The 57,671-nt window shown below is 49.1% G+C and carries 48 protein-coding genes (2 of these 48 cut by a window edge); 39 read left to right on the top strand and 9 right to left on the bottom strand.

The window, feature by feature from the left end; genetic code table 11:
* The 3 genes in view from GRF59_RS06340 to GRF59_RS06330 are tightly spaced (at most 37 nt apart) and all read left to right on the top strand, a layout consistent with a single transcriptional unit that may run on beyond the window.
* On the top strand, nucleotides 1-35 hold the end of the coding sequence (locus tag GRF59_RS06340) for a Ger(x)C family spore germination protein (protein WP_160496770.1). The gene continues 1,174 nt to the left of window position 1, outside the view; only the last 35 of its 1,209 coding nucleotides appear in the window; the start codon falls outside the window, past its left edge; its stop codon occupies nucleotides 33-35.
* Nucleotides 36-72: 37 nt separating this feature from the next.
* Nucleotides 73-324, top strand: a complete 252-nt coding sequence (locus GRF59_RS06335) for a hypothetical protein (RefSeq protein WP_160496769.1) — start codon at nucleotides 73-75, stop codon at nucleotides 322-324.
* Nucleotides 317-1,480 carry a GerAB/ArcD/ProY family transporter gene (locus GRF59_RS06330; protein WP_160496768.1) on the top strand — a complete coding sequence of 388 codons (1,164 nt, stop codon included), beginning with the start codon at nucleotides 317-319 and terminating at the stop codon, nucleotides 1,478-1,480. The genes GRF59_RS06335 and GRF59_RS06330 overlap by 8 nt, the downstream gene beginning before the upstream one ends.
* Before the next feature lie 41 nt (nucleotides 1,481-1,521).
* On the opposite strand, the gene GRF59_RS06325 is transcribed toward GRF59_RS06330, so the two are convergent.
* Both GRF59_RS06325 and GRF59_RS06320 read right to left on the bottom strand, forming a co-directional pair.
* Nucleotides 1,522-2,832 carry a TrkH family potassium uptake protein gene (locus GRF59_RS06325; RefSeq protein WP_341480017.1) on the bottom strand — a complete coding sequence of 437 codons (1,311 nt, stop codon included), beginning with the start codon at nucleotides 2,830-2,832 and terminating at the stop codon, nucleotides 1,522-1,524.
* Nucleotides 2,833-2,927: 95 nt separating this feature from the next.
* Nucleotides 2,928-3,938, bottom strand: a complete 1,011-nt coding sequence (locus tag GRF59_RS06320) for a LacI family DNA-binding transcriptional regulator (protein WP_160496767.1) — start codon at nucleotides 3,936-3,938, stop codon at nucleotides 2,928-2,930.
* Nucleotides 3,939-4,237: 299 nt separating this feature from the next.
* Between GRF59_RS06320 and GRF59_RS06315 the strand changes: the two genes are divergently transcribed.
* From GRF59_RS06315 to GRF59_RS06270, 10 genes are all read left to right on the top strand, one after another.
* Nucleotides 4,238-6,028, top strand: coding sequence for an L-fucose isomerase (locus GRF59_RS06315; protein WP_160496766.1), 1,791 nt, complete (start codon nucleotides 4,238-4,240; stop codon nucleotides 6,026-6,028).
* 99 nt (nucleotides 6,029-6,127) lie between these two features.
* Complete coding sequence (locus GRF59_RS06310) at nucleotides 6,128-7,615, top strand: rhamnulokinase (protein ID WP_341480016.1); 1,488 nt, start codon at nucleotides 6,128-6,130, stop codon at nucleotides 7,613-7,615.
* Nucleotides 7,616-7,680: 65 nt separating this feature from the next.
* Nucleotides 7,681-8,349: a class II aldolase/adducin family protein gene (locus tag GRF59_RS06305; RefSeq protein WP_160496765.1), complete on the top strand. Its 669-nt coding sequence runs from the start codon at nucleotides 7,681-7,683 to the stop codon at nucleotides 8,347-8,349.
* A gap of 545 nt (nucleotides 8,350-8,894) precedes the next feature.
* The gene (locus GRF59_RS06300) at nucleotides 8,895-10,004 is read left to right on the top strand and encodes a sugar ABC transporter substrate-binding protein (RefSeq protein ID WP_160496764.1); all 1,110 of its coding nucleotides are present in this window, start codon (nucleotides 8,895-8,897) and stop codon (nucleotides 10,002-10,004) included.
* A 102-nt stretch (nucleotides 10,005-10,106) separates the two neighbouring features.
* Nucleotides 10,107-11,621, top strand: a complete 1,515-nt coding sequence (locus tag GRF59_RS06295; RefSeq protein ID WP_160496763.1) for a sugar ABC transporter ATP-binding protein — start codon at nucleotides 10,107-10,109, stop codon at nucleotides 11,619-11,621.
* A 2-nt stretch (nucleotides 11,622-11,623) separates the two neighbouring features.
* Nucleotides 11,624-12,622 carry an ABC transporter permease gene (locus tag GRF59_RS06290; RefSeq protein ID WP_160496762.1) on the top strand — a complete coding sequence of 333 codons (999 nt, stop codon included), beginning with the start codon at nucleotides 11,624-11,626 and terminating at the stop codon, nucleotides 12,620-12,622.
* A gap of 89 nt (nucleotides 12,623-12,711) precedes the next feature.
* Complete coding sequence (gene mtnK, locus GRF59_RS06285; RefSeq protein WP_160496761.1) at nucleotides 12,712-13,944, top strand: S-methyl-5-thioribose kinase; 1,233 nt, start codon at nucleotides 12,712-12,714, stop codon at nucleotides 13,942-13,944.
* A 14-nt stretch (nucleotides 13,945-13,958) separates the two neighbouring features.
* Nucleotides 13,959-15,035 (top strand): S-methyl-5-thioribose-1-phosphate isomerase, encoded by a 1,077-nt coding sequence (gene mtnA, locus GRF59_RS06280; RefSeq protein ID WP_160496760.1) that lies wholly within the window; start codon nucleotides 13,959-13,961, stop codon nucleotides 15,033-15,035.
* 444 nt (nucleotides 15,036-15,479) lie between these two features.
* A complete protein-coding gene (locus tag GRF59_RS06275) occupies nucleotides 15,480-17,204 on the top strand; it encodes a proline--tRNA ligase (protein WP_160496759.1) in 1,725 nt (574 codons plus the stop codon).
* A 45-nt stretch (nucleotides 17,205-17,249) separates the two neighbouring features.
* The gene (locus GRF59_RS06270; protein ID WP_160496758.1) at nucleotides 17,250-17,810 is read left to right on the top strand and encodes a GNAT family N-acetyltransferase; all 561 of its coding nucleotides are present in this window, start codon (nucleotides 17,250-17,252) and stop codon (nucleotides 17,808-17,810) included.
* Nucleotides 17,811-17,879: 69 nt separating this feature from the next.
* Here GRF59_RS06270 and GRF59_RS06265 read toward each other — a convergent pair whose 3' ends face one another.
* Nucleotides 17,880-18,431, bottom strand: a complete 552-nt coding sequence (locus GRF59_RS06265) for a GNAT family N-acetyltransferase (protein WP_237391655.1) — start codon at nucleotides 18,429-18,431, stop codon at nucleotides 17,880-17,882.
* 200 nt (nucleotides 18,432-18,631) lie between these two features.
* Here GRF59_RS06265 and GRF59_RS06260 point away from each other — a divergent pair, with 200 nt between their 5' ends.
* The 9 genes from GRF59_RS06260 (at nucleotide 18,632) to GRF59_RS06220 (ending at nucleotide 32,563) form a co-directional block, all read left to right on the top strand.
* Nucleotides 18,632-20,236: an S-layer homology domain-containing protein gene (locus GRF59_RS06260; protein ID WP_237391654.1), complete on the top strand. Its 1,605-nt coding sequence runs from the start codon at nucleotides 18,632-18,634 to the stop codon at nucleotides 20,234-20,236.
* A 297-nt stretch (nucleotides 20,237-20,533) separates the two neighbouring features.
* Nucleotides 20,534-24,898 carry a DUF4855 domain-containing protein gene (locus tag GRF59_RS06255; RefSeq protein WP_160496756.1) on the top strand — a complete coding sequence of 1,455 codons (4,365 nt, stop codon included), beginning with the start codon at nucleotides 20,534-20,536 and terminating at the stop codon, nucleotides 24,896-24,898.
* A gap of 314 nt (nucleotides 24,899-25,212) precedes the next feature.
* Nucleotides 25,213-25,695, top strand: coding sequence for a hypothetical protein (locus GRF59_RS06250; RefSeq protein WP_160496755.1), 483 nt, complete (start codon nucleotides 25,213-25,215; stop codon nucleotides 25,693-25,695).
* A 147-nt stretch (nucleotides 25,696-25,842) separates the two neighbouring features.
* The gene (locus GRF59_RS06245; RefSeq protein ID WP_160496754.1) at nucleotides 25,843-27,957 is read left to right on the top strand and encodes a WD40/YVTN/BNR-like repeat-containing protein; all 2,115 of its coding nucleotides are present in this window, start codon (nucleotides 25,843-25,845) and stop codon (nucleotides 27,955-27,957) included.
* A gap of 34 nt (nucleotides 27,958-27,991) precedes the next feature.
* On the top strand, nucleotides 27,992-28,915 hold the full coding sequence (locus tag GRF59_RS06240) for a DMT family transporter (RefSeq protein ID WP_160496753.1): 924 nt from the start codon (nucleotides 27,992-27,994) through the stop codon (nucleotides 28,913-28,915).
* Between the two features lie 283 nt (nucleotides 28,916-29,198).
* The gene (locus tag GRF59_RS06235; RefSeq protein ID WP_160496752.1) at nucleotides 29,199-29,858 is read left to right on the top strand and encodes an ATP-binding cassette domain-containing protein; all 660 of its coding nucleotides are present in this window, start codon (nucleotides 29,199-29,201) and stop codon (nucleotides 29,856-29,858) included.
* Nucleotides 29,785-30,723 carry a metal ABC transporter permease gene (locus tag GRF59_RS06230; protein WP_423802933.1) on the top strand — a complete coding sequence of 313 codons (939 nt, stop codon included), beginning with the start codon at nucleotides 29,785-29,787 and terminating at the stop codon, nucleotides 30,721-30,723. The genes GRF59_RS06235 and GRF59_RS06230 overlap by 74 nt, the downstream gene beginning before the upstream one ends.
* On the top strand, nucleotides 30,723-31,757 hold the full coding sequence (locus GRF59_RS06225; protein WP_160496751.1) for a metal ABC transporter substrate-binding protein: 1,035 nt from the start codon (nucleotides 30,723-30,725) through the stop codon (nucleotides 31,755-31,757). Before GRF59_RS06230 ends, GRF59_RS06225 begins: the two co-directional genes overlap by 1 nt.
* A 554-nt stretch (nucleotides 31,758-32,311) precedes the next feature.
* Nucleotides 32,312-32,563, top strand: a complete 252-nt coding sequence (locus GRF59_RS06220; protein ID WP_160496750.1) for a YolD-like family protein — start codon at nucleotides 32,312-32,314, stop codon at nucleotides 32,561-32,563.
* 378 nt (nucleotides 32,564-32,941) lie between these two features.
* Here the strand turns inward: GRF59_RS06220 and GRF59_RS29675 are convergent, their stop codons facing one another.
* The gene (locus tag GRF59_RS29675) at nucleotides 32,942-33,028 is read right to left on the bottom strand and encodes a putative holin-like toxin (protein WP_268760193.1); all 87 of its coding nucleotides are present in this window, start codon (nucleotides 33,026-33,028) and stop codon (nucleotides 32,942-32,944) included.
* Nucleotides 33,029-33,299: 271 nt separating this feature from the next.
* On the opposite strand from GRF59_RS29675, the gene GRF59_RS06215 reads away from it, so the two are divergent.
* The 7 genes from GRF59_RS06215 to GRF59_RS06185 all read left to right on the top strand — a co-directional run bounded on the left by GRF59_RS06215 (nucleotide 33,300) and on the right by GRF59_RS06185 (nucleotide 42,765).
* The gene (locus GRF59_RS06215; protein ID WP_160496749.1) at nucleotides 33,300-34,436 is read left to right on the top strand and encodes a zinc-dependent alcohol dehydrogenase; all 1,137 of its coding nucleotides are present in this window, start codon (nucleotides 33,300-33,302) and stop codon (nucleotides 34,434-34,436) included.
* 219 nt (nucleotides 34,437-34,655) lie between these two features.
* A complete protein-coding gene (locus GRF59_RS06210; protein ID WP_341480015.1) occupies nucleotides 34,656-36,158 on the top strand; it encodes a sugar ABC transporter ATP-binding protein in 1,503 nt (500 codons plus the stop codon).
* Between the two features lie 106 nt (nucleotides 36,159-36,264).
* A complete protein-coding gene (locus GRF59_RS06205) occupies nucleotides 36,265-37,188 on the top strand; it encodes an ABC transporter permease (RefSeq protein WP_341480059.1) in 924 nt (307 codons plus the stop codon).
* Nucleotides 37,189-37,277: 89 nt separating this feature from the next.
* Nucleotides 37,278-38,255 carry an ABC transporter substrate-binding protein gene (locus tag GRF59_RS06200; RefSeq protein WP_160496747.1) on the top strand — a complete coding sequence of 326 codons (978 nt, stop codon included), beginning with the start codon at nucleotides 37,278-37,280 and terminating at the stop codon, nucleotides 38,253-38,255.
* Nucleotides 38,256-38,388: 133 nt separating this feature from the next.
* Nucleotides 38,389-39,990, top strand: coding sequence for a response regulator (locus GRF59_RS06195; RefSeq protein WP_160496746.1), 1,602 nt, complete (start codon nucleotides 38,389-38,391; stop codon nucleotides 39,988-39,990).
* An 8-nt stretch (nucleotides 39,991-39,998) separates the two neighbouring features.
* Nucleotides 39,999-41,795 (top strand): cache domain-containing sensor histidine kinase, encoded by a 1,797-nt coding sequence (locus tag GRF59_RS06190; RefSeq protein ID WP_341480014.1) that lies wholly within the window; start codon nucleotides 39,999-40,001, stop codon nucleotides 41,793-41,795.
* A complete protein-coding gene (locus tag GRF59_RS06185; RefSeq protein WP_160496744.1) occupies nucleotides 41,764-42,765 on the top strand; it encodes a substrate-binding domain-containing protein in 1,002 nt (333 codons plus the stop codon). The genes GRF59_RS06190 and GRF59_RS06185 overlap by 32 nt, the downstream gene beginning before the upstream one ends.
* A gap of 10 nt (nucleotides 42,766-42,775) precedes the next feature.
* Here the strand turns inward: GRF59_RS06185 and GRF59_RS06180 are convergent, their stop codons facing one another.
* On the bottom strand, nucleotides 42,776-43,549 hold the full coding sequence (locus tag GRF59_RS06180; RefSeq protein WP_160496743.1) for a class I SAM-dependent methyltransferase: 774 nt from the start codon (nucleotides 43,547-43,549) through the stop codon (nucleotides 42,776-42,778).
* Nucleotides 43,550-43,727: 178 nt separating this feature from the next.
* Between GRF59_RS06180 and GRF59_RS06175 the strand changes: the two genes are divergently transcribed.
* From GRF59_RS06175 to GRF59_RS06150, 6 genes are all read left to right on the top strand, one after another.
* A complete protein-coding gene (locus GRF59_RS06175; RefSeq protein WP_160496742.1) occupies nucleotides 43,728-44,456 on the top strand; it encodes an ABC transporter ATP-binding protein in 729 nt (242 codons plus the stop codon).
* Nucleotides 44,453-45,295, top strand: a complete 843-nt coding sequence (locus GRF59_RS06170; RefSeq protein ID WP_160496741.1) for an ABC transporter permease — start codon at nucleotides 44,453-44,455, stop codon at nucleotides 45,293-45,295. Before GRF59_RS06175 ends, GRF59_RS06170 begins: the two co-directional genes overlap by 4 nt.
* A gap of 12 nt (nucleotides 45,296-45,307) precedes the next feature.
* Nucleotides 45,308-46,078 (top strand): ABC transporter permease, encoded by a 771-nt coding sequence (locus GRF59_RS06165; RefSeq protein ID WP_160496740.1) that lies wholly within the window; start codon nucleotides 45,308-45,310, stop codon nucleotides 46,076-46,078.
* Nucleotides 46,079-46,102: 24 nt separating this feature from the next.
* Nucleotides 46,103-46,798 (top strand): response regulator transcription factor, encoded by a 696-nt coding sequence (locus GRF59_RS06160; protein ID WP_160496739.1) that lies wholly within the window; start codon nucleotides 46,103-46,105, stop codon nucleotides 46,796-46,798.
* Entirely contained in the window at nucleotides 46,777-48,261 is a 1,485-nt protein-coding gene (locus GRF59_RS06155) for a HAMP domain-containing sensor histidine kinase (RefSeq protein WP_160496738.1), read from the top strand. The genes GRF59_RS06160 and GRF59_RS06155 overlap by 22 nt, the downstream gene beginning before the upstream one ends.
* Before the next feature lie 94 nt (nucleotides 48,262-48,355).
* Nucleotides 48,356-49,030 (top strand): hypothetical protein, encoded by a 675-nt coding sequence (locus tag GRF59_RS06150; RefSeq protein ID WP_160496737.1) that lies wholly within the window; start codon nucleotides 48,356-48,358, stop codon nucleotides 49,028-49,030.
* A 108-nt stretch (nucleotides 49,031-49,138) separates the two neighbouring features.
* On the opposite strand, the gene GRF59_RS06145 is transcribed toward GRF59_RS06150, so the two are convergent.
* Nucleotides 49,139-49,336: a hypothetical protein gene (locus GRF59_RS06145; RefSeq protein WP_160496736.1), complete on the bottom strand. Its 198-nt coding sequence runs from the start codon at nucleotides 49,334-49,336 to the stop codon at nucleotides 49,139-49,141.
* 136 nt (nucleotides 49,337-49,472) lie between these two features.
* Here GRF59_RS06145 and GRF59_RS06140 point away from each other — a divergent pair, with 136 nt between their 5' ends.
* The 3 genes from GRF59_RS06140 to GRF59_RS06130 all read left to right on the top strand — a co-directional run bounded on the left by GRF59_RS06140 (nucleotide 49,473) and on the right by GRF59_RS06130 (nucleotide 53,573).
* Nucleotides 49,473-51,251 carry an ABC transporter substrate-binding protein gene (locus GRF59_RS06140; RefSeq protein WP_237391653.1) on the top strand — a complete coding sequence of 593 codons (1,779 nt, stop codon included), beginning with the start codon at nucleotides 49,473-49,475 and terminating at the stop codon, nucleotides 51,249-51,251.
* A 47-nt stretch (nucleotides 51,252-51,298) separates the two neighbouring features.
* On the top strand, nucleotides 51,299-52,693 hold the full coding sequence (locus tag GRF59_RS06135) for a glycosyltransferase family 2 protein (RefSeq protein ID WP_237391652.1): 1,395 nt from the start codon (nucleotides 51,299-51,301) through the stop codon (nucleotides 52,691-52,693).
* 133 nt (nucleotides 52,694-52,826) lie between these two features.
* A complete protein-coding gene (locus tag GRF59_RS06130; protein ID WP_160496733.1) occupies nucleotides 52,827-53,573 on the top strand; it encodes an SDR family NAD(P)-dependent oxidoreductase in 747 nt (248 codons plus the stop codon).
* A gap of 121 nt (nucleotides 53,574-53,694) precedes the next feature.
* Here GRF59_RS06130 and GRF59_RS06125 read toward each other — a convergent pair whose 3' ends face one another.
* The 3 genes from GRF59_RS06125 to GRF59_RS06115 form a co-directional block, all read right to left on the bottom strand.
* A complete protein-coding gene (locus GRF59_RS06125) occupies nucleotides 53,695-54,318 on the bottom strand; it encodes a TetR/AcrR family transcriptional regulator (protein ID WP_160496732.1) in 624 nt (207 codons plus the stop codon).
* A gap of 153 nt (nucleotides 54,319-54,471) precedes the next feature.
* Nucleotides 54,472-55,722: a methyl-accepting chemotaxis protein gene (locus GRF59_RS06120; RefSeq protein ID WP_160496731.1), complete on the bottom strand. Its 1,251-nt coding sequence runs from the start codon at nucleotides 55,720-55,722 to the stop codon at nucleotides 54,472-54,474.
* 184 nt (nucleotides 55,723-55,906) lie between these two features.
* Nucleotides 55,907-56,731 (bottom strand): protein-glutamine gamma-glutamyltransferase, encoded by an 825-nt coding sequence (locus GRF59_RS06115; RefSeq protein ID WP_160498150.1) that lies wholly within the window; start codon nucleotides 56,729-56,731, stop codon nucleotides 55,907-55,909.
* 192 nt (nucleotides 56,732-56,923) lie between these two features.
* On the opposite strand from GRF59_RS06115, the gene GRF59_RS06110 reads away from it, so the two are divergent.
* Nucleotides 56,924-57,671 carry the 5' portion of a radical SAM/SPASM domain-containing protein gene (locus GRF59_RS06110; protein WP_160496730.1) on the top strand. It continues 173 nt past the right edge of the window, so only the first 748 of its 921 coding nucleotides appear in the window; the start codon lies at nucleotides 56,924-56,926; the stop codon falls past the right edge of the window.

Raw genomic sequence — 57,671 nt, 5'->3', positions numbered from 1 at the left:
GTATTCGCACCCGAACCTATCTCGGCGATAAATAACAACGAATATTTTAATGTGCGATTGGGGGTGGCCGAAATGAGTTCTTGGATAGGGATCGTAGTTTCGGCCCTGCTGATAGGGATTATCCAGGGGAATTATTTAAGGCGGGTCGCGAAATTACAGGATTTAATCGCAGCATCTTTGATTTTGACGGCCGGATTAGGACTGTACTTGCTGTTATTGTTTGAAGCGCCCATACCTACACTGACGAAATTGATAGACGAAATGATGGAACCGCTATATATGCCCATAGCGAAATGGCTCATGAAAGGATCAGGAAATGGATAAGGCAAAAATCACTTCCACTCAGTTTGCCATCCTCATGTATATGTACATCCTGGGGACAGCGGCGATTGTACAACCCCATACGATTGCGATCATTGCAGGCTCCGATGAATGGATGACCATGTTGCTGTCCACGTTTATTCAGCTCGGTTTCGGTTGGTTATACATGAAGCTGTCGTTGAAATATCCGGATCAAACCGTCGTGGAATACAGCCAGCAGATTCTCGGGAAGTTTGCAGGGTGGGTGATGGGTTTATTGTATTTGATTTTTTTTCTGATCTTGGACGCATATATCCTGCGCACTGTCAGCGGGTTTCTTGGGTCGGTCATCCTTTTCAGAACACCTCTGGATGTCATCAGTCTGGTGTATATGATCCCTGTTATTTATGGTGTCTTCTTGGGACTTGGGGTGATTGGGAGAGCAACAGAAATACTATTCCCGATTGCGATATTGGTCTTCGTTCTGTCCTCCATCATGCTGATTCCGAAAATAGAAGTGGGCAACCTGCTTCCGATTTTTCCAAACGGGGTCCTGCCTTCCGTTAAAGGGCTATACCCCATCATCGGATTTCCTACGATGGATGTCATTGTGGTCCTGATGTTGGTACGCTTCATCGTCGATAAGAAAAAAACAAGAAAGTATTTTTATATCGCTTCCGTCGCAGCTCCGTTTACATTGGTTCTGATTTCATTGTTTACCATTTCAGTACTTGGCGTCGAGGAAACGATACGTGCACCATACGTCGTGTACGATCTGGCCAAAGAAATCAGAATTGAACGGATTTTTGAACGGGTGGAAGCCGTTGTCGGCATCATTTGGATGAGTACAACATTCGTGAAAATTACACTTTGTTACTATGCCATCACGATAACGACGTTACAGCTGTTCAAGCTTACGTCATACAAGTTCGTCATCGTCCCGTTTCTGTTCGTGGTACTGCCGATGTCGAAATGGGTCATAGATAATCCCGCAGAGCTTGAGTACTTCCTGGGATATGTATATACGATCTTTGCCTTCTTTCCTTGCTTTCTGTTTCCTGTTCTTCTTCTTGTGCTTGGCTCCCTGAGACAACGGAAGAAGAAAAATGCAGCAGAGGGTCAGGGTCAGGAGCAGGTTCAGGAGAAGGAGCAGCAAACAAAAAGCCCGTCAGCCGAATAATCGGCAAGACGGACTTTTTTTTCCTTGCGAGAAGCTTATCGTCAGCCGATAATAATCCGGCCTTCGGGATAATTGTACAGATCTTTTTTACGATCCCGGGAAAGGGCATATATCAAAGTCAGCGGCCCGATCCGGCCGAAGAACATGAGGCATATGATCCAGACCTTCCCGAAGGAAGACAAATGCGTCGTCATGCCCATGGATAATCCGGTTGTTCCGAACGCCGAGGTAGACTCGAAGAGAATGCTCATAAAGTCTTGATGCTCGGTAACGGACAACAGCATGGAGAACACGATGATGAGCAGCAACGATAGCAGCGTCAGGGTGATAGCCTTATAGACGACATCCTTCGCGATCCTTTTACGGAACAATACGACGTCTTCACGTCCGCGCATCATCGAGTGGACCGCACCCAACAAGAGAACGAAGGTCGTGATTTTGATGCCGCCGCCTGTCGAGCCCGGAGCGGCTCCCGTAAACATCAGGAGAATCAGCATAAACTGCGTGGATTGACGGAATGAGCCGATATCGAGCGTCGCCACGCCTCCGGAACGGGTGGTTACCGACTGAAACATGGAGGCAAGGAACTTGCCGCCGCCATGGAGCGGCTTAAGCGTGCTCGGGTTGCTGAATTCCATGGCAAATATGACAAGCGTGCCAACCACAATCAGCGTCAGGGTTGCCGATAGAACCACTTTACTGTGCAGCGACAGTTTGCGTGTGTTCGGAAAATCGATGAGATCAGACAGCACGATAAAGCCGATGCCTCCGAGGAAAATGAGACCCATCATGACAATATTGATGTAGGGATCGTTTACGAAAGGCACCATGCCGCTGAATGGACCGTTTATCGTCCCCATCAGATCGAAGCCGGCATTGTTAAACATGGAAATGCTGTGAAAAATACCGAAATACACCGCGTTGCCAAAGGAAAGATCAAGCGAGAAATAAAAATGGATTGCCAGCAGCAGAGCTCCAGCGAGTTCGACCAGCAATGAATACAGGATAACCTTCTTTACCAGCCGGACAACGCCGTCAATCGTGCTATGATTAAGAGCCTCCTGCAATATCAGCCGCTCGCGCAGCGAAATTCTTTTGTTCAGTACCAGAGCGATTAGCGTGGCCATGGTCATGAACCCGATGCCGCCAACTTGGACCAGCATGACAATGACGACTTGTCCGAAAGTTGAAAATGCCGTCCCGATATCCAGCACCGTCAGACCCGTCACACAGGTGGCCGAGGTTGCCGTGAACAAGGCGTTCAGGAAGGGAATCCTCAACCCGTTCGCGGAGGATATAGGCAAGGATAGTAAAAACGTTCCGAGCGTAATGATCAGAAAAAAACCAATCACCAGAATTTTGGCTGGCGTCAGTATATTTTTCGTTAATTTCTTGGCTTGAATGACATGTCACCTTCTTCATTATACGTTCCTCATATTGTACCCAATTATTTGCCGATTGTCTTGGCTGAAGAACGAATAATAAGTTCGGAAGGTAAAATCACCTTTCTGGCTTCTGGCTGAGAGCTTCCCTGGATCCTTTCGACGAGCAGCTGGATGCCCATGGCACCGAACTGATATGCGGGCTGGGCGGCAACGGTAAGGAACGGGTCAAGTGCGGATGACAGATCAAGATCGTCAAAGCAGACGACCGACATATCCTCCGGTACGCGGATTCCGCGTTTTCTGAGTGCATTGATGACTCCAACCGCCAGAAAGTTGTTGGCTGCAAAAATCGCGGTAGGCGGTGAAGGGTGCTCGAGCAAATGGCTGAGCTGGTCTTCATCTTTGTATTCACGGTAGCTTTTATGAACGACAAGCTTATCGTCGAGCTCGATACCGTGAAGCTGAAGTGCTTCGGCATAACCTTGGTAACGCAAACGGGCGGTGGACACATCAAGCGAGCCATTCACAAGCGCGATACGGCTGTGGCCTAGGCTGATCAGGTAATCCACCAAATTTCTTGCTCCCTGTTTACTGTCCCCGGAAACAATATCGGATTCGATACCCGGAACGGCTCTGTCCATGATGACAAAGGGAATGTTATGGGCGCGAAGTTTTTCGAGATGCTTCAGGGAGTGATCGCCCGCAGGGGCGAAGAGGACGCCGTCGACACGCGTCGAGAGAATCATGTCCACATAATCCTGTTCCTTGTTATAGTCCTCATCGCTATTTCCGAACAGGAGGCGGTAACCAAGCTTTTTGGCGCTGTCTTCGGCACCGCGGGCAAGGCTTGTATAGAACGGGTTCGTAATATCCGTAATCAGTAAGGATAAGATCTGGGTTTGCTGCAGTACAAGACTGCGCGCGTTGGAATTAGGGATGTAGTTCAGCTCTTCCATGACTTTTTTGACCCGTTTGCGTGTCTGTTCGCTAATTCGTCCCGTATTATTAATCACCTTGGAGACGGTCATTGCGGATACGTTGGCTTTTTCAGCAATATCATAAATGGTAACCATATGTAACCCCTTCTTGTATCTATATTGTTCTCATTCTAAAAGAAAATACGGATTGACAGCAACCGTTTTCATTGCTATTTTAAAGTTATCGATAACCTCATTATACATCAATGAAGGCAAAATAAACTACAGCAACCATGCAGCTCTATTTTTGTGAAGATCATGAAAGAATAAATCTGGAGGATCCTGTTTGTATTGCAAAATGAAAGCTGTATTATTTTTATGAATAGGGTTATCGATAACCCTAACGAATGAGCATTGATTCCCATTAACTTATCCATGAGGAGGAAGAAACAGTTATGACAACGAAGGAAGCAAGATGGAAGCAGGAATTTCCTAAAATCGGTATTCGCCCAACCATTGATGGAAGAAGAAAGGGCGTACGTGAATCACTGGAAGATATGACCATGAATCTGGCTAAGTCGGTTTCTTCGTTCCTGAGCGAGAATCTTCGTTACCCAGATGGCTCGAAAGTGGAATGCGTGATTGCAGATTCGTGCATCGGCGGTGTGGCTGAAGCGGCGGCCTGCGCCGATAAATTTGTCAAAGCCGGGGTAGGTGTATCCATTACCGTTACTCCTTGTTGGTGTTATGGTACGGAAACGATGGATATGGATCCTTCCATTCCGAAAGCCATATGGGGCTTCAACGGAACAGAAAGACCGGGTGCGGTATACCTTGCCGCCGTATTGTCCGCCCATGCCCAAAAAGGCTTGCCTGCCTTCGGCATCTATGGCAGAGATGTACAGGATCTGAGCGATCCTTCGATCCCTGAGGATGTGCAGGAGAAATTGCTGCGCTTCGCGAAAGCGGGAATGGCAGCTGCTTTGATGAAAGGGAAGTCCTACTTGGCCATCGGTTCGGTATCCATGGGTATTGCGGGCTCGATGATCGACCCGGATTTCTTCCAGGAATACCTGGGTATGCGCAACGAGTACGTAGATATGTCCGAAATTACACGCCGGGTTGAAGAGGAAATCTACGATCCGGAAGAATATAAAATGGCATTGGCTTGGGTGAAAGAAAACTGTTCGGAAGGTCCGGACAACAATCCTGAACATATTCAGGCTACGCGTGAGAAGAAAGACAAGGATTGGGAAATGGTTGTCAAAATGACGCAGATCGTCCGCGACTTGATGGTAGGCAACGAGCGTCTTGAAGAGCTCGGCTTTGCCGAAGAAGCCATGGGCCACAACGCGATCGTCTCCGGCTTTCAAGGGCAGCGCCAATGGACAGATCACTTCCCGAACGGCGATTTCCATGAAACGATTCTGAATTCCTCATTCGATTGGAACGGCATTCGCGCACCTTATCTGGTTGCAACGGAAAATGATAGTTTGAACGGCGTATCTATGCTGTTTGGCAATCTGCTGACCAATACAGCTCAAATCTTCGCGGACGTGCGCACCTATTGGAGCCCCGAAGCCGTGAAACGTGTGACGGGACATGAATTGACAGGCCTTGGGCAAAACGGTCTTCTCCATCTGATTAACTCCGGTTCGGCTGCGCTGGATGGCACGGGTGAGCAGATGAAGGACGGCAAGCCAGTGATGAAACCTTTCTGGGAGATCACCGAAGAAGACAAGAATAACTGCCTGAAAGCTACCTCTTGGCGTCCTGCGGCAGTGGAATATTTCCGCGGCGGCGGCTTCTCTTCCGATTTCCTGACACGCGGCGGGATGCCTGTAACCATGTCGCGTCTGAATCTGGTCAAAGGTCTGGGTCCTGTCCTTCAAATCGCTGAAGGCTACACCGTAGAACTGCCGGAGGATGTACATGACAAGCTCGACAAACGTACAGATCCGACATGGCCTACGACCTGGTTTGCGCCGAACCTTACCGGAGAAGGATCGTTCAAGGATGTGTACTCCGTTATGGATAACTGGGGAGCCAACCATGGTTCAATCAGCTACGGCCATATCGGCGCAGATCTGATTACGCTGGCATCCATTCTTCGCATTCCTGTCAGCATGCACAATGTCAACGCCGAGCAAATCTTCCGTCCTAGAGCATGGGGAATGTTTGGCACCCATGATCCTGAAAGTGCGGACTATCGCGCTTGCCAGAACTTTGGACCGATGTACAAGTAATTCGGCTTGAATCAGATCATTTGAATTAAAGGGAAGGTAACCCGATCCAAACAGGTCAGCCGGAAACTTTAGTTCATTTCGTATAGATGAGGTGATGAAGTGGGCACACAATCATTGCAAATGATGGCGGTGGATTTCGGCGCAAGCAGCGGCCGGGCGGTGACCGGTCATTTTGACGGCGAGCGTCTGTCGATTCAGGAGGTACACCGTTTCGCCAATGAACCGGTCCAGCTGGGCGATAGGCTGCATTGGGATTTTCTCAGGTTGTTTCATGAACTCAAACAGGGGATGGTGAAGGCCAAGCAGCAGCTTGGCCGCACTCCTGCCTCGATCGCCGTGGATACCTGGGGCGTGGACTACGGCTTGGTTGATCCGAAAGGACAACTGGTGGGCAATCCTGGCCACTACCGGGATTTGCGGAGCGAGCCGGCCATGCGGGAAGCATTAAAGCTGATTCCTGAAGCTGACCTATACGCTCGAACAGGCATCCAATCCTCCAGTATTAATACGGTGTATCAATTGCTTGCGGAAGAACAGCTTTCTTTCGGGCAGAATGCCGGTGACTGGCGGATGCTCTTCATGCCGGACTTATTCCATTATTATCTGTCCGGCGTCATGGCCAGTGAATATACGATCGCTAGTACAAGCGGACTGCTGGATCCGGTAAAGAGGGATTGGAATATCCCGGTTATGGAAACCCTCTCGCTTCCGCCATCGCTGTTTAATCCGATCATTATGCCGGGTACACGTGTAGGGGAGCTTCGGCCGGATATTTGCGCGGAGTTGTCCGTTGATGGAATGCCTGTGATCGCAGCTTCCGGTCATGACACGGCTGCGGCGGTAGCGTCCATTCCTGCAGAAGCCAGCCGTTATGCCTTTATCAGCAGCGGAACATGGTCTCTGATGGGTATAGAGCTGGATGAGCCGATACTTACGGAACGAAGCCGACAACTTCTCTTCAGCAACGAGGGAGGCGCGGAAGGGAAAATCCGTTTGCTCAAAAACATTATGGGACTGTGGCTGTTGCAGGAATGCCGTCGTACCTGGGCGATGGAAGGATATCAGCTTGGCTATGCCGAGCTCACGGAAATGGCGGAACATGCTCCGCGGAATTCAAGTTATATTGATGCTGGAGATGCTGTATTTCTGCCGCCTGGAAACATGCCGCAGCGAATTCAGGAATACTGCCGTGCTACCGGGCAACCAGTTCCGCAATCGCGTCCAGAAATCGTCCGGTGCATATTGGAGAGCCTTGCTTTTAAATATAGACAGACTTTAGGTGAAATCGAAGAATTGACCGGGGAACGCCTGGAACATATCCATATGGTGGGAGGCGGGATTCAGAATCGTCTGCTCTGCCAGCTGACCGCAAGCGTAACCGGCAAAACCGTGATCGCAGGCCCGGTAGAGGCAACCTCCATCGGCAATTTGATGATGCAGGCTAAGGCTCATGGCGAGGTTCACAATCTGGCGGAAATCCGCCAGGTGGTCCGGCAATCCTTCCCGCCTGAAACCTATCTTCCCCAAGATGCAGATGAATGGGAAGAACGTTACCGGAAATATCACCAGTTGCTGGTGCGTCACTAAAAGGCTGGAAGCGGAGGCCTGATACATCCGCTGCAAACCAATGGATAGGAGAGTGTGTTGGAGAGATGACACAATCACTGGAACAGAAAGTGCGGGAAGAACTCACGCTTTATGCCCGCAAGATCGTAGCGAAAGGTTTGGTTGTAGGGCCCGGAGGCAACATTAGCGCCAAGGCAGACGGCTTGATGCTGCTGTCGCCAAGCGGCTTTGCTCTGGAGGATATTGAACCGCATCAATGGATTCGCGTGGAGATTGAGTCCGGTAAAGTGCTCGATACAGATGTGCGCCCTTCGTCGGAAGTACTGATGCATCTTTTTGCTTACCGTGAAAATCCGGCTGTTCAGGCTATCGTCCATACGCATCCTGCTTATTGCATTGCATTGACACTGGTCTCCAAGGAGCTGCCGATGCTGTTCCCGGATCAGGCTGCGCTGGTGGGCGAAGTGACGTTCGTACCTTACGTGGTGCCAACAACTGATGTGCTGGCGAACGCAGTAGCAGCCAAGGTTGTCGACTATAATTCAATCCTGCTGGAAAACCACGGACTTGTAACGACAGGTAAAAATCTGCGTGAGGCTTATTACCGTACTGAGGTTGTCGAGGAAAGCGCCAAAATTTATCTTGCTGCCAAGGCTGCAGGTACGCCGAAAGTACTTACTGATGCAGAGTATAAAGAGATCCAATCTTTGGAAAGCGAAGCGTACCGGGTTCAGCTATTGCAGAAATTACAGTGAAATTATAATTAAACAGTGCTGAATACTTGACATTAATCTTCATCATCCTGTAATGTATGGAAAAACAAACTTGAAAGTTTGCCATACACGAGAAAAGCTGTGACCAAGATCCAAGTTCATTGAATCCCCGTTGTGCCTCAGAGAAGAAACTTTCATTCTGTATGGTTCGTGCACGGTATGAGCTTCTATAAGACTTGCGAGCTGCCGGATGAAAGAATTGCAGATTTGAGTATTCCAGGCCGGGAGAAGCCCGTTATTTTGACTTTAAGAATAGATTCGTGCTGCCATAAGCAGAAGCGAGCCTATTTGAATACAGGGTGGTACCACGAAACACATTCGTTCCCTTAAAGGACGGATGTGTTTTTTCGTATAATGCTTTGTAAAGTGATAGGATTCGAATTCTCTCAATTACTTCCGGTGGTTGGAAGAGAATATGTTAAGACTTTAATGCTTTATATCAGCACATCGGGCGCCGAAATGAGATACCTACCCAGCTACATAAAAGGTTATACGAGATTCAAACATTATAAAAGGGGTGCAGGTTCATGAAGAAAAAGACATTCAGCAAGCTGCTTATCGGTTTATTTGCGGTGGCGGTCGTTGCTACAGGTTGCTCAAGCGGGGGAAGCGGAAGCAAGGCGCCGGAGAAAAAGGTCGTCGAAGGCGTGCCTGACAACATTGCCAAAGACGATCAAGTGAAAATCATGGTTGTCCGTAAAATTGGCGGAGATGATCATACCGCGCAGTTCCTGGCCGGTGCCAAGCAAGAGGGTACATCCATGGGATTCACGGTGGATACCTTCTCGGCAAACGGAGACACAGCCAAGTTCCACGATGCCATCTCCCAAGCGCTGGAGAAAGATTATGACGGATTCATTATTTCACATGGTGATGATGCGGCAACGGTGGAAGACGTGAAGAAGATTACGGCAAAAGGCATTCCGGTCGTAGCATTTGACTCCAATCCGGAATTGGCGAATGTACAGGGCGTAACCCTTACTTCCCAGGATGATGAAAACTTAGCCAAACTGGCATTGACTCAAATGAACGACGAACTTAAAGGACAGGGTAAGATCGTTTACCTGTGGGTCGATGGGTTCCCGCCGATGGTAAGACGTAACGCAGTGTATAAGGAATTTATGACAGCGAATTCCGGAATTCAGGAAATCGAGCGTTTCGGTATAGCTTCTGCCGATACATCCGTACAAACACAAAATGCCGTTGCGGCGATGCTTACCAAGCATAAAAAGGGCGAGATCAGCGCGATTTTTGCCACTTGGGATGCTTTTGCGATCGGAGCGGCTCGCGCGGTCAAAGAAGCGGGACGCGATGAGATCAAAATTTACGGAATCGACGTTTCCAATGCCGACTTGCAAATGATGCAGGAAGACAAAAGCCCTTGGGTTTCAACGGCTGCAGTGGATCCGAAAGTCATCGGACAAGTTGATGTTCGTATGCTGGTGAAGAAAATTGCGGGTGAAGAAGTGCCTCAGACCTATGACCTGGCAGCAACATTGATTACACAGGATAAGCTGAAGACAGCCTCTGAAAGCGTGAATATGGTCAATCTTGCAAAAGTTATGCCGGGCTGGGGCGAAAGCGACGCTTTTGAGGAGCCTTGGATGAAGAACTTGAAAGAAGCTTACGCCAAATAACATAACAAACAGGGCTGAATAGGCCGAACACAGGTTAAGGGAAGTGCTGTTTGACAGCACTTCCCATACTTGCGATGAAATCCTTTTTTAGAAGGTGAAGAGATGGGCGAAGGCAAGCCAATAAAGCTGCAAATGAAGGACATTTCTATTGAGTTCCCCGGTGTTAAGGCACTGAAGAATGTTGATTTTATGACCATGACGGGTACTTCGCATGCCTTGATCGGTGCCAATGGCGCAGGCAAGTCTACGCTGATGAAGGTTCTTTCCGGTGCATACGGTCATTATACCGGTGAAATTTACATTGATGATGAACCGGTACAGATCCGGAATCCCAAAGATGCGAAAGACTTGGGGATTCAAATCGTATATCAGGAAGTCGATACCGCTTTGGTACCTTATTTAACGGTAGGCGAAAACATCATGCTGGATTATAGCGTGAATGATATGGGCAAAAAACAGGTTGTTTCTTGGGGATATATTCATAAACGCTCCAAGGAAATTTTGGACAAGATGAACGTCAAGGTTCCCTCCAAGAAGCTGGTCAGCGAACTGACGCTGGCAGAGAAGCAGATGGTGCTGATTGCTAGAGCCATTTCCAAAACGTGTCGTTTTCTCATTCTCGACGAACCGACAGCGCCTTTAAGTCATTCAGAGACGGAAGAGCTGTTTCGTATCGTCAGGGATCTCAAACAGGAACATGTCGGCGTGATTTTTATTTCTCACCGTCTTCCGGAACTGTTCGAAATTTGCGATGATATTACCGTCATGAGAGACGGGGAATTTGTCGTGAATGAGAGCATGAGGGAGATAAATCAGAATCAGGTCGTTGAGTATATGCTGGGCCGTAAGCTGGGGGATCAATTTCCTCAGATGGACATTCAGAAAGGCGAAACGATATTCGAGATCCGAAACTTCAGCGATGGAGAGAAGGTTCACGATATTAACATTCATGCCAAAAGAGGCGAGATTATTGGTATAGCCGGTCTGGTAGGCGCCGGGAAGACAGAGCTGTGCAAGGCGTTGTTTGGGCTCGGGCGGGCGAATTCGGGAGATATCATTCTGCACGGCAAGAAGCTGCGGCTCCGCAGCCCGCACGATGCGGTCAAGCAGGGGATTGCACTTGTCCCGGAAGAACGGCGCAAGGAAGGGATTTTGGTGGGCGAGTCGGTGGCTACGAACCTTACAGCCGTCAACTTGAAGAAATTTTCTAGGATGAATCTATTCTTGAACTTCAAGAAGGAGAAAGAGGCAGCCCGCGAAATCATACAGAATCTGGGGATCAAGACGCCAGGCGAGAATGTGAGATTACAGAACCTGTCCGGCGGGAACCAGCAAAAGGTGGCCATCGGTAAATGGCTCATGACGGAAGCAGAAGTCTATATTTTCGATGAACCGACCAAAGGCGTCGATGTAGGTGCCAAGAAAGATATATTCGAACTGATATTCCAGCTCGCGCAGCGGGGGAAATGCATTATCTACGCATCCTGCGAGTTATCGGAGATGATGGGAATCACGGATCGCATGTATGTGCTCTATGACGGCATGATTGCGAAGGAACTGCAAACGAGTGAGACCAACGAAGAAGAAATATTGTTCTATTCCACGGGAGGAAAGTAAGCATGAATACAGCCAAAACGATCCAAACCTCGAAGGCTCCCAAGTCATTTGGATTTTTTGATTTCTTATACAAATACGGTACTCTGATCACGATTGCTCTTCTCATCATCGTCTTTGGGGTGATGTCCGACAGTTTCCTGCAGCCGTCCAACATCATTAATATACTTCGTTCCATTTCCATCGTGACCATCATTGCCATCGGGATTACCATTTCGTTGTCCGTCGGCGGATTTGACCTCTCGGTCGGCTCCGTCGCATCCTTTGCCAATGCGCTGGTCATTTCCATGTTCGTATGGCACGGGCAGGGCGTTTGGATGAGCATCATTTTAACGATTCTGATCTGTTTGACGGCAGGAATTATCAATTCCTTCATGATCGTCAAGTTGAAAATTCAGGACATGCTGCTTACGCTGGCCATGATGTTCGTATTTCAGGGGATAGCGCAGACCTATACGAAAGGTGCGACCTTGTCCCAAAACATGATTATGCCGGACGGGTCGTTTTCAACGGGGATCATTAGCCCCATGTTCGCGAAAATTGGTCAAGTTCCATGGATTATTATTATCATGCTTGTCGTGGTTGCCATTGTTCATGTATTCCTGACATACACCAAGCACGGACGTTATATGTACGTTATTGGAGGCAACAGGGAGGCTGCGAAACTTTCCGGGATACCCGTGAACAAGTATCGCGTCGCAGCGTATCTCTTGTCGGCCGTGTTTGCAGCGATCGGCGGGATTATACTGGGCGCCCGCGTGATGACGGCTGAAGTCAATTCAGGCGCTCCTTACCTGATGGATTCCGTTGCCGCGGCTTATATCGGTTTTGCCGTCCTGGGCGCCGGAAAGCCGAATGCAATCGGCACGTTCGTAGGTGCTGTTTTGATCGGAATTTTGCAAAATGGACTGGTTATGCTGAGCGTTCCGTATTATGCTATGGATATTGTCAAAGGTACGGTTCTCGCATTTGCGCTTGCCATCACGTATTACAAAGCCAAATAGATCATATGACCCGCAAAAAACAACTTGTTTCAAGAAACTTGAGAGAGTAAACAGGAGTTCAATGGGTATAGATGAGGAGAGTGGAACGCATGCATCAATACACTGAATATTTTACGATGAACGAATCCGATGTGCTGAATTACGCGTTAACCCAATTGGATGTTTTTGATCGGGATGCCAAGCTCACATGCAAAGAGATCGGGGACGGCAACCTGAACTATGTGTTTCTCGTCGTTGATCCTGCCAGCGGCAAATCTCTCATCATCAAGCAAGCAGGCCCTGTGGCGCGGATTTCGGCCGATATTGAAGTGTCGACGGACCGCAACCGGATTGAGAGCGAAATTTTAAAAATTCAATATGAACTTGCTCCAGGATTGGTGCCGAAATTCTATAAATATGATCCCGTGATGAATTGCTGCGTGATGGAGGACTTGTCCGATCATGACATCATGAGAAAAGCGCTGCTGGAGCATAGACAGTTCCCGTTGTTCGCAGACCATATCACCACGTTCATGGTGAATACGCTGCTTCTTACTTCTGATGTGGTCATGAACCATAAGGAGAAAAAGGACTTGGTGAAAAGCTTCATTAATCCGGATCTTTGCGAAATTTCAGAGGATCTGGTGTATACGGAACCGTTTTATGACTGCCCGCGCAATGATATATTCGAACCTACCCGCAATTTTGCGAAATCATATTTGTGGGAGGATGAGGCACTGTTGCTGGAGACGGCCAAGCTGAAGTTCGAATTCATGAGTCATGCGCAGTCTCTGCTGCACGGTGACCTTCATTCCGGCTCTATTTTTATTAAAGACGATTCAACGAAAATCATAGACCCTGAATTCGCCTTTTACGGACCGGCCGGGTATGATATCGGCAATGTGATCGCCCATTTGCTGTTCGCATACGTGAATGCTGACAGCGTGATGGAGGATACATCCAAGCGTGAAGAGCAGAAGGCGTGGCTTCTCTCCAGTGTGCGCGACGCGATAGATATGTTCCGTGAAAAGTTCCTAAACCTGTTCCGGGAAAAAGCAACTGACCGCTCAGCGCAAATCCCGGGTTTCGATATGTACTATTTGAATGAGATAATTCAAGATACGGCGGCCGTTACGGGGCTGGAGCTGTGCCGAAGAACGCTGGGACTAGCTCACGTAAAGGATATAACATGCATTGAGGATGCCGTTGTAAGAGCCCATGCGGAGAAATTCTGCCTGATCATGGGGAAAAAGTTCATTATGGAACGTTCCGGCATGGTGACGGGTGAGGATTTCGTTCGTGTGGTGACCGAGTGCATCGGCGCAAAGGAAGTACACATCTAAGGAGGTATCAAAAGATGGAGAACAACCGGACGGAGTTTACAATGATTCAATCCGTTATGCTGGATGACGCTAATGATACGCTTTTGATCCTTGATCAAACGCTTCTCCCAAACGAAAAAGTCTACCTGCATGTGAAGGAAATGAAGGATGTATGGGATGCCATCTATAAGCTTAAAGTGCGGGGGGCTCCAGCCATCGGGATTGCGGCGGCTTATGGTCTATATTTAGGTACCAAAGCATCCAAGGCGAACACGTATCAGGAACTGCAAAAGGATTTTATTGAAGTCAAGACGTATCTGGCTTCATCAAGACCGACCGCGGTGAATCTGTTCTGGGCATTGAATCGTATGGAAAACCGTTTCTTACAGGAGGCGGGCAAGACCTTGGCAGCAGTCAAGGAAGCGCTCCGTCAGGAAGCGGAAGAAATCCGTGAGGAAGACGAGCGGGTATGCGAGAGCATAGGCAAACACGCGTTGTCCCTGTTGAAAGAGAATTGGGGAATTCTCACCCACTGCAATGCAGGAACGATAGCTACAGCCAAATACGGCACGGCGTTGGCGCCTATCTATTTGGGGCAGGAGCAGGGCTACAACTTCAAGATATATGCAGACGAGACCCGTCCGCTTCTGCAGGGAGCTCGCCTGACTGCCTGGGAGCTGAAGGAAGCCGGAGTAGACGTCACGTTGATCTGCGACAATATGTCCTCGATCGTGATGAAGGAAGGCAAAGTCCAGGCGGTGCTTGTGGGCTGCGACCGTGTGGCTGCCAACGGCGATACGGCCAATAAAATCGGAACCTCCGGTGTAGCTATCCTGGCAAAACATTATGGCATCCCGTTCTATGTATGCTCGCCGCTCTCAACGATTGACCTGGAATGCAAGACGGGTGACGACATCCATATCGAATTGCGCGCGGATGAAGAAATAACCAGCCAATGGTATGAGAAGCCGATGGCGCCAAAAGATGTACAGGTATATAATCCAGCGTTCGACGTAACGGATCACTCGCTGATTACAGCAATCGTGACGCAAAACGGTATCGCTTACGCGCCTTTTGACGAAAGCCTGCCGAAGATGTTTGCTCAAAAGTGAATTTTCCACAGACGAAAATCCCGCTTGTTCCGATCACATTTGTGTTGCCGGATAAGGGGGTTTTCTTTGTAATGCTTGACATCATTCTTTCCGATCCTGTAATGTATGGAAAACGACCTAGGTTCGTTATACATGTTGAAATGCTATGATCAAGACCCACAGTTCATGAAGTCCCGCTGTGCCCAGAGAAGAAACCCTTGGCTGGAAGGTTTCGCACGCGTCATGAGCTTCCCTATCTTGTGAGCTGCCGGAAGAAAGAAGCTGCAGATTTGAGTATTCCCGGCCGGGTAACCCCCGTTATGTCGCCATGAGGATGGCTTCGAAATGCCCAAGCGCTATCGAAGCCGTTAAAATAGAGGGTGGTACCACGAACACATTCGTCCCTGAACCGGACGAATGTGTTTTTTTGCATACTTTTTAAATCATTTCAAGGAGATGAGCGTCATGAGACAAAAACAAATGCTGCTTCCCACGCTTCGGGAAGCTCCTGCGGAGGCTGAGGCCCTCAGCCATCAGCTGCTGCTTAGAGGTGGTTACATCCGGCAGCTCGCTGCAGGCATATACAGTTATTTGCCGCTCGGAACCCGCGTATTGCATAAGCTGGAACATGTGATTCGAGAGGAAATGGAGGCTTCCGGATTTGATGAACTGCTGATGCCGGCGATGCAGCCTTCGGAGCTGTGGGAGAAGTCGGGAAGATATACGGAATATGGCCCGGAGCTGATTCGGCTCGACGACCGCCATCAGCGCGGCTTCGTGCTTGGTCCGACGCATGAGGAGGTCATCACCTCGCTGGTAGCGGCTGAAGTGAACACTTACAGGAAGCTGCCGCTGCGGCTATACCAGATTCAGACGAAATTCCGAGACGAGCGAAGACCCCGGTTTGGACTCCTGCGCGGAAGGGAATTCCTGATGAAGGACGCGTATTCGTTTGATACGGACTGGCCGGGATTGGATGCATCCTATCGACTCATGGTTGAGGCGTACCACAGGATTTTCGAAAGATGCGGTCTCCTCTTCAAGGCAGTAGAGGCGGAGGCAGGTTCGATTGGCGGCGAAGGCGAAACGCTTGAATTTATGGCGCTTGCCGAGATTGGGGAAGATACAATCGTTTCATGCCCATCTTGCCATTATGCGGCGAATCTGGAGAAGGCGGTCTTTCGCCAGAAGCAAGATTCTAAACTTCCGCTTACGGTTGTTCCGGATATGAAGGAAATCTACACGCCGGATACGAGAACGATTGAAGAATTAAGTGCCTTTTTAGGTGAGAAGCCGGAGTCTTTCTTGAAAACGATGATATATATGGCGGATGATCAGCCGGTTGCCGTTGTGGTTCGCGGAGATCATGAAGTGAATGAATTTAAGCTGAAGAATGCGCTGAGTGCCGCGAATGTGGAGTTGGCGGATGTGGAGATGGTGGAGAAAATCACCGGTGCGCCTCATGGTTTTGCCGGACCTGCAGGCTTGTCCATTCCCGTATATGTGGATATGGATGCTGCAGCTGTACGGGACGGAATGGCAGGAGCAAACCGCAAGGACTACCATGTCCGCCATCTGAGCATAGGCCGGGATTTCGAAGCCGTGGAAACAGGAGATTTCCGGAATTCTGCATCAGGGGATTGTTGTCCGCATTGCGGTGAGGGTTTGGCATTCAGCCGCGGCATTGAGATCGGGCATGTCTTCAAGCTGGGGACCAAGTACAGCAAGTCGCTCGGTGCGACGTTTACCAATCAGGAAGGCAAAGAAGACCTCATGATTATGGGGTGTTACGGGATCGGTGTTTCGCGCTTGATGTCGGCGGTTGCTGAGCAATATCAATCGGAAGCCGGAATTTGCTGGCCGTTGTCGTTGTCCCCGTTCCAGATTCACATTATTCCGGTATCCATGAAGGACGCTGCTCAGGCAGATCTGGCGGAGGAACTGTACAACAAACTACGTCAAGCCGGAATAGATGTGCTGTTGGATGATCGCGATGAGCGTCCCGGAGTAAAGTTCAAGGATGGGGATCTGATTGGAGCTCCGCTGCGCATTATCGTCGGCAAGGCCGCTTCCGAATACCAGGTCGAGTGGGTGAACCGGTTGGACGGAAATGAGAAGGAAATGATCGACGCAGAGGAAGCGTTAGCCAGAGTGAACGAGATTTGTTCCTCTTTTGCGGGTAGACTATAATAAAGGAATTATATGAAGACGAGGTAATATTGGAGGAAAAACAACATGACGATCAGACCGGCAACACGTGAAGACGCAAAACAAGCAGCAAGACTGCTGTATGACGCTTTGCATGATGTGGCTCATCAGCTGACAGGGGAAGAACAAGAAGAGAATGTCGTTCAGGTGCTGGAGGAATATTTTGCTGCAGACAAGGGACGTCTTTCTCATCGCCAGGCGATTACGAAAGAAGTGGACGGCGAGGTTGCGGGTGTCATTATCGTCTACGGTGGAGATCAAATTGCGGAATTGGATCAGCCCATGCTCGATCGGCTGCGGTCAATGAAAAACGATCCCTCCCTTGTACTGGATAAGGAATCGGATGAAGATGAGTATTATATTGACACATTATCGGTTTCCCCATCATTCAGCGGGCAGGGGATTGGCACCAAACTGATCCATGCGGCCGAGGAAAGAGCCAAGGAACGCGGCTACCGTAAAATAGCGATGGCCGTTGTCACGGACAACAGCAGGGCTTATTCTCTATATCTTCACCTGGGCTATGCAGTGGACAAAGAGATCATGATTAACGGCCATGTGTATTACCATATGGTTAAGCAGGTGTAAGACGTTGATATTGAAACAAAACCCGGTCTCTATGAGGCCGGGTTTTGCATTTTCTTTGCATTTTCAGATTTACTGTCCCCAATCCTCCCGGGTAATGGCAAACAGTTTATGATCCTCCCATACTCCATTAATGCGCAAATACCGCTGAGCCAGTCCTTCGCTCCGGAAGCCGGCCTTCTCCATCACCCGCAGGGAAGGCGTATTCCGCGGCATCACGCCCGCTTGAATGCGGTGCAGACCGAGCTCTCCGAATGCGTAACCGACAGCGAGCTTGACGGCATCGGTCATGTATCCCTTCCCTTGCTGTTCCTGTCCGATAAAATAACCGAGATTTGCGTTTTGGAAAGGGCCGCGGGCAATGCCGGTTAACGCAACTCTGCCCACCAACTCATCCGTCCCGGTCAAAAAAATCCCGAATAATTGGGATGATGCCTGCTCGGCATCGCCAGTGCCGGTTAGAATATCCTGCTCCTGGGCTTCCAACGTAAAATACGATGGGTCCCGGATGGGTTCGAAAGGCTGTAAATAATCATGATTACGAATTCTCAGATCAAGCAAAGTCTCAGCGTGCTCCGCGCGTAGATGCTGCAGATACATTTCGCCGTTTTGATTCTTCAACATTGTCATTCCCCCGTGTCTATAAAAATTTGCCGGAAGAAGATTATATGACACCACCGGAAATATATCAAATTTTTCTGGTAGCGCCTTCTGCGTTTTGCTTTACCATGATTTGGTCGTCTACCGCAGCGGACCTTTTTGATAGGATAGAAGAAGCGATTGAAGAATCTTCTAATCTATTTGAAAAAAGCGAGGCATTCCTCTTGAAGAAATTTCATAAAGTTGTAGCGGTTTGTGTGGCGTCAGCAGTCATGCTGGGGGCAAGTAACGGCGTATCGTTCGCCGCACAATCAACCGCTTTGCCGTTTGACGACATTAAAGGCAATTTTGCTGAAAAGGAAATTGTAGAGCTGGTCAAAGAGGGGGTTGTGAACGGAACGGGCAACCGCAGGTTCGAGCCGAAAAAGAACGTGACGCGCGCTGAATTCGTGACGATGGCGGATCGGCTGCTGAAGCTGGAACCGGTTGATGCCGACATGCCTTCTTTTGGCGACGTTTCCTCGAAAAGCTGGTATTACGGCTGGGTTGAGGCGGCAATACAGCTAGGAATCGTGGAAGGGAAGAACAAGACCCAGTTCATGCCCGCTGAACGCATTACCAGACAAGAAGCGGCTGTCCTGATCGTGCGCGCACTGAAGGTCGACCCTGGCAGCAATTCAGGCAACAATCTGCCTTACGCAGATGCGGATAAGGTTGCATCCTGGGCAGCTCCTTATGTGCTCGCAGCGCGCACGCTTGGACTCATGGATGGAGCAAACGGCACATTCCGTCCGACGGACGCCATGACGCGGGCTGAAACAGCTGCGGTACTGGATCGGGTGCTGAAGGACAAGGTATGGAATAAGGCGATTCACGCCAAGACGAATCTGGGTCTCCAGATTGGCTGGCAAAACGGTTTGACGACCACCCAGTTCAAGGAGAAGGTGAGCAGCAGCAATGTCAATACGCTGGTTCCACGCTGGTTTTTCCTGGAGAATACGCAGGTTCCCATCTCCAATCATGCGGACTCCAGTCTTTTGACATGGGCCAAACAAAACAATAAAAAAATCTGGGCTATGCTCGGGAATCACTCCGATTCGGAGTTGACGCATCAGATTCTTTCAGACGAAACCAAGCGAAAAACCGTCATACAAAAACTCACCGGGTATGTCAAGACATATGGGCTGTCCGGGATTAACGTGGATTTTGAAAATGTCAGTCCGGATGACCGTTTATCGCTTACGGCCTTCATTTCTGAGCTTGGCACAAGTCTGCGCGGAGCTGGAGCGGTGTTGTCCATCGACGTATCCCCGGATCTGGGCACGGACTGGACCGAAGCGTTTGATTACGAGGCCCTGGGTCGATATGCGGATTATGTGGTCCTGATGGGATACGACGAGCATTGGGACGGCGATCCCGTAGCCGGTTCCGTCTCTTCGCTGCCTTGGGTCGAGTCGGCACTGAACCGGATGCTGTCGGTGGTGCCTGCATCGAAGACCATATTGGCTCTGCCTTATTATACGCGGGACTGGACCTTGCAATCCGGCGGGGCCACATCCGAAGAGCTTTCTTTGGTCCAGCAGGGGCAGCGCATACGTTCGGTTTATTATAACCGGACATGGGATGCCAACCTTGGTCAGTATGTGCTCAGCTATAACCGTCAAGGCAGCCAGCATCGAATTTGGGTGGAGGATGGCCGTTCCCTGGGTCTAAAAACGATGATGGCCGCCAAAAGAGGCGTTGCCGGATTTGCCTATTGGTATATCGGAGCCGAAACGGACGATATTTGGACCAGCTTGTCCAATGCGACGCGATACGCATCCTATTAAGGCGCATGGAATGGATTTTGCGCATCAACACTCATCATTTGGTTTGCTAGGCAATGGTTACATGCAATAGAGCGAAAGCCCTGTTCTCATCGAGAACAGGGCTTTTTAATCTGGTGAATCTATACATCTGGTGACAGGAACTCACGAGAGGTAAACAAGTGTATATGAAAAGTCATCATTTGTCTCTTTGAAGAAAGCTCTAAAGTGCCTAAAGTGAAATCATTGCAAGTGCTTACAAACTGAAAAGCTTTAAAAAGTAAGAGTGATTATACTCGAAACAAAAAGGAGCTGGCTTTGATGAGATGGGACAAAAAATGGGGATCGATCCTGATGATTGCAGCCCTGCTGCTGGCACCGGTGTCTGCCGTGCAGGCGAAAGAGCAGGGGACGGCCGTGCAAATCATGCAGGCTGGAAATACCGATCCGGGCGAAGGCAACGAAGCGGCAGAGCCGGAACTTCCGGCGCCGGATACGGACGAACCGGCAGTAACCCCGGAACCGCCGACAGCAGATGGACAGGAGCCAGCGGCGGACGAGGAGCAACTGCCATCCGAAACGAAGGATCAGGCAGCACCATTAACCGAAGGGAGCACTGAGCTCCGCAACCTTGCGGCAGGTCTGCCCTATGAATGGTCCGAAGCGCCGGACGCAGAACATCCGGATGACGGCAGCAAGCTGACGGACGGGATATATGGAAAGCTGGATATGGCAGATCCTGCTTGGGTAGGCCATGTGAAGAAGAAAACGCGCGAGGTCATTTTCGATCTGGGTGAGGAAAAATCCATTGCGAGGATAGGTGCCCACTTTCTCCAAGATTGGCCGGAGAATTCGATCTTGGTACCGCTTACGGTGTCGATGTATGTCTCGGATGACAAGCAGAACTGGGGCTTGCTTTCGGATAATGCTACCCAGCTTCTCTGGGGGGACGGACCGCCAAGACAAGAAACTTTCACATGGGATGGAAGCAAAGACGGCATCAAGAGCGGTAATCTGAATGCAACGATGGCATACGCCCGTTATGTAAAAGTAACCTTTACGATGCATACCCGGGCATGGTCGTTTATTGATGAAATCGAAATTTGGGGCGCGGACGGAAAAATGGAAGGTGCGGAGACGGTTCCTTCTCAACCAGTAGGTTTTTTAGCGCCTGGAGAGGCAACGGCGGGTATCCGCAATCTTGGTTTGTTATACAACGGACAATATGCGAACGGAAAGGGCGATTGGACGAAGGAGCGGATCATTCCGAACATCAGTTATGTAGATCCGTCAGGAAAACCTACAGAGTGGCTTTTTGACGGCATACTGTATCTTGGCATTAATGCAGAATCCGGACATGATTATGGCGGGCACGGGAATCTGGCGGATTGGAATTGGTATCTGGATAAAACCTTTGCACCCGAAGGCGATATGCAACAGCTGAATGAAGCGACCCGGGAGGTCGGGTCTGCTCTGGGTGAACCCGGGCATAAGGAAAAGGTCGTCCTGATGATTCCGGATCCGGGCGAGGAGATCAATGATTTCGGAGTTATTGACGGCGAACCGTTAAGCTTCGATGCTTCGGCAGTCGGAGAATCGAAAGCGCTTGCGAATCGGGAAAAGGCGGTCAAATGGTGGCTTGATCAAGTTCAGTCCAGATGGAATGAGGCGAATTATTCCAATCTTGAGCTTGTCGGCATGTATTGGTTGGAAGAGCAAATTAGCACGAGTTCAAAGGGACCGGATCTGCTCCGCTCCGTGAGCGGAAACGTTCATCAGATGAACCTGAAGTTCTTTTGGATCCCTCATTTCCTCGCTTATAAAGCATTCATGTGGAAGGATGTAGGGTTCGATGCCGTCGCTTTTCAGCCGAACTATTTCTTCGAGGACATGGACGATGACCGATTGGAAGATGCCGCGAATCTAGCGAAACAATACGGCATGTCCAATGAGGTGGAATTCGATGACCGGATGCTGACGGATAGCGTATTCCGCGAAAGATACATCGATTATTTGAATAGCGGCGTCGAGACGGGACTGATGCAAAATGGATTCCGGGCCTATTACCAGGGGAACAACGCGGTTTACGATTCGGCGGTGAGCAAGGATCCGGCAACGCGGGTCATGTATGAATGGCTGCACCAATACGTGAATGGGACATATAAGATCAACCATGATGCTCCTCCGACCGTCAATGTGGAGATGAACGGTCAACCGCTTCAAAGCGGAGTCATCGTGCCGGATACGTCAACCGTGCAATTCACATGGGAAGTCGATGGGGATGACGGCAGCGGCCTAACGAAGATTACAGCCATGTTTAACGGTAAGCCTTATACCGCAGGCACACCTATCGATTTGGCCGGCAGGTTGGGGAAACATGAGCTGCTGATCACGGTAACGACCGGCAAATCCGAGAAAATATCATACATCATTGAAGCATCCACGAATGCTGCAGGCGTAAAGACGTTAGTGGACCGCTTCGATCAAGAAAGGCAGTTCATGAATACTGAAGCACCGCGCTCATTGAACAACTATCTTGAATTGATGAAGCGATTTGAGGGTAAGGATGCATCTCGGTTTAACGCGTATTTGTTGGGCTTCAATGCGGTGCTGGACGAATTGAAGGCTAAACACTCGGTATCTGATCAGGCATATAACACATTGAAGGAAAGCATATTCTATCTTGCTGGAAATTTGGCGGAAAATAAGACGGCGGAAGCCTCTTCGGTAGAAGGAAACAATGCAAACTATGCTCCCTCCAAAGCCGTAGACGGTTTCCCGTCGACCAGATGGGCGAGCGAATATCGGAACAATACGGTTTTTCAAGTCGATCTGGGTGACATAAAAACGTTCGATACTGTAAGAATCGATTGGGAGTATGCTCGCGCGAAAACCTACAAAATCCTTGTCTCTGACGATAAGAAGCATTGGGAAAGTGCGATGAAGGAGAATGAGGGGGTTATTACGGCTCAAGATGGCAAGGAAACGATCCATTTTGATCCGGTGCAGGCCCGGTACGTCCAATTTCAAGGCATCGAAAGAGCGACCGATTACGGCTATTCATTCTATGAATTCGGCGTATATAAACTGTCCGGAGCTTCGGAACCCAAGAGAATTGACGGCTTGAATGCAACGGTAGACGCCGCTTCGAGAAAGGTTACCGTCCATGGCTTGATGATGGGGGGCGATCTGGCCAACGTGAAATTGAAAGTTCTCGATCCCAAGGGCAAAGTGAACTATGAAGCTCAGGCGGCAAGTACCGAAGCCGGGGATTTTGAATTCGAATACACGCTTGCGGGCGAATTGGAAGGGACCTATGAGGTCTATGTTTCTACGGCAGATATGACGAATCCGGAAAAGGTTACTTTCGAGTACAAGAAGGCTTCGACCGGCGGAGAAAATGGAGGAAACGGTGGGAATGCAGGCAGCGGAAGCAGTGGAAGTGCCGGGAGCAGCGGATCTGCAACCCATGCATCGTCTCCGACCGCTTTCCAGCTGCAAGCGGATGGATCTTTAAAAGCGGTTATCGTTCCCAAGCTCGATGCGGATGGTAAAACGGCGGTCGGCACTATGCGTGAGCAGGAGCTTCAGCAGGCGATTGCTCAAGCGAAAGCGGGTTCTAACGGGAAGCGAAAGATCATCATCGAGCTGAGAGCGAGTGGGAATGCGACAGCTTACGCGCTGGATTTTCCCGCAGGCATCTTATCGTCGCAGACTGACCTGACCATGGAAGTGATCACACCTAAAGCGTCGGTAATCTTTTCAGGCCAGAGGGTGGCTGCAACAGCGGTTAGCGGCAAACAGCTTCGCTTGAAGGTAAGCGAGCGGGGACAGCAATCGTTGAGCGAAGACGCTAAAAAACGTATTGGCAGCCGGCCGATCGTGGAACTGGAGTTTATATTGGACGGCAAGTCCTTTGCCTGGACCCATGAAATGTCACCTCTGACCGTTTCAGTTCCCTATGTGAGTGCGAGCAACGAAGAGACAGCCGGCATCGGCATCATGTCTGTCAACAATCAACCCTTCAGCCCGCTTACGCTGGTCCAAGGTGCGGCGTATTCCGATTCCGGCAAGTACGTCACATTCCAAACAGACCAGGCTGGGATTTATGCGGTTGTCTACGCGCAAATCTCACCGCAGTTTATGGATCTTGGAGGTGTTCCGTGGGCCAGAGAAGCTATCGAGAAATTGGCGGCTTCTGGAATCGTAAAGGGGACTTCGGCTGGAGCATTCAACCCTGCTCAGCAGGTCAATCGAGCAGACTTTATCGTAATGCTGGTTCGGGCACTTGATTTGAAGTCCGAAGCAGGCAATTTATTTACCGATATCAAACCGTCGGATGATTACGCCGAGGCTGTAGCGACAGCGAAGAAGCTGGACATCGTGAAGGGCACGGATGGCGGCCGGTTTGAACCAAATGCGATGATCACCAGACAAGATATGATGGTGATGGCCGCGCGGGCGGTGAGAGCTGCCAAAGCGGAGGAAATTCAAGGAACTTCGGCTGCTCTTGACAGCTATAAGGATGCGGGCAGCGTGTCGGGCTATGCAGCTGGCAGTATCGCCGGAATGATTGAGCATGGATGGATCCAAGGTCATGACAGGATGATCTCTCCGAGAGGGCATGCCACCCGCGCGGAAGCGGCCGTTTTCCTGGATCGGATCATGAATGATCCGTCGATATAGCTGCATCTGCGCAAAATATTCATTTATGCATGGCTAGCTTATGTAAGTTGAAGTGAAGACAAGACGTGTTTGGGACCCTTTGTCCGCGAGCGGCGGCAAAGATACCAAACACGTCCTTTTTTTGTAGAAAGGGAGATAGGGTTAATTAGTTAATGAGGATAGAGTGCCGTAAAGGTGCATATATTGTATGGATCTAATTTCAATGGGACAGGCATGCTCGATTCAGGTCGGGCAGCTTTCGGAAGGGCGCACAGCCGTAATTTTCTTCCGAAGCTTTTATGTGTGAAACTTAAATAATATGAAGGAGGTACATCATGTCCGCAAAAAGCTGGATGTCGTATCTATCGCTTCTGTTTGGCTGTATATGTCTAGTCATTTTTGTCGATTTGCATACCCTGACGCCTATGAATTCTATGCATTCAGATCCGACTAACATCGGCAGGTTGCTGCTTTATCCGGGATGGTCCATGCTGGCCGCGCTGCTGCTGTTTACGTTTGTCTTCGCGGTACGCTATTTTGACGCTCTTGAGGATTATATTGCAAAATTGTCATATCATTCTTTGGTGCCCTTTCTCTCATCATGTACGCTTCTGCTATCCTTCTTTTTGCAGCTACGCAAACTGAAACATACACTAACTTCCCTTCGTACAGATGCTGAATCGATGCCCGTATTCGACTCTATCGGACTTGTTAATGCGTATACCGCATCTCTGTTTTTCAACGCCCATATTGTCTTGTTTTGGCTCTCTTTTTCGATTCTTGCCGGTTGGTGGGTAGTCCAAAAAAGAAAAAACTGACTCCGAATCGAGAATATTCCTTAACCTCTCAATTCTGGATACTCTTTATAATCGTAGTCATGATCATCAAGTAGACAAGGATTTTAATTGATGAGGTATGACTCGTAGAACAGAGTAGACATCCCTCGGGAGCGTAAGGAGGATTCCATGAAGAAAATAAAACACTGGAGCATGTATATGGTGGCCGTGCTGGCGATCATGACGTTGCTCTTGTCAGCATGCTCATATGGCAAATCGAATCATATCGAATCATCCAGCGGAGTCCAGGCTTTGCAGTTAAACCAGAAGCTGGTGGTGGAAAAGGTGTCGGGGCCGTCGCTAAAAGGAGATTCAACGCCTATAAACGTTCAGTCCGTAAAACAGGCGGAACTCCAAGAGGGCTCCCCGGTCAAAATCGAAAATACCGTTAGCCCATTTGATATACCGGTCATTGATTTTGTGAATGACACAACAGGCTTTGCCGTTAAACAAAAATATGGCGAGTCGCTAACGCTGATCTCCACGACAGACGGAGGAGAGCACTGGGCGGAAAAGAAACTGCCGGGCCAATTCGTGCGGAGCATGGATTTTGTAGATGGAAAAACAGGCTGGGTGCTGATTGAAGAAGGATGTACTACAAGCGGAACAACCACCTGTAAAACGATGCGGCTCCTTAAAACGTCGAATGCGGGAAATAGCTGGATAACGAAGTGGCAGGCGGCTTCCAAGGAGGACCGAAGCCATGTGTTTGTTAACCTGCACAGATTATCTTTTCAAGACTCCAATAGCGGGGTCATGCTGGTCAACGGAGCATTATACGTAACCCGGGATGGCGGTTCTCATTTCAAAGCCGTATCCTTTGGCGTCCACAACTTCACGCCGCTATACATGAGCTTTCTGAAAGGTCAAATCGGTTATGTAGCGGGCTCTGTAGGCAGGGACGCCGGGAACCTGGCGGTACTGAAGACCATGAACGGAGGCGGATCTTGGCAGAAGCAGCTGCAAGTACAGGCGAAGGATTCCCCTCTATCGAGTCTTGGCATCCAGTTTATCAATGAATCCACCGGATGGCTGCTCACGAATGATACCGGAATAATCAGTGGGGATCTGTACCGCACCACGGACGGAGGCAAACATTGGAACAAAGTGAGCATACAGCGGACGGGAAGACCGACGCCAACCTCTTTTCAATTCACGAATACGAGCATCGGAATGATGTCGCTTCATCCGGGAGCAGGTCCGGTTGAGGGAGGTATCTACAAGACAACGGACGGAGGCAAAACGTTCACGAGTGTGGCACCGGGTCATTTGTATGCGGTCAATCAGCTCCAGATGATTAGTTCCAAGCAGATTTGGGCGGCGGCAGATGATATTAGTGGCTCGGGATTTATCGTACATTCAAGTGATGGCGGAAGTACTTGGCAGCAATTATACCCATCCCCATATCCTGAAGCTCAGCCGACAGAGGATATGTCATTCCTGGATTCCGCTAACGGATTCGCGATCGGCACCCAGCTTGACAGCAATCAGGTGCTGCAGACGAAGAACGGCGGTTCAAGCTGGAACATTGTTAGCTCGATCAACGGTTATATCCGATTGGAGAACATCAGCTTTATCAGCAAAAAAGAAGGTTATGTCATAGCCTATCGGGAAGCTGCTCCACATCATGTTCTGTTAAATACCGCTGACGGGGGCCAATCCTGGTCGGTTGTTTCCCCAAAGGCCTTGGAAGGACTCGACGGAATTTCAGAACTTTTCTTTTTTCGCTTTTACGATGAGAGAAACGGACTGCTTTTTGCCAGCGGCCATGAGAAGATTGTGTGGCGTACGACCGATGGCGGGCGAAGTTGGAACAAGACCCAAGCGGGTCAAGGCACCGGCTTATTGGCAAAAGCTTTCTTCACGACGATGTCGGATGGATGGATCCTCAGGGAGGGAGATCAAGATAACCCTGCGACACTATCGCGTGTAACGGATGGGAAGGGTGAGCACAAGGTCCTGACGCTGCCGGCGAAAGGATATCCGGAAGCCATCAGCTTTACCGACTCCGAACACGGCTACATCATGATGGAGGACTTTAAGCAGACGAATGGGATTTCCATGCATTTGCTCACGACGACTGATGGGGGCAAGCGCTGGATAGATCACCCTTTTCCGAAAGGGACGGATGTCGGCGATATCGAGCATCTGACTTTTGCGGATCGGCAGCATGGATGGCTGCAGTTTTATCAGGGGATAGCCGAAACGAAGGATGGCGGGCTTAGCTGGACCGTGCTACAATAAGTTGTTGTTAGCATTGTACCGGAAAGGAAGCACCATGAGAAAAACTGCACCGATTCCCACAGCAATACCTTTAACCATTGGCATCATCGCTGTTTCATTTTCATCTATTTTCGTCAAATGGTCGGCGGCTCCCGCGTCGATCCAGGGGATGTACCGGCTCTTGTTTACCGCCCTGCTGATGCTTCCGTTTATTCGGCCGCATCTGGCGGAGCTGAAGTCGCTCTCTTTGAAAAAAGCATCCATGCTCTTTACTTCCGGATTTTTTCTGGCGCTGCATTTTTTGCTATGGATGGGTTCGCTGAAACTGACGACGGTCTCAAGCTCTACCATCATTTTGGCGCTGGAACCCGTATTTATCGTGATTGGAGCATTCTTTATTTATAAAGAACGTACATCTTCCTTCGCCATGTTTGGCATGGGGGTTGCCATCATCGGTGCGGTCCTGATTGGCTGGGGCGATATCGGAGTGTCACGGACCAATCTGATCGGGGATCTGCTGTCCGTATTCGGCACATTGGCGGTATCCGTCCATATGCTCATCGGGCAGAAAATGGTGACTCAGGTATCCTCTTATGTATACAGCTTCGTCGTGTTTTTGTCTGCGACGATCGTCTTTGCGGCGTACAACCTCATTGGGGGGATATCGTTTACGGCCTACGCGGGGAAGGACTGGGGCATGTTTTTGCTGCTGGCGATTGTTCCGACAGTGTTTGGTCATCTGTTGTTTAACTGGCTGTTGCAGTATGTATCGGCTACCACCATTTCCATGAGCATTTTAGGAGAGCCGGTGGGAGCGAGTTTGCTGGCATTTCTTCTCCTGAATGAACAAATGACCTGGTTTCAGATCCTGGGCGGACTGCTGGCTATTTTCGGATTGATTATGTTCTTGAATGCGGGTCGCTTGAAATGGAAGCCGGGAAAAGGCGGGTCAACAGAACCGTTAAAATCAGTATCATGACGATATGCATTACGTAGAGAGGCACCCTGCAGGGTGCCTTTTTTTCGTCTCCTGCGGGAGCGGCAGTTTGCTGCAACGGATTAAGTTCGGAAAAAGTTAATAGTAATTATTACGAATAACTTGCCAACTAGGTTCATATATGTTTTAATGTGTCTTAAACGTAATGATTACGAATTAGGAGTGATAGATTCTTCTTCCTACATAAGTTAGGAGTTGTAGGCGGGAATTTTTTTTGCCGTTTTTTAAATCGTAATGATTACTATTAAAGAAAAGGAGGATATACATGATCCTTTGCTCCTTACGCAATATTGTCTTTGGATACGGGAATGAGCCCGTCCTCCGAAATGTGTCCGTGGATATTCATGCCGGAGAATTTATTGCGGTCAGTGGACCTAACGGTGCGGCTAAAACAACGCTTTTAAAACTGATGCTGGGACTCGTCAAGCCTTGGAGCGGCAGCATTGAGTTTACGCCAGATTTCAGCCGAAGCTCGGTCGCCTACGTTCCGCAGCAGGCATCTTCATTCAATTCCGGCTTTCCCAGTAAGGTTTATGAGCTGGTGAAGTCGGGCTGTTATCCGGAGCTTGGCCTGTTTCGCCGCTTCCATAAGGAGCAGCATGCGCTCGTGGAAGAAACGTTAAAAGCGGTCGGCTTGTGGGAAATGCGCAGCCGTAAGATCGGGGAGTTGTCCGGAGGGCAAAAGCAACGGGCCTGCATAGCACGCGCAATGGTACAGCAGCCGGATTTGTTGGTTCTGGATGAACCGGTAACCGGGATGGATGCAGCGAGCAGAGTCCGTTTTTACAAATGGATGAGAAAGGTTACCCAGACGAGAGGTACCACGGTAATCATGGTGACGCATGGTTTGGATGAAGCAAGGGATTATCTCGATCGCGTGGTTTATCTGGAAGGGAGGGAAGAAATCGATCATGTTCCAGTATGAATTTATGCAGCGGGCCTTTTGGGCCGGGGGGCTGATCTCGCTGATCGCTCCGATTCTTGGAGTATATCTGGTATTACGGAGGCAGTCCCTGATGTCTGACACCCTCTCGCATGTCTCGATGGCCGGCGTGGCGCTAGGTACGGTGCTTCATGCCAATCCGGTCATATTCGGATTTCTGTTTGCGGTTTTGGGAGGTATGACGATCGAATGGCTCCGCCGAACCTACAAGACGTATAGTGAGGTGCCGGTAGCCATTATCATGACTTCGGGCCTGGCGCTTGCAATGGTGCTGATGAATATGAAAACAAACCTGAATAAAAGCTTCAGTTCCTATTTATTCGGCTCCATTGTGGCTGTCAGCCCATCGCAACTCATGATCATCGCTGCAGTAACCTTGATCGGCCTTATTTTCTTCATTCTGCTCCGCCGTCCGCTGTACAGCCTAACGTTCGAAGAAGATACTGCGGCAGTCAGCGGGGTACGGGTCAAACTGCTGTCATTTGCATTCGCCGTGATGACCGGAATGATTGTGGCGGCTGCCATGCCGATTGTCGGCGTGCTGCTCGTGTCGTCCATGATCGTGCTTCCTTCGGCTTTTGCACTTCGATTCGCTGGAGGATTTGTATCCGCATCGATCCTCTCCGTTGCTACGGGCTTGACGGGTGTATTCAGTGGACTGACGGCCTCTTATTACACGGATACGCCCCCAGGAGGAACCATTGCCCTGATTTTGCTCATGATTCTGCTGGTTGGAATCGGATTCCAACGAGTGATCCAACAGGTCCGGAATCGCCGCAAAGGCAAAGCCCAAACCATTTTGCTTGAAAGAACTAAACAAACCATAGAAGAAGGAGTATTCAAATAATGAAAAAATGGATTCCATTCGTATCGGCATTAACCTTGGCAGTACTGGCAGTTTCTTTGGTCGGCTGCGGTCAAAACAAAGAAGAGAGCACCGAGGTTACAAAAACAGTCGTGTCTGAGGCAGCTCCGAAGAAGCTTCAAGTAGAGGCAAGCTTTTATCCGATGTACGAGTTTGCCAGCCAAGTGGCAGGTAATTTGGCGGACGTGAATTTACTGATACCTGCGAGTGTGGAGCCGCATGATTGGGAGCCAACACCGCAGGATATCGGAAAGATCGAGCAGGCGGATCTGCTTGTTTATAACGGTGCAGGCATGGAAGGCTGGGTCGAACAGGTTCTGGCCGGATCGAGTAATAAAAACATGCTAGCGGTTGAAGCCAGTAAAGGAATTGAATTGATGGAAGGCGCAGAAGAGGAAGAGGAGCATGCGGACGCCGAAGCGGGCCATGATCATGATGGCGAGTCTTCGAGCAGCCAAGAAGAGGCACATGAGCATGATCATGATCATGGAGGATTGGATCCTCATGTGTGGTTATCTCCGAAACTCGCAATCGAGGAAGTACGAAACATTGAAGCAGCTCTTATTGCCAAGGCACCTGATCATAAAGACGAGTTTACGAAAAACGCGGATGCCTATATCACCAAGTTGCAGCAACTGGATACGGACTTTCAAAAGGAACTGAATGAAACCAAACGCAAGGATTTTATCACCCAGCATGCCGCATTCGGATATTTGGCGAAAACCTATGGTTTAACGCAGGTTCCGATCGCCGGATTGTCGCCTGAACAGGAGCCGTCTGCATCGGCGATGGCAGGCGTCGTGAAGTTCGCGAAAGAACATCAGGTGAAAACGATTTTCTTCGAAACGCTCGTATCCTCCCAAGTAGCAGAGACGATTGCCAAGGAAATTGGTGCATCCACGGCCGTCTTGAATCCGCTTGAAGGTCTCACCGAGGAGGATCAGGCGAAACATCTGGATTATATCGCGGTCATGCGTTCAAATTTGGAGGAATTGAAGAAGGCGTTAAACGAGTAACAATATGAGTCCACCTGCATTTCCGAACCATATAATGATGGAATAAATATGTTAATCCATACCTGATTTTACGATGATTCATTAAAAAAGCCCCTCAAAAGGAAGTATCCTTAAGAGGGGCTTTTTATGTATCGCAATTTCTGTGTAATGTTCAAACTTTCAGCAATCACAATATGAACCAAATGCCAAATGGCAGAACTGGAGAAGCGAATGAAATAAGTCTTTAATAAATAAGGTGGGGATTAAAATAAAAAAAGCCGCCCTAATGACGACTTATCCCTAAATATTTTTCTATATTGTAGTTTTTTTGAAGCACCACTCGCTGAACATCGCATCTGCAACATCATATTGTAATTATAACCATTGTGGTGACATCGATGACAACATATGAATTAGTTGGATATAATCATGAGACAGGATCAATTGAAAATTATAGACTTGAAGATGTGAGCCAATGTTCCAATAAGAAGGGTTTATTTCGGTCGAACAGAAAAAGCCCAGACCGCGATTTAAACTCTTCTGTACTGATATGAACAACTAGGAGGACACCAACCATGGCAAAATCTAAGGTAGCAAAGAGACCAACAAGAGATGAATTTGTGCTTGAGGAACTAGGAAATCAGCTTACAGAAGCCTACCAAGAAGAATCAGTTATCGTGCTAACTGTGTGGGGATGGGAAATGTCAGTCCGGGGACAAATTGATCAGATGGACTCTCGGACGGGTAAAGTGCATATCAAGAAAGATGGTGTTATCACTAAGGTGCCATTTATGGACATTATGGAAGTTAATTATCCAAGAGACTAGAGTGCGTGGTTTTTTTTATCCAGAGTTGCGGCGAGAATTCATTGAAAAAAGGTCAACGCAGAAAAAGATAATGCTAATTATGATGGGTATGTAGCATCACTATTGTTACCACAAAGTAATGAACTGATTAGTGTAAAGGCAGAAGAAGCATTTGTTATTGTATTTGCTTTGCCTTTTGCCAGCAAAAGATAGTGAATAGTGATTTGATAAGAATAGGGCAAACTCTGAAAAATGCCGGGAACAATCCAAAATGAAATGACTGTTTCAATAACTAATAAAAAAAGTCAGATCAATTGGATATGATCTGACTCGTACGGCGGCTTGTAACTGGCGGATTTTATTAGTATGGTTTCAAACCAAAACTAGTGCCAATTCAGATTATTTCCTCTTGTCAATGTAGGTTAACAAGGTGAGGATAAACAACCCAAATGCAAACATGATTGATAGAGCTTGAAAGATATCCATGTTTACAGCCTCCACCTTTCTCGTAAGGTGTCCGCCTTTGTACAAGTCGTCTTAATTTAAATATTAAATTTAAATGGTTAATTATGGTAGTGTGTTTAGAACTATTCTTATTTATTTTCTTTCTACATAATTCGATTTAATTGGCTATTTCGTTTGGAATGAGATTGATGAGGGGACCGCATTGTGACTAACCGAATGTCGCCTTTGTCAATTCATAATGAACCTTCCTTTCTCCGGGCAGACTATAGAAAACAATCTGGAGGAACGCGGCATGAAAGCAGTAACATATCAGGGACGCAAAAAGGTTGAAGTCAAAGAGGTTCGCGATCCCGGTCTGGAGAAGAAAGACGATATACTGGTCCGGATTACCACGACGGCCATTTGCGGTTCGGATTTGCATATTTATCATGGCCTGATTCCTGGCATGTACGACAACTATGTGATCGGCCATGAGCCGATGGGAATTGTCGAAGAGGTAGGGCCGGAGGTAACCCGCGTGAAAAAAGGCGACAGGGTAATTATTCCTTTCAACGTCTCCTGCGGACAATGCTTCTTCTGCCAAAACAACATGGAAAGCCAATGCGACAACTCCAATGATGCGCGGGACACGGGCGGCTACTTTGGTTATTCGGACACTTATGGCGGTTATATGGGCGGACAGGCAGAATTGCTTCGGGTTCCTTACGGTAACTTTGTTCCCTATGTCGTTCCGAGGGATGCTGAGCTTGAGGACGAACAAATTCTCTTTTTGTCCGATATTATGCCTACTGCCTTTTGGGGAGTGGACAACGGGGGCGTTAAAAAGGGCGATACGGTCGTTGTACTGGGCTGTGGGCCTGTGGGTTTGCTGGCGCAGAAATTTGCCTGGAAAAAAGGGGCCAAGCGCGTGATTGCCGTCGACAATGTGGATTACAGACTTGAGCATGCCAAAAAATACAATCATGTGGAAGCCTACAATTTTGAAACCATGAAGGATTTGGACAAGTACCTGCTCGAGCTCACCAAAGGCGGCGCGGATGTGGTCATCGACTGCGTAGGCTTGGATGCGAAACGGACTCCGATCGAAAAAATCGAGACGACCTTGAAGCTTCAGGGCGGATCGCTCGGTGCGTTCGATATGGCTGCGAACATTGTCCGCAAATTCGGCACGATATCCGTTGTCGGCGTCTATGGACTGACGTACAATTTGTTCCCATTCGGACATCTGTTCGAGCGTAATATTACATTGAAAATGGGGCAAGCTCCCGTCATTCATTACATGCCGGAGCTATTTCGATGGGTGAAGTCCGGAGAAATCGATGCGACTGACATTATTACACATCGGCTGCCGATTTCGGAAGCTGAGCACGCCTATAAAATCTTTGACGATAAAGAGGACCATTGCATTAAAGTCGTTCTCAAGCCTTAATCTGACAAAAGCGCATGGCAACTTCAAAACGGATGACCGTTGGCAAACGGACATCCGTTTTTTTATGGTGTTCGAATGGGCAAGGAAGCAGATCATAGATTTTTCAACTTTTTTGAAGAGATTATTCCATATTCGTTCCTCAGACATCCCGGTACAATGAATCTACAGTAATGAAAACGCTTCCCACATACATCGCAAGAGCAGAAAAGGGGGACCCAAGTGAATGCTTTACTAAGTCTGGAAGGAATCGAAAAGAGCTTTCCCGGTGTACACGCATTGAAGCAGTGCAGGCTCGAGCTGATGCCGGGTGAGGTACATGCACTGATCGGAGAGAACGGAGCCGGTAAATCGACGCTGATGAAGATTGCAACTGGCGTCTATTCGAAGGATGCGGGCCGGATCGTTTATAAGGGTGAAGAAATTGAACTGCCGAACACACGCGCAGCCAGAGACCGCGGAATCAGCATGATTCACCAGGAACTGAACCTGCTGCCGCATCTAACGATTGCCCAGAATATTTACCTTGGACGCGAACCAAAAAAGATTGGTTTCCTGGTGGATGACCAAGAAATGAATATGAGAGTAAGCCGGCAGTTTGAGCAAATGAACCTGAAGCTTGATCCTAGAATGCTCGTCTCGGAGCTGAGCGTAGCCAAGCAGCAGATGGTCGAAATCGCCAAGGCGCTGTCCTTCCAATCGGAAGTGCTCATCATGGATGAACCGACAGCTGCGTTGACGGAAACCGAAATCCAGGATTTGTTTCGGATCATTGCGCAGCTGAAGCAGCAAGGAGTCGGCATTATTTATATCTCGCACCGAATGGAAGAGCTGCAGCAAATCTCCGACCGGATTACCGTCATGAGAGATGGAGCCTATGTGGACACCGTACCGGGGCGAAACATGGACGTCGATCATATCATTCGCATGATGGTTGGCCGGGAGCTGTATGAGACAGAATCGCTCGCACCTGTGAGTCCCGATTCCGAAACGGTGCTTGAGGTCAAGGGATTAACCAGGGGCAGGGAGCTGCAGGACATTCACTTCAGTGTGAAAAAAGGTGAAATTCTTGGGTTTGCCGGATTGATGGGGGCAGGCAGAACAGAGGTTGCCAGAGCGATATTCGGAGCCGATCCTGTGGATCGAGGCGAGATTATCATCCGCGGTAAAAAAGCGAGGATCAAACATCCGCATGATGCGGTACGCCTGGGAATCGGCTATCTTTCCGAAGATCGAAAACGCTTCGGTGTCTTGACGGATATGGACGTGGCCAGCAATATCGCCATCGCGTCCTACAAGCGCTACCGAAATCTGGCGGGTTGGATGAAAGAGGCTCATATTAACCGGACGGCGGAGCATTTTGTCCAATCGCTTTCCATCAAAACTCCGGGAGTTGGACAAAAGGTCAAGTTCTTGTCCGGAGGCAATCAGCAGAAAGTGGTTATCGGCAAATGGTTGACGCGAGATTGCGATGTCCTTATCTTCGACGAGCCGACGCGCGGTATCGACGTCGGAGCGAAGAGCGAAATCTACAAGCTGCTGGAAACGCTGGCGGCCGCAGGCAAGTCCATTATCATGATCTCTTCGGAGCTGCCTGAAATATTACGCATGAGCCACCGGATTATGGTGATGTGCGAAGGGCGGATTACGGGAGAACTCAGCGCTGAAGAAGCGACGCAGGAAACGATCATGAAGTATGCGACGATGCGGTCGCGGGTCATGTAAACAAGATGAGGGGGGATTTCGCGTGAAGCTTCATTCCACGCAGTCTGCGGCAGCAGGGGGACAGCAGGTCAAGAAAACAGGAACCAAGGGAGCTGCGAGGCAGAAAATACTGGCCTTCGCGAGTTTGATCATTTTAATTTTGGTCTTCAGCTTATTGTCTGGAAACTTCTTCAGGTTTGATAATCTGGTCGGTATCATGCTATCGACCGCCGTGATCGGCGTCCTGGCCTTAGGCTCCACCTTCGTTATCATCACTGGAGGCATTGATCTGTCCGTGGGTACGGTGATGACCTTTTCCTCGGTGATGGCAGGCGTTTTTATCACCTACTGGAATGGACCTATATATCTGGGTGTCATCGGCGGCATACTGGCCGGTTCATTATGCGGTCTGGTCAGCGGTCTGATGATCGCCAAAATGAAAATTCCGCCTTTTATTGCCACGTTGGCCGTCATGATGATTACCAAGGGGCTATCGCTGATCATCTCGGGTACCAAGCCGATTTATTTTACCGATAAACCGCTATTTAACCAGCTCACCATGGGCTCTATCCGAGGACTCGAAATTCCGAACGCGGTATGGATCTTCCTGATTGCTTCCGTCATCGCGAGCTTTATTTTAACAAAGACCATCATCGGCCGTTATAACTTCGCCTTGGGCAGCAATGAGGAAGCAGCACGATTGTCGGGCGTCAATACGGTGCTCTGGAAAGTTGTTATCTACGTCATTACGGGCACGTTCAGCGGCATTGCCGGCATTATGATGGCGTCTCGCCTGAATTCGGCTCAGCCGGCGCTCGGCAGCGGTTACGAGCTGGAAGCCATCGCTGCAGTCGTGATTGGAGGAACATCGCTAAGCGGCGGGATGGGCTCGATCCTGGGAACGGTCATCGGGGCGCTAATCATGAGCGTGCTGACGAATGGCCTGCGGATTCTGTCGGTTGCCCAGGAATGGCAGACCGTCATCGTAGGTCTCGTCATTATCCTCGCGGTTTATATGGATATTTTGCGTCGCAGAAAAAACAAATCATAGTAAAAACAGTATCACCTCCCTTCCTAGGGAGCTTGCATATGAAATATGAAAATGACTAAATTTCCGAATGAAAACAAGGGGGTATTGGAATGAAGAAAAAGCAAACGAAGATGATCCTGCTGTGCGGTATGTTGGCAACCATGCTCATGGTGAGCGCGTGCGGCAGCGGTGGGGGCGATAAGGCAGCGAGCTCAGGGAAGCCTTATATTCCGGTAATCTCGAAGGGATTCCAGCATCAATTCTGGCAAGCCGTTAAATCCGGTGCGGAGAAAGCGGCCAAGGAATTCGACGTGGAGATTACCTTTGAAGGGCCGGAAACGGAAACGCAGGTCGACAAACAAATTGAAATGCTCCAGACCGCTCTGGATAAAAAACCTAGCGCGATCGCATTTGCGGCCTTGGACAGCAAAGCAGCCGTTCCATTGTTGGAAAAGGCTAAAGCGAATAACATCCCTGTAATCGGCTTTGACTCGGGCGTGGACAGCGATATCCCTGTTGCAACGGCAGCAACGAATAACAAGGCAGCAGCTGCGCTTGCCGCCGACAAAATGGCGGAGCTGATCGGCGAATCCGGCGAAATCGCGTTAGTCGTACATGATCAGACCAGCCGTACGGGCGTGGACCGCCGCGACGGGTTCAAAGAACAAATCGAAAGCAAATATCCGAACATCAAAATTGTAGATATTCAATACGGCGGCGGGGATCAGTTGAAATCGACCGACTTGGCCAAAGCCATTATGCAGGCCCATCCGGATCTAAAAGGTTTCTTCGGCGCCAATGAAGGTTCGGCCATCGGCGTTGCAAATGCGGTCAGTGAAATGAAGAAGAGCGGGAAGATCGTCGTCATTGGTTATGATTCCGGTAAGCAGCAAACGGATGCGATCCGCAACGGAACGATGGCAGGTGCGGTTACCCAAGATCCGATCGGCATTGGCTACCAGGCAGTGAAGGCAGCGGTTATGGCCATGAAAGGCGAAAAAGTCGAGAAAGATATCGACACGGGATTCCACTGGTATGATAAATCCAATATTGATTCGGAAGAAATTAAACCTCTTCTGTACGAGTAATTTCCAATCATGGATGAAACATAGCGGTAGGAAATAGCATAGTAGAGGCTGCGCAATGGAGGCAGTCTCTGTTATGCTATTTACAGTTAATAGAATAATGGATGCTGTTAGTCGGAATAGAGGGGGAGCGCCGGTGTACAAGGTAATCTTGATTGATGATGAAGACGAGGTACGCGAGGGTATACGCAATAAAATCTCCTGGAACGACTGCGGTTTTGAACTGATCGGCGAATATGACAATGGACGGGATGCTCTTGAGGCCATAGATTGCGAGCGTCCGGACCTGATCGTTACCGATATCTGCATGGCGTTCATGGACGGGTTGGAGCTTGCACGCATCGTCAGTGAACAGTACCGGGACATGAAGGTGGTCATTATTACCGGCTACGAGGACTTTGAATACGCGAAGCAAGCGATTACGCATCGGGTACAGGAATATTTGCTTAAGCCGATCAATGCCCGCGAATTTACTTCCCTGATGCTCCAAATGAAAGTCGAATTGGACACGGAACGGGAGCAGCGTCGTAATTTAAGCCAGCTGCGCATGCAGCTGAACGAGAGTTTGCCTCTTTTGCGCGAGAGATTTATGGAAAGGCTTGTTTTTACACGGATCAGCAAGGAGATGCTGCATCGGAAGCTTGAGTATTTTCATATTCGGCTGAGCGGACCCGCATATATTGCATTGGTGATCGATATTGATCAAACACGCGGAAAACGGGAGCTGCGGGATGAACAAGAACTGCTGCAGTATGCCGCCTACAATATTGTTCAGGAACAGTTGGAGCAAGAAGGGAGCGGCATTGCTTTTCGGACCCGGGATGACCGTTTGGCCGTAATTCTCCAAGGCAATCCTGAACAACTGGAGCTGAAGGCGCAGCGGGTTGCGGATCAAGCCAGAAACAGTCTGGATAAATACATCAGGCTACCCTCATCCATTGGAATAGGCAGGAAATGTGACGCGCTTGAGGATATTTCAGCTTCTTATCAGGAAGCGCTTTCATCTTTGGATTATACTTTTTTGCTGGGGGAAGGAAGGGTCATATCCATCCAAGACGTGGAATTCGGTCAATCCATCCCATCCTATACGTCCGACTGGGAACAGCAGCTTATCAGCTCCTTGAAAACAGGCAAGTTGAATCAGGTTTCCGGCGTTTTTCAGGAATGGTTCCAGGAGCTAAGAACAGGCGGCGTCTCGGTGGTCAGATGCCACAGCATTTTGTATCGAATTCTGATCGCCATGATGAAGCATGCGGAAGAGACCGGCCTCAGCGATGCCAGCCTGATTCCGGCGGACGCTTTTTCCAGGGTAGGGTCATTCCGTACACTCGATGAGGCGCAGTCGTGGATTGAAGATATCAGCCGCGGTATAATGATGAGCTTGACGGAACACCGATCCAGCCATATCCGCTCCCAAATGGATACAGCAGAGGGATATATCCGGGCCAACTATCACGATGAAACATTGTCGCTCCAGCAGGTTTGCAGTCACCTGTATATGAGCGCCAGCTACTTCAGTTCCTTGTTTAAACAGCATACCGGCGGCACCTTTGTGGAATACGTGACCCGTATCCGGATGGGAAAAGCGATGGAACTCCTCCGTACGACCCGCCTGAAAAGCTATGAGATTGCCGAGAAGGTAGGGTACAGCGACCCTCAGTATTTCAGCGTCCTTTTCAAGAGGAATACAGGCAAGACTCCGAAAGAATACCGGCAGCAGCAGGAGAGCATTCATTGATGAAACTCATGAGTTTATTCCGGCGCCGCAGCATCCATATGAATATCGCTATTGCCTTTTCTTGTCTGATTTTGTGTACGACTGTCATTTTGAGTTTTTCGTCCTACCGATTGTCTTCAACCGCGGTAACGAACAGCTCAATTCAGAAGACCTCGCAGCTGGTCCAACAGGTAAAAGTGAATATTCAGACTTATATCGGCAATATGGAGAGTATTGCATCACTCGTGATATCCAGCCGTGACTTAATGCGGTTTGTAGATGCAACCCAGGCCGAAAGAGAATCAGATGAATCCTTAAAACGGGGCGCCAGCCAATACTTGCGTTCCGTGGTTCAGTCGCGGAAGGATATCGCTTCGATCTTGTACGTGAATAAGGAAGGGGATTTCGTCTCGGATCAGTCCCATGCGGTCATGAAATCCAAATCGGAGTGGATGCAGCAGGATTGGTATAAACTCGCATTGACCTCTTCCGGTGAAGTCGTGTCTCCTTCGCATGTACAGCATATTTTCGAGGATCAGTATCGCTGGGTTGTATCTATCAGCCGCAAACTTCCGGTGAGCAGCCGTTCACAAGAGGGCATACTGCTCGTAGATCTCAATTATAATGTCATTAACGATTTATGCAGACAAATCGAACTCGGTGAGCGCGGCTATGTGTTCATTGTTTCTCCATCCGGCGATTTGGTATATCATCCTCAGCAGCAACTAATTCATTCCGAGCTCAAAAACGAGAAGATGCAAACCGTGCTGGATATGCAGTCGGGGAGTATCAAGCTCGGTAAGGCTGAGGAAAGCAAAATTTACACGGTGGCCACCACATCCTTTGGCTGGAAAATCGTTGCGGTCACTTATCCCGACGAACTGATCGAGAACAAACGCCAAATGCAGAATTCTGCTGCTCTATGGGGGGTTCTATGCCTGATCTTTGCGTTGACCATATCCATTTTTCTGTCTTATGCGTTGACCAAACCGTTGAAGAATCTGGAGATGCATATGAAAAAGGCGGAGCGGGGCAACTTCGACATTCGCGTTGATATTGAAGGGACCCATGAGATCGGCAAGCTTGCCCGTACGTTTAATCTGATGATCTCCCGCATCAAAGAGCTGATGAACCAGATTGTGCAGGAACAGGAGATGAAAAGACGCAGTGAGCTGAAGGCGCTGCAGTCGCAGATCCAGCCGCATTTTCTGTATAATACGCTGGACTCCATCATCTGGATGGCGGAATCCGGAAAAGTGGATGACGTGGTCGAAATGACGACAGCGCTTTCAAGACTGCTTCGTTCCAGTATCAGCAAAGGGGAAGAGCTTGTTCCGGTTTCGGTGGAACTGGACCACATCCGCAGCTACCTAACTATTCAAAGCAGACGTTACAGGAAAAAGTTCACCTATGATATCGATGTGGATGATCATATTCTGGGGTCTCCGATTTTGAAGTTGGTACTGCAGCCGATTGTGGAAAATGCCATTTACCATGGGATCAAGCCCAAACCGGATACAGGCCACATTCGGATCAGTGGTTGGAAGGAAAATGACGCGATTGTGATTACGATTACTGACGATGGTGAGGGGATGGACCCCGAGCAGCTGCGCACGATTTTAATGGATAAACCAGGTACTGCAGGTAGCAGCAATGGCGTAGGCGTAGCCAATGTAAACCACCGGATTCAGCTATATTTCGGACATGATTACGGGTTGCATTATGAGAGTGAACGTGAAGAAGGCACGGTAGTAACGCTGCGAATTCCATATTTGAACATGGAGGTGAAGGGTGATGAGACAACGGGGAAAATGGATACTGGTTAGTCTCCTGCTGGTTGGGCTGCTGATCGCAGTCTGGGGCGGCTACAAGGCAATGACTCAATCCCTTCATCCCAAAAAGCCACTTATCATCTACATTCCTAAAAGCATCGACCCAAGCATCGAGTTTTGGGTCGTCATGCAGCAGGGGGTTATGACGGCCGCCAAGGAGTTTGGTGCGGACATCCGGATTATGGGGGCGGAGACCGAAGTGGACGTGGAGGGTCAAATCCGTATCCTCGATGAGGCCATAGCAACCAAACCGGACGCCATCATGCTGGCTGCCAGCGATTATATCAAGCTGGTTCCTGCCGCGACAAAAGTTGTGAATGCAGGCATTCCGCTGATTATGGTGGATTCGGATGTACAAGGCGATTTATCCCGAAGCTTTATCGCAACCGATAATTATGAAGCCGGCCGGAAATCGGCCCGTTTGCTGAAAGAGCATGTCAATCCTGACGAGAAAATCGCCATTGTAAGCTACATCCAAGGAACAGGGACCTCTCTGGATCGCGAAAAGGGAGTCAGAGACGAGCTTGAAGCCAGCGGGTTCACGAATATCAACCATACGATTTTCAGTGATGGGCAGGTCCAAAAATCCTATGAAATGACACGAGATCTGCTGCTGAAACAGCCGGAAATACGCGGTATTGTTGCCTTAAACGAGCCTTCGACGGTGGGCGCGGGCAAGGCGATCCTGAACCTCGGGCTTCAGAGCAAGGTGAGCTTGATCGGCTTTGACAATTCCAACAGCGAGATCAGATTGATCGACCGGGATGTCATTCAGGCCACGGTGATCCAGAGGCCTTTTAACATGGGATATTTGGCTGTCAAAACAGCAGTCAGCGTCATTAAAGGCCAGAAGGTGGATAAAGTGCTGGATACGGGCTCCAAAGTGATCACCAAATACAATATGTACACCAATGAAAACCAGAAGCTGCTGTTTCCGTTTGAGGATGAGCTGCCCGAAAAATAAAATGAAAGCTTTAAGCCTTGGCCAGCCAGATGGTCCATGGATCCTTCTCAAGGATAGAGGGGGATCCTTTTATTTTGCCGGAGATATAAGAAATGAGCTCCTCCAGCTCCGTTTCAGAGCATTCGTGCAGAATGGATCGGCCGGTTCGCTGCCGCAAGTCCTCATACAAAACCTCCGGATGATCATACTTTGTCCGCGTTTCCCACAGTTTCAGTTCTCTGATATCATGAAACCCACCGTCCATGAGAGCTGCTGTCACGCTCTTGGCAGCGTGTCTTCGGGAAATCTCTTTTTCAGCAAGCCGGGGATATTTTTCGAAAAAGAAGCCGCGGATGTTGCTGCTTGAGCCGGGAAGGAGACAATCCTCAGGGGTACGGTCTTGAACGATTAGCGTCCCGCCTGGTTTCAAAATCCGGTGAGCCTCGATGAAGCATGCGGGTAAATCCTTTAGATGATGAATCAAGGCTCTTTCAAGCGCGACGTCATATTGCTCCGATGTCAGCGTGGTATGATAGGCGTCCCCCTGAATCCAGGTTACTTTGTCCTCATCCGCCAGATTGCCGCGTGCTCCTGTCAGCATTTCAGCCGAAAAATCTACGCCGGTAACATGCTCTGCGCCAAGCGCAAGCAATGCGCGGGTGTAAATTCCCCCTCCACAGCCGATATCCACAGCTTGTCTTCCATTCAGTTGGACATGTTCTGAAATAAGTTTCAGCCAGGATGCATCCGCCGTACGTGTCGTGTACGAGGTGCGGTTGTTTGGATCGTGAAAATTCATGGGCATAAATGAATTCCTCCTTGATCTCGGTTTCATCAGATAGAACATGGTTTTGTATAACGGGATGAATAAATTGTATCACAGAAAAGAAATGCAAAAAAGGCTATTTATTATTCGAAATCATGCGGACGTTATAAATTCTTTAGAATTGCCCTCTAAGCTAAATGGCAGGAGGGGATTGAACATGAAAGTACTGGAAATCGAACATATTACCAAAAAGGCCGGACGGCGAACACTTGTGGGCGACATGTCCTTTGATATTATGCAAGGCGACGTTTGCGGCTTTGTCGGACCGAACGGCGCGGGGAAAACGACGCTGATCCGCATGATTACTGGCTTGATCAAACCTGAGGAAGGTTGCATTCGCATTGAAGGCTGTGACGTGCAGCGGGATCGCAAGAAGGCACTCGGACAAGTAGGGGCCATCGTGGAATCCCCGATCTTTTTTCCATACATGTCCGGCAAAGACAACTTGCTGAATCTGGTCAAATTGCATGTCAACATTCCCAAAGGACAGCGCGCATCACGCGTGGACGAGGTACTGAACATTGTCGGCCTGGCTGGACGGGGGAAGGACAAAGTCAAGACGTATTCACTGGGGATGAAGCAGCGTTTAGGGATCGCCCAGGCGCTTCTCGGCAATCCCAAGCTGATTATTCTGGATGAACCGGCCAACGGGCTGGATCCGATGGGCATTCGGGAGCTGCGGAATCTGATTCTGGAATTGAATGAAAAGCATGGCATCACGTTCTTTGTATCCAGTCATTTGCTGGATGAGCTGCAGCGGATTTGCAGCCGCTTTGTCATCATCAAGGAAGGAAGGCTCGTGTGGCAAGGAACGCAGGAACAGTGGCAGGAAATGGCCGGAAGCAGTAATCTCGAAGATCATTTTGTGGAGATGATGACCTCATGATGGCTTTATTGCACAGCGAATGGGAACGTTTGTGGAAAAGGAAAATCGCCTGGCTGTTTCTGATTGCCATTCCTTGCATCATTGTGGCAACAGCCAAGTATTATTTGGGGCATAATGTGGGGATTCCTCCGGGAAGTCCGGAAATAACCACGGCGGAGAATTTTCCGGTCATGGCCATGATTGAGCAGCTGATCATCGTGTTTAATGTGGTGGCACTCATTCTCCTGACCCTTTCATTTACAGAGGAATATCGCTCCGGGCAGCTCCGGATGATTATGCTCCGGGCATACAGCAGCTCTCAGTTGTTCTGGGCGAAATGGATAGCATTCGCGCTGATGATGGCTTTGTTTTTTATCATTTATTTGCTCGCGGCGGTGTTGGCGGGATATCTGTTATTCAAATCTGCACCGCAGCAGATATTGTTCTACTACGACCATGCGGTTCCGAATGGGGATATGATCTTGTATACGCTCCGTTATTACGGCATGGCATACGCAAGCATTGTCGGCATGGCATCCGTGTTCATCGGCATTGGCGTGATATCGCGATCGTCGACGGCCGCCATCGGTCTGGGCATGGGTTTTCTGCTGTGCTCGCTGGGCTTTCCGCTGGTTTTTGAAATGTCAAACCGCGTGCTTGGACTGAATCTGCCCGGCATGCTTAAATATTTGTCGCTCTCGGAAATACAGTTCAGCGGAATCGCCGTGATGATGTCGAATGCGGATGCTCTAAAGGGAGTGCATGCAGGCATTTGGATGATATGCGTTATTGCCGGCTATACAGCCGTATTCATGACAGCTTCGCGGCTGATTTTCACCAAATCGGACCGCTGGATATAAGGAGGAATAAGAATGATTCAGCTCATGCAAAGCGATTGGCAGCGCATGTGGAAGCGAAAAAAAACCATGGTCAGCCTGCTGATCTTTGTTGGGATCGTGTTGCTCGACTGCTTATTTTTGATGATGCAAAATTTGGGGGCTTTCGATAATGTATCGACGGTGCCTCTTACCGCACAAAATTTCTCGTTGTTCCTGTTAAAAGAGGTGTCTTTTTTTCTGGTGCTCATTATTGGCCCAATTCTGATGATCGACAGCTTTAATGGGGAGTATCATGGAGGACAGCTCCGTCTGGTTCTGATCCGGCCGATTTCGGTTATGCGCTTGTTTGCGGCCAAGTGGATCAACCTGGCTATCATCATGGGGATGTTTGTCTTGGTCACTTTTACTGTCGGAGAAATATTCGGACATTTGTTTAAACCCAGCGTGGACTCGGTCGTATTTCTGAATCCGGACCGTTCGTACAGCTCTGCCGGTGCCTTTATGTATTGCCTGGAATCCTACGGGTTGTTCATGCTGATCGTACTGGCGCAGTTAAGTCTTACAGGTCTGATTTGCACGGTGCTGCCAAGCCCCATCATCTGCTATCTTGGCTGGGTCGGGGTTGCGGTCGGATCGATGTACGTGTCGAACACGTTCAGCTTCTTGTTGTTTGGCATGTCCACGATATTTCAATGGATGGCTGGGAGCTACTCGCATGCTTTTATCATGCCGCTTTTTGGTTGTATGATCTTGGGTCTTGCCGTTACAATGTTCTGGTGGAACCGAAGAAACTGGGTGAAGTAAGAGACCCGCAGCAGGAGTGTTGACATGCAGGAAAAGATATTGATTGTTGACGATGAGGCCGATATTGTGTCACTGCTTGACCAGGCGATGACGGCCGAGGGATATCAGGTATTAACGGCTTCGGACGGGACTCAGGCACTGGATAAGTTGTCCGTGAATCCTGATTTAATTATTCTTGATGTGATGATGCCTGGAATGAACGGATTTGAGCTGTGCCAGATGATCCGGGATGAGGTGAACTGTCCAATCCTGTTCGTTAGCGCAAGACAAACGGAGGCAGATCGTATTCAAGGGCTGTCCATCGGTGGCGATGATTATATTACCAAGCCCTTCAGTCTCCGTGAGCTTAAAGCGCGGGTTGGAGCACATCTTCGCGGCAGCAAAAGAATAAAAGAAAATTCGGTCGAGCGTACCCTGCTTCGTTACGGAGTAGTGCGGATTGACCTTAAAGGCCGTGAGGTGCACGTGAATCAGTCCGTCGTTCCCTTGACCGCTAAAGAGTTCGATATCGTGGAATTGCTTGCGCTGCATCCTGGTCAGGTATTTTCCAAGGAGCAGATTTATGACCGGATCTGGGGGCTTGAAGCCTGCGGAGATACGAGCACAGTCACGGAGCACATCAAAAAAATCCGTGCCAAGCTGGCAAGTCGGGATTCGGAGAGCAGTTACATCTCCACGTTATGGGGGGTTGGATACAAATGGGAAAGATCGGAATCGTAGAACGCCTCCCCCTCAAAAAACAGTTTATCCTTACGTTCGTCTGGATCATGCTCCTTAGCGTAATTTGTTCGGTTATCACGATTGGCATCGGCTTGTTCTGGCTGTCAAGAAGCACGTGGATACAGCCTGCCAATACCTATGAAAATCAACTTCCGGAGATTGCCGAGTATGTGCGCTCACAGCATTCAACAATCATGAATCCCGAGAGTAGGGCCGATTTGGAAAAAAGGATACCTGCTGAGGGCATTCGATACCAGGTCGTTGACATGGATGGGAAGCCGATTTATGGAACGCTGCCGGGGCAGCAAATACAGGGTAGAGAAGTTCTGATCGACAAGTTGAACAAAACAGTGTCCGCAGACGCTTCACTTGGTTTTGGCGGGCGGTTTCTTAAGATCGTGCCTGTTACAACGGAAGAGGGAGATTGGGAAGGGGCAATTTTGTTCCAATATAAGCTTGAGGTATCCGGAAAAAGTGGTTCAGGGTTTAATTGGGTCAATCTTGCATGTATCTTGATCTTTGTGGTATCCCCCTTTTTGTACATTGCGATCTTTACCTATTTGTTCGCGGCCAAATTCGGCAGAAGGATGGCCAAACCCGTTCATGAGCTGATTGAGGCCTCGCAGCGGATTCGTGACCAAGATCTCGATTTTACGGTAAGCTACAAGGCCGATAACGAGCTGGGACTGCTGACGGAATCCTTCGAGAATATGCGGAGTGCTCTCAAAAGCTCGCTGCTTCGGGAATGGAAACTTGAGCAGGAACGAAGAGACATGATGGATGCCATTGCTCATGATTTCCGTACGCCGATGACGATTATCCAGGGCAATGTGGAGCTGCTCGCCGATGTGCCGGATATGAAGCGGGATAAGGCGGAAGCGCATTTAAAGGTCATCGAAGACAATATTCAGCGCGTGAACCGTCTGATCCAGGACGTGCAAGTCGCGTCCGAGAAGGATATGGAGTATTTTCCGCTGAGGGGTGTGAAGGTATCGCTAACGGATTTTCTGGAGGACAAGGAGCGTGAGATCGGTTATATCTGCGGTTCCCATGGCGCCGAATACTCGTTTCACTTTGAAGATCTGTCACCGTCCGTTGGCCAAACCGTCTTCATGGATGTGCAGCGTGTCAGTCAGGTGCTGGATAACTTGTTCTCCAACAGCTTTCGGTATATGCCCTCACCGGGCGGATGGCTTGGAGTTCGGGTGCAAAGGCAGGATACAACGCTGCAATTCGAAATTTGCGATAATGGTTCTGGGTTTAGAGATGAGGATATTCCCCATCTTTTCGGAAAATTTTATAGGGGTGAAAAGGGGCAATCCGGGCTTGGTCTCTATACTGCCAAAATTCTTGCTGAAAAGCATGGGGGCAGCATTCATGCGAATAACCGCCGGGAAGGCGGCGCTTGCATGGTCTTCACGATTCGGACAGACGGCCCCGCACCGAATCATGTGGATATTTAAACCAAAACGTAACCGGGCTGTAACCTTCATCGGTCGGAATTCTACTAAAATATGACTGTGTATATATAACAGTGGAACGTTAGGAGAATGATCGATGAAAAAACGCTTTAAGATCATGATTGCTGCTTGTTCCGCCTTTGTGTTGTTAACGGGTTCAGCCATGGCGGTGACGGCAGGCCCACGGATTTTTATCAACAAAGCCGAATACGCGAATACCTTTTTGAAGGTGAAAATCGAAAAAGGCACGGCCATGGTTTCCCTGCGCGCGATTGTGGAGCAGTTAAAAGGGGAAGTCACATATAAGGACAACAACATCTATGTAACGATGCCTGAAGCCAGTCATTTGGCTAACCAGGTCAATGGCTTCCAGAACGCACTGCAAGCGGAAACGCCCGAAGAAGCGGCGCAAACCTGGGCACGTGGGGTCCAGAAACGAAGCGGCCCGTTGCAGTATGCAGTGATGACGCCTGCAATGCAGCAGAGCACGAAGCAGGAATTCGAAGATAATTTCTGGGTTACGGGTGGTTCCAGCCCGCACATGGGAAAGGTTACGAATATGGTCACCAAGCCATTGTCTTCGAATAAAGTGCAGATCTCATTTGAATATCCTCTTATCGTTTCAGGCGGTGTTTTCGATACGGGGAAAGCTTCCTTGACCATTGAGACTGTGAACGGACCCGCATATGATTACTGGGCGATCTCCGAGATTTATCTGAAAGATCCGGGGGATACCGGACTGATGATCGGCGCGAAGACAATGACCCCGTAATGAGAAAAGCGAGCGGTATAAGCGAAACTCTAGCCAGGATGCAGGCATCCTGGCTTTCTATTGCTTCGAGGTCATGGACTGACGATTCAGTGTTTGCAATCCGTTCCGTCAGGCTCGATATCGCTGGCGTCGATGCATACGGCGGAATAATCTCAGCGTAAATCCAACCCATGTTCCTTGCATGCGTTTTTCCTTGTGCAGCTGGCAAATCAGCTGCTTTTCATGTTCTCTCCGGAGTTTTTCAACATTTCTGCGATCGGCTGCGTCATACTCCATCAATTTTTCGAACGTGTAATGTTCCAACATGATTTCTCCTCCACTCCATTCTCTATTTGTTTCCAATTATGAGCTATTCAAAGAGGTCTAAAAAGTGTATACTTGCGAAAATGATTTTCCCCTTTTACGTCTAAATGCCTTTGAAGGAAGGTAGATACGATTGCTTTTGAATGAACATTATTTAAAGTTGTATGACCGATTCGCGGAAGGAAAAGGGAGCGGGATTCCGATTGAGGTCACCTTAGAGGACTTGGCGGCAGCGCTCTTTTGTACCGTCCGGAATGCGAAGCTGATTCTGCGAAGGCTTGTGGAAGAGCAGCTTGTTGAGTGGCTTCCCGGCCGTGGAAGAGGCAATTATTCGCAAATTACGTTTCATGCCGGCAAGGAGGATTTCCTCTTTAATCTGTCCGTAAGCTTGGCTCAAAACGGTGAATACAAACAGGCTTTCGAATTGCTTAGCGAATATGGAAACGGTACGCATGCCAAGGAACAATTCATGACTTGGTTGAACGGACATTTCGGCTACAAAAAAGAGGAAGGAACGGAAGGTCTGCCTGCAAGCGATTCGCTGATTTTTCCCGTGCTTCATCCACCCCGTACGTTGGATCCCGCAGAAGCCAATTACGCGTTTGACTCTCATCTGCAGCATCAGATCTTTGACCGACTGCTTTCCTTCGATGAACAGCTTGGAAGGATTGTTCCTGGAATCGCCCATCACTGGAAGTCGGATAACAATGCCACCCAATGGACTTTTTATTTGCGTAAAGGCATTCGTTTTCATCATGGTCAAGAGTTGACGTCGAAGGATATTGTATTTACCTTCGAACGGCTTCGCATGGACACGCAGAACCAGTGGATTTTACGTGAGGTTGCAGAGATGATTTCGCTTGGTCCAAGGGTGGTGCGTATTCTACTCCGTAAACCTAACCGGATATTCGACCGTTTTATGTGTTCCGTGGGGGCGTCCATCCTTCCCTTCGGCTTGGCTGGTCAGGAAGAGACCCAGTTTTGGACGCAGCCGATCGGTACGGGGCCGTTCAAGGTCGTATCCTATTCCAACCACAGGATGAAACTAGCCGCACATATCGATTATCATCATGGCAGACCCTATCTGGATGAGGTTGATATTGTGATTATGCCGGAGGATTGTGATCCGGAATCTATCGGCTATCCTGCGGTTCTCCACACATGGGGAAAGTTCATACAGGAGGAACGGGATATGCCAACTAACGATTGGGAGACTACGGAAAAATTACGGCAGGCTTGCACGATGCTGACCTGGAATTTGAATCGTGGTGGCCCGCAGCAGTCCGAAGCCTTCCGCAGGGCCGTTCGGATGATCGTTCATCCGGGTGAGATGATTGCCGAGCTGGGCGGAGCCCGTATTTTACCGGCCTTCGGATTTAGGCCTGATGAAAGTCGCACGCTTGTCATCGATCCGCTGCGCCCCGAACGTGTCAGATCGGCTCTGAAGGAAGCGGGATATGATGGAACGGCTCTTCAAATTTCGGTGATTGACAAGTACAAGGAGGATGCCGAGTGGATTCGAAAACGACTGGAAGATTGGGGAATTCAAGCGGAAATTTGTAATTACAAAATATGGGAGGACGCGGATTGTACCATCTCCAGCATTATTCTTGCGGAGGATGAGGTCTGTGAGATCGAAACGTACGAGAACCGGAGCAGCGTACTGAGGAAATACCTGGATAAAGAGCGGATGGGCTGGATTACCGAAAGGATCGATGATGCGTTGGGTGCTGAGCAGGTGGAGACAAGACGCATAGTTTTAAGGGAGATTGAACAGCATCTCCGTGATGAAGCATCCGTCATATTTCTGCATCATCGCCAGCTGAATACTTTTTTACATCCGTTTGTCAGGGGGATCAGCCTGAATGCGCTCGGATGGATCGATTTTAAGGATGTGTGGCTCGAAACGTACGATTAAATAGACATTAGACAAATAGACCGCCGGAATGGCGGTTTTTTTGTGCAATGCATATCACTGCACGAAAAATCATGATCATCTGCGCAACCTGCGCCGTATGGATAGATAAGTTGGATAAAATGCCAAAGAATCGAGGGGAACTGACGGTGATGGTTTTTGTGCTGGGCGCAGATCACGGGAGAGATGAACGATTTACGGTCCATTCCATGACTTCAGCGGTGCCGGCCGCTAGGCTTACGTTGGTCCCTCCCGGGCAACATCATGTTCTTAACGAGGCTGTATTTCATACGGAGGACCCGTATTGCATGACGATTCGAGCGGGAGGCCGAGTTGATCCGGACTTCAAACTCAGGTTGGAGGAGTGGATACATCCATTGATGCAAGCTCCGTTCTCATGGATCCATTTGCTGCCAGATACGGAGACAGCATCTTTTCAAAGCCGTTTCCGACCCGGCGAAGCCGGACCCGTGATATGGAATCTCCAAATCATGAAAAGCCTGGGACTGAAATTTCCCGGGAACGAGGTATTACCATGCGAAATCATGATGGAGTGGTACCAAATGCAGGAGATGCATGGGACTCATCCAGGATGTTCTCAGGAATCATCCGATTGGTCTCCATCTAGGTATAAATTTCGCGATTGGCAGCGGAAAGGTCAAGAATGGAAAAAGCTTGCTCCAATACTCTTGAGCCCCAAAACAAGCTTGGGAATGTCTGCTGAGGTACAGAAGCCCAGGCTTTCGATCGTGCTGACGGTGTACAATGAGCCGGACTACATGCAGTGGGCAGTGCGGAGTGTCCTCGCCCAAACGTCCGGCTCCTGGGAGCTCATGATGATTGATGACGGATCAACGGATCATACCGGTTGTTTGATGCAAAAGCTGGCATCCGAATATCCTTTTCACATCCGTTGCGTGAAGCATCCATGCAATCTGGGGAAGGCTGCGGCATTAAATACTGCGTTGGAGCATGTCCGTGCACCGTGGCTGCTGGAGCTGGATGCGGATGACTGGCTGGACCCGCATGCCGTACAGTCAATCACCGAGATGATGTCCACTTTGCAGCCGGAAGCCGCCTTTTTATATGGGAACCATTCGGAGTGGAGAGAGGAGAACGACAGAAATCTCTCCTACCGGGGAGCCAGCGGGTATTCCACCCAGCTCGATATCAAGGACATGTTGATCTCAGGCGCGCCGCTAGCTCCAAGAGTATTCCGTACAGAAACGCTGCGTGCGCTGGGAGGCTGGAAGACGGATGATCCTGCCAGAGGAAGATTATACGAGGATATGCTCATGATCATCCGAATTCTGCAAAACAATCAAGCACGTTTTCTCCAGGGAATTGGCTATAACCGTCGCATCCGATCCAACAGTATCACTAGAACGCATCAAGAGCAGTATAATCATTGGCGCGAATGGGTCATGGGTATGTATTCTTTGTAATCGGCAAGTTCAAAAACTCTCTAACATAAATGACATGGTGTATAATACTTCACAAAATCGACGAATGGGTGTATACTTTCGGTGTAATCGATTACTACTACCATTAATGAAATCATAGAGAGGAAGAATGAAAATGGGTCGTTTAACAGGAAAAGTTGCAATTATTACAGGAGCAGCCAATGGCATGGGTGCCGCGGAAGCAAAATTATTCGCAAGCGAAGGGGCAAAGGTGGTCGCTACCGACCTGAATGAAAATGTTTTGAACGAGGTCATTCAAGAGATTACAAACAACGGCGGCGAAGCCATCGGTCTCAAGCAAAATGTAGCATCTGAAGAAGAATGGAAACATGTCGTGGAAGAAACGGTCAAACAATATGGAAAAGTCGATATCCTCGTTAACAATGCCGGTGTGTCTTCGACCATGACCATTGCCAATCTCGAAATGGAACAATGGAATAAGGTCCTTGATATCAATCTGAACGGTTGCATGCTTGGCATGAAATACGCCATCCCGGAAATGCAAAAGAATGGTTCGGGTTCCGTTATTAATATTTCCTCCATCGGAGGCATCGTGGGTATGGCTGGCTCCAGCGCATATACAGCTGCTAAAGGCGCGCTTCGTTCCATTTCTAAAGCTGCTGCTGTTGAGTTCTCGAAGGAAAGCATTCGCGTGAACTCCGTGCATCCGGGCATCATTGAGACACCGATGACGGCACCAAGCTTCAAGGATGCTACGCCATTCTATAAGACCTTCACCCAGCTTCCTTACTTCGGTAAACCGGAAGATGTGGCGTATGGCGTACTGTTCCTGGCTTCGGATGAATCCCGCTTTATGACAGGTGCGGAGCTTGTGATTGACGGCGGATGGACTGCCCTGTAATTCAAGCGATAGATACAGCATAATATCAAGTTATACCAAAAAAGCCCTGAACGGATTCATAATCCGTCAGGGCTTTTTCTAAGTCATGGTCTATCAGCTGTGAAAGTACATCGATAGACGCTTATGATTCCGTCTTTTCATACGGCCGGACGCGGTAAGGTCCCATGATGGAGAGATTCATCAGCATTTCAGCCATCTCTTCTTCCGGATAAGGCATTTGATATTCTACCCACCAAATGATGAGCTCCAGATATGCCGACTCCACGTACTTGATGACTACATCTCTTCGTGCAGACAGATTGGAATCATCCGGCTCCGTCATATTGATTCCGTCCGAGATGAAGTTATGCAGCACGCTCAGCAGACCTGACGTAAAGGCGGGAAGGCGGTTAGTCACTAACATGGCTTGATACTGGCAGAAGTGCTCGCTGACATGCTTAAACATCCGGACAAAATTAGGATGGGCTTTGCCGCTGTGAAAATCGAACTGCCGGTTATCGTCAGTGTTATTTTGAATCGCCTCGCGCAGTTCGTCCAGAAGATCTGCGATGCACTGGAGGACAAGATCTTGTTTATCATTATAATGCAGATAAAATGTCGCGCGCTTCACGGTTGCCCGATCAGCTATATCCTGCACCGTGATCTGATCGTAGCTGTTTTCCTCCAATAGATCAAAAAGCGCATTTTTCAGCAGACGCTGCGTCCTTACGACCCGAGGGTCTATTCGTTGTTGATGGGAAGTCATTCCTGCATTCCTCCAAAAATACTGCTATAGGATGAACGGAAGACGAAATGTCTGGCGTTCATCCTATACTAAATGTCTATCCATCATATAACGGAATAAGAAACGGTTCAATGCGACAAAGGACTGAAGAAAACACGACCGAAGCGATTGCGGTTAAAATTTAAAGATTTGAATGGTTTTCTGCAGCTGGAATACGGCTTGTCTCATCGCTTCGGTTTCTTCCACGACAGCTTCGATGGATTTCATCTGCTCATTCATGGAAGCCGATACCTGCTCGGTTCCGGCGGAGGATTCTTCCGTGATTGCCGATATGTTCTGGATGGCGCCGGAGATCTTCTGGGCACTTTCGAGCATTAAGTCGCTCTCGTTCGAGAAGGCGGTGATTTGCTCGGTTATGTATTGAACGCTTTCCACGATATGCGAGAAAATTTGCTCCGCTTCGCGAATCATTTCATTTTGCAGACGCACCACTTCTTCATTCACCTGAATGTTCTCAATCGCTTGATGAATGCCAAGCTCGATGCTCTTAACCAGTCCGAATACTTCCTGGGTAGAGGCCGTGGATTCTTCCGCAAGCTTGCGAACTTCTTGGGCTACGACCGCAAAGCCCCTGCCATGCTCGCCGGCTCTTGCAGCCTCGATGGAAGCATTAAGTGATAGAAGATTGGTCTGTTCTGCCAACTCAGAGATGGTTTTGGTGATCTTATTGATGCCGTATGCATTTTTGGACAACGTGTCGATTGTTTTCGCGACGTTTTCCGTTGCCTCGACGTTTTTGCGCATCCCCTCTGCCTGTTTATCGACAGATTGGCGGCCTTTTTCCACGAAGCTCAGCGTAAGCTCCGACTGCTTTTTCATTTCCTTGGTGGAGTTCGCATAGTTTCCTACTTTTAATTCAATGTCCTGAATCGATTCGGTCATACCGGCAACGTCTTCGGAAATTTCGTTGGCGCCGATGGCAAGCTCGTTCGAAGCGGAAGCGACGGAAGCCATGACCGATTTGAGTTCCTGGTTCTTGTCCGCAATGCCGCGGCTTGCTTCGATGACCTTGCGCGTGATGCCGGATGCGTCGGTCAAAATTTTCTTGAGCTTGTCTACCATGCTGTTAAACGAACGGCTGACATCACCCATGGAGCCGGATTCATCCACACGGTTGGTGAAGTCGCCCTTGGCAATTCCTGCCGTGACGTTGGCGATGCTTTCGAACGATGATGTAAGCGTTCTCTCAACGAACCGTGCAAGAGGATACGTCAGTGCAGCGAATACGGCCACGAACACCACACCGATAATGATCTTGCCAATGATGATGAAAATCACCAGTGCTGGCAGTGCGAATAAGGCGGCAACCAGATAGCAACCAGCAATCACCCTTTGGGACATCGGAAGATTTTTCAACCAAGACATAGGACAATAGGCCTCCTTAGTATGTACTAATTCTACCATATTATAGCACCGACCTGGAGAGATGGTCTATAAACGTTTACAAAATAAGCTAAATTAGGTGAATCTTTTGACATGATTCGATATTCCTGCATGGCTTTCATAGAAAAAAGCTGCCGCATCACGCGCCAGCCGAAGGACACCTAAGTCAAGAAAACAAATATCGTCTGCGTCCGATTTGCGAGGCAATGCCGCCTTCTGACATAAAAGCCTGCTGAACCGCATCAGGATGGATCCCTGAATTGCCTGCTTCAAATTGGGACAGGTAGAGGAAGTCCGGATAAATAACCTGATCGGTCAAGTAGGCGGAAACCTCGCTTCCCGGAATGCGGTGCCTGTTAAGTTTGGAAATGATGGCCTGCGACGTCACGATACCGATCCCGTGTCCATAGTACAAATCTTCCTCAAGCTTGATGGTATTTTCGCCCTGCCATTCGATCTGCTCGGGATTTACATCCGGATTTTTGAAGTAAAGCACGTCACCCGGAAACGATTGGGGCGCCCCATGTTTTTCAATCAGACGCAGGTCGCTGTCATAATGCCAGTCATAGAGCAGCAAATCCGCAAACATCCTGTTAAAATCCTTCTCCTGAATGGAATCGAGCACACCCTTGTACAAGACGATGACAATCGCTGTGGCGCACTCAAAGCCATATAAAGATCCATTGGCAAAAATGTCACGGATTCCTTCCGCCGGCGTGACGCCTTGCTTCAGCTCAAAACCGCCTTTGCTGTTCAGATTCCAAAATTGTTCATTGCAGTGGGAATGCTCGAACGTTTCGAACTGTACGCCGCTCCGCTTCAGCGCCTTGGCCGCTTCTACAATTGCGTTCCTGAGCTTAAGCTCGAATTTCAAATGTTCGAGCGATTCATACCGGTACACGGTAGGACTGTTTTTCTTGGAAAGGTAAATTTTCTGCCATAAAGGGGGCCAGGTTCCCACCTCGAGCACAGCTTCCTGATCACCGATCATAATCACTTCTGCCTCACGCTCCTTTCAGCCTAAGTAGAGCATATGATGCATACAAGCCAAGAAATGTCATATCCGCTCAGATTTTTGGCGCAAAACTGGGCTTAAGGGGCTGATAAGGTTGCCATTGCCAGGGTTCTACTATACTATTTTGTAAGGACTACTGATTATAAGAAGCAGACTGGAGCAATCACAATGAAGAGATTCAAAAAGTTTTATGTCGAGCTGACAAGCCGCTGCAATCTGGCCTGCACCTTTTGCCCACCAACGCACAGGGCTACGAATTATATAACAATTGAGCAGTTTACCCATACACTCGATGAAATCAAGCCGTATACAGATTATATTTATTTTCATGTCAAAGGCGAGCCATTGCTTCATCCCCATATCGACCAGTTGCTGGATATCGCCCATGAAAAGGGCTTTAAAGTGAACATTACCTCCAACGGAACACTGCTGCATAAGGCAGGACCGAAACTGATGAACAAGCCTGCACTGCGGCAGATGAACTTTTCCCTGCACAGCTTTGACGGTCATGAAGGGTCCAAGGACAAGGATCTCTATATTGCCAAGGTACTCAACTTTGTCAAAGAAGCCGTGGCACAATCGAAACTGATCGTATCCCTTAGACTATGGAATCTCGATATGAACAACGCAACGAATCTGGAGCGAAGCCGTAACCGCGAAATGCTTGAATATATCGAGAACGAATTTGATCTGGATTACAACATTGACGAAAAAGTAGAGCCCGGCAAAGGCATTAAAATTGCGGACCGGATTTACATTAATATGGACCATGAGTTCGAATGGCCGGACTTGAAGGCGGAGGAGGATTTTGGACCGGGCTTCTGTCATGGTCTGCGCAACCAGGCGGGCGTGCTGGTGGACGGTACCGTCATCCCATGCTGCCTGGACGGAGAAGGTGTCATCAATTTGGGTAATA

It is taken from the genome of Paenibacillus dendrobii (assembly GCF_009807035.1).
In the GTDB taxonomy this organism is placed as follows: Bacteria; Bacillota; Bacilli; order Paenibacillales; family Paenibacillaceae; genus Paenibacillus_AQ; species Paenibacillus_AQ dendrobii.
The sequence above is the reverse complement of the archived record's forward strand: the minus strand, read 5'-3'. Positions and strand labels throughout refer to the sequence as shown.

Coding starts and splice junctions, on each gene's coding strand:
- GRF59_RS06335 (WP_160496769.1), top strand. CDS start 73: ATGAGTTCTTGGATAGGGATCGTAGTTTCGGCCCTGCTGATAGGGATT.
- GRF59_RS06330 (WP_160496768.1), top strand. CDS start 317: ATGGATAAGGCAAAAATCACTTCCACTCAGTTTGCCATCCTCATGTAT.
- GRF59_RS06320 (WP_160496767.1), bottom strand. CDS start 3,938: ATGGTTACCATTTATGATATTGCTGAAAAAGCCAACGTATCCGCAATG.
- GRF59_RS06315 (WP_160496766.1), top strand. CDS start 4,238: ATGACAACGAAGGAAGCAAGATGGAAGCAGGAATTTCCTAAAATCGGT.
- GRF59_RS06305 (WP_160496765.1), top strand. CDS start 7,681: ATGACACAATCACTGGAACAGAAAGTGCGGGAAGAACTCACGCTTTAT.
- GRF59_RS06300 (WP_160496764.1), top strand. CDS start 8,895: ATGAAGAAAAAGACATTCAGCAAGCTGCTTATCGGTTTATTTGCGGTG.
- GRF59_RS06295 (WP_160496763.1), top strand. CDS start 10,107: ATGGGCGAAGGCAAGCCAATAAAGCTGCAAATGAAGGACATTTCTATT.
- GRF59_RS06290 (WP_160496762.1), top strand. CDS start 11,624: ATGAATACAGCCAAAACGATCCAAACCTCGAAGGCTCCCAAGTCATTT.
- mtnK (WP_160496761.1), top strand. CDS start 12,712: ATGCATCAATACACTGAATATTTTACGATGAACGAATCCGATGTGCTG.
- mtnA (WP_160496760.1), top strand. CDS start 13,959: ATGGAGAACAACCGGACGGAGTTTACAATGATTCAATCCGTTATGCTG.
- GRF59_RS06275 (WP_160496759.1), top strand. CDS start 15,480: ATGAGACAAAAACAAATGCTGCTTCCCACGCTTCGGGAAGCTCCTGCG.
- GRF59_RS06270 (WP_160496758.1), top strand. CDS start 17,250: ATGACGATCAGACCGGCAACACGTGAAGACGCAAAACAAGCAGCAAGA.
- GRF59_RS06265 (WP_237391655.1), bottom strand. CDS start 18,431: ATGTTGAAGAATCAAAACGGCGAAATGTATCTGCAGCATCTACGCGCG.
- GRF59_RS06255 (WP_160496756.1), top strand. CDS start 20,534: ATGAGATGGGACAAAAAATGGGGATCGATCCTGATGATTGCAGCCCTG.
- GRF59_RS06250 (WP_160496755.1), top strand. CDS start 25,213: ATGTCCGCAAAAAGCTGGATGTCGTATCTATCGCTTCTGTTTGGCTGT.
- GRF59_RS06245 (WP_160496754.1), top strand. CDS start 25,843: ATGAAGAAAATAAAACACTGGAGCATGTATATGGTGGCCGTGCTGGCG.
- GRF59_RS06240 (WP_160496753.1), top strand. CDS start 27,992: ATGAGAAAAACTGCACCGATTCCCACAGCAATACCTTTAACCATTGGC.
- GRF59_RS06235 (WP_160496752.1), top strand. CDS start 29,199: ATGATCCTTTGCTCCTTACGCAATATTGTCTTTGGATACGGGAATGAG.
- GRF59_RS06230 (WP_423802933.1), top strand. CDS start 29,785: ATGAAGCAAGGGATTATCTCGATCGCGTGGTTTATCTGGAAGGGAGGG.
- GRF59_RS06225 (WP_160496751.1), top strand. CDS start 30,723: ATGAAAAAATGGATTCCATTCGTATCGGCATTAACCTTGGCAGTACTG.
- GRF59_RS06220 (WP_160496750.1), top strand. CDS start 32,312: ATGGCAAAATCTAAGGTAGCAAAGAGACCAACAAGAGATGAATTTGTG.
- GRF59_RS29675 (WP_268760193.1), bottom strand. CDS start 33,028: ATGGATATCTTTCAAGCTCTATCAATCATGTTTGCATTTGGGTTGTTT.
- GRF59_RS06215 (WP_160496749.1), top strand. CDS start 33,300: ATGAAAGCAGTAACATATCAGGGACGCAAAAAGGTTGAAGTCAAAGAG.
- GRF59_RS06200 (WP_160496747.1), top strand. CDS start 37,278: ATGAAGAAAAAGCAAACGAAGATGATCCTGCTGTGCGGTATGTTGGCA.
- GRF59_RS06190 (WP_341480014.1), top strand. CDS start 39,999: ATGAGTTTATTCCGGCGCCGCAGCATCCATATGAATATCGCTATTGCC.
- GRF59_RS06185 (WP_160496744.1), top strand. CDS start 41,764: ATGAGACAACGGGGAAAATGGATACTGGTTAGTCTCCTGCTGGTTGGG.
- GRF59_RS06180 (WP_160496743.1), bottom strand. CDS start 43,549: ATGCCCATGAATTTTCACGATCCAAACAACCGCACCTCGTACACGACA.
- GRF59_RS06175 (WP_160496742.1), top strand. CDS start 43,728: ATGAAAGTACTGGAAATCGAACATATTACCAAAAAGGCCGGACGGCGA.
- GRF59_RS06170 (WP_160496741.1), top strand. CDS start 44,453: ATGATGGCTTTATTGCACAGCGAATGGGAACGTTTGTGGAAAAGGAAA.
- GRF59_RS06165 (WP_160496740.1), top strand. CDS start 45,308: ATGATTCAGCTCATGCAAAGCGATTGGCAGCGCATGTGGAAGCGAAAA.
- GRF59_RS06160 (WP_160496739.1), top strand. CDS start 46,103: ATGCAGGAAAAGATATTGATTGTTGACGATGAGGCCGATATTGTGTCA.
- GRF59_RS06155 (WP_160496738.1), top strand. CDS start 46,777: ATGGGAAAGATCGGAATCGTAGAACGCCTCCCCCTCAAAAAACAGTTT.
- GRF59_RS06150 (WP_160496737.1), top strand. CDS start 48,356: ATGAAAAAACGCTTTAAGATCATGATTGCTGCTTGTTCCGCCTTTGTG.
- GRF59_RS06145 (WP_160496736.1), bottom strand. CDS start 49,336: ATGTTGGAACATTACACGTTCGAAAAATTGATGGAGTATGACGCAGCC.
- GRF59_RS06135 (WP_237391652.1), top strand. CDS start 51,299: ATGCATATCACTGCACGAAAAATCATGATCATCTGCGCAACCTGCGCC.
- GRF59_RS06130 (WP_160496733.1), top strand. CDS start 52,827: ATGGGTCGTTTAACAGGAAAAGTTGCAATTATTACAGGAGCAGCCAAT.
- GRF59_RS06125 (WP_160496732.1), bottom strand. CDS start 54,318: ATGACTTCCCATCAACAACGAATAGACCCTCGGGTCGTAAGGACGCAG.
- GRF59_RS06120 (WP_160496731.1), bottom strand. CDS start 55,722: ATGTCTTGGTTGAAAAATCTTCCGATGTCCCAAAGGGTGATTGCTGGT.
- GRF59_RS06115 (WP_160498150.1), bottom strand. CDS start 56,731: ATGATCGGTGATCAGGAAGCTGTGCTCGAGGTGGGAACCTGGCCCCCT.